The sequence below is a fragment of the Bacteroides sp. RTP21281st1_H5_RTP21281_210402 genome (genome assembly GCF_040918965.1).
Lineage (GTDB): Bacteria > Bacteroidota > Bacteroidia > Bacteroidales > Bacteroidaceae > Bacteroides > Bacteroides congonensis.
In genome coordinates, this window is the sequence record NZ_JBCOWR010000008.1 from 173,014 (window position 1) to 230,684 (window position 57,671).

At 45.4% G+C, this 57,671-nt stretch carries 42 protein-coding genes and 1 tRNA gene (2 of these 43 only partly in view); 21 read left to right on the forward strand and 22 right to left on the reverse strand.

The features are described from left to right. The 4 genes from tatC to AB5443_RS13610 form a co-directional block, all read right to left on the reverse strand. Window positions 1-789, reverse strand: the 5' portion of a protein-coding gene (gene tatC, locus AB5443_RS13595; protein WP_022139814.1) for a twin-arginine translocase subunit TatC. Its footprint begins 36 nt before the window's first position; 789 of the gene's 825 nt are visible here — the first part of the coding sequence; its start codon is at window positions 787-789; the stop codon falls past the left edge of the window. Window positions 790-800: 11 nt separating this feature from the next. After that, the gene (locus AB5443_RS13600; RefSeq protein ID WP_007751163.1) at window positions 801-1,019 is read right to left on the reverse strand and encodes a twin-arginine translocase TatA/TatE family subunit; all 219 of its coding nucleotides are present in this window, start codon (window positions 1,017-1,019) and stop codon (window positions 801-803) included. 191 nt (window positions 1,020-1,210) lie between these two features. After that, window positions 1,211-3,694, reverse strand: coding sequence for a bifunctional UDP-N-acetylmuramoyl-tripeptide:D-alanyl-D-alanine ligase/alanine racemase (locus AB5443_RS13605; protein WP_277132941.1), 2,484 nt, complete (start codon window positions 3,692-3,694; stop codon window positions 1,211-1,213). Then, a complete protein-coding gene (locus tag AB5443_RS13610) occupies window positions 3,670-4,659 on the reverse strand; it encodes a GSCFA domain-containing protein (RefSeq protein ID WP_277132938.1) in 990 nt (329 codons plus the stop codon). Before AB5443_RS13610 ends, AB5443_RS13605 begins: the two co-directional genes overlap by 25 nt. Window positions 4,660-4,740: 81 nt before the next feature. Here AB5443_RS13610 and dxs point away from each other — a divergent pair, with 81 nt between their 5' ends. The 14 genes from dxs (at window position 4,741) to AB5443_RS13680 (ending at window position 20,117) form a co-directional block, all read left to right on the forward strand. Continuing rightward, a complete protein-coding gene (gene dxs / locus AB5443_RS13615) occupies window positions 4,741-6,645 on the forward strand; it encodes a 1-deoxy-D-xylulose-5-phosphate synthase (protein WP_073348454.1) in 1,905 nt (634 codons plus the stop codon). Between the two features lies 1 nt (window position 6,646). After that, entirely contained in the window at window positions 6,647-7,987 is a 1,341-nt protein-coding gene (gene trkA, locus AB5443_RS13620) for a Trk system potassium transporter TrkA (protein ID WP_044653265.1), read from the forward strand. A gap of 23 nt (window positions 7,988-8,010) precedes the next feature. Further along, window positions 8,011-9,462 carry a TrkH family potassium uptake protein gene (locus tag AB5443_RS13625; protein WP_097677838.1) on the forward strand — a complete coding sequence of 484 codons (1,452 nt, stop codon included), beginning with the start codon at window positions 8,011-8,013 and terminating at the stop codon, window positions 9,460-9,462. Window positions 9,463-9,573: 111 nt separating this feature from the next. Beyond that, window positions 9,574-9,951: a hypothetical protein gene (locus AB5443_RS13630; RefSeq protein ID WP_022139821.1), complete on the forward strand. Its 378-nt coding sequence runs from the start codon at window positions 9,574-9,576 to the stop codon at window positions 9,949-9,951. A gap of 116 nt (window positions 9,952-10,067) precedes the next feature. Next, window positions 10,068-10,418: an NADH-quinone oxidoreductase subunit A gene (locus AB5443_RS13635; RefSeq protein ID WP_022139822.1), complete on the forward strand. Its 351-nt coding sequence runs from the start codon at window positions 10,068-10,070 to the stop codon at window positions 10,416-10,418. After that, window positions 10,409-11,011 (forward strand): NADH-quinone oxidoreductase subunit B, encoded by a 603-nt coding sequence (locus AB5443_RS13640; RefSeq protein ID WP_005677205.1) that lies wholly within the window; start codon window positions 10,409-10,411, stop codon window positions 11,009-11,011. The genes AB5443_RS13635 and AB5443_RS13640 overlap by 10 nt, the downstream gene beginning before the upstream one ends. Window positions 11,012-11,038: 27 nt before the next feature. After that, on the forward strand, window positions 11,039-12,631 hold the full coding sequence (locus AB5443_RS13645; RefSeq protein ID WP_022139824.1) for an NADH-quinone oxidoreductase subunit D: 1,593 nt from the start codon (window positions 11,039-11,041) through the stop codon (window positions 12,629-12,631). A 92-nt stretch (window positions 12,632-12,723) separates the two neighbouring features. After that, on the forward strand, window positions 12,724-13,800 hold the full coding sequence (nuoH, locus tag AB5443_RS13650; RefSeq protein ID WP_277132921.1) for an NADH-quinone oxidoreductase subunit NuoH: 1,077 nt from the start codon (window positions 12,724-12,726) through the stop codon (window positions 13,798-13,800). 11 nt (window positions 13,801-13,811) lie between these two features. Next, window positions 13,812-14,300 (forward strand): 4Fe-4S binding protein, encoded by a 489-nt coding sequence (locus AB5443_RS13655; protein ID WP_022139826.1) that lies wholly within the window; start codon window positions 13,812-13,814, stop codon window positions 14,298-14,300. Between the two features lie 2 nt (window positions 14,301-14,302). After that, window positions 14,303-14,815 (forward strand): NADH-quinone oxidoreductase subunit J, encoded by a 513-nt coding sequence (locus tag AB5443_RS13660; protein ID WP_022139827.1) that lies wholly within the window; start codon window positions 14,303-14,305, stop codon window positions 14,813-14,815. 36 nt (window positions 14,816-14,851) lie between these two features. Then, window positions 14,852-15,160, forward strand: coding sequence for an NADH-quinone oxidoreductase subunit NuoK (gene nuoK / locus AB5443_RS13665; RefSeq protein ID WP_022139828.1), 309 nt, complete (start codon window positions 14,852-14,854; stop codon window positions 15,158-15,160). Window positions 15,161-15,252: 92 nt separating this feature from the next. Further along, a complete protein-coding gene (nuoL, locus tag AB5443_RS13670; RefSeq protein WP_073347647.1) occupies window positions 15,253-17,142 on the forward strand; it encodes an NADH-quinone oxidoreductase subunit L in 1,890 nt (629 codons plus the stop codon). 13 nt (window positions 17,143-17,155) lie between these two features. Then, window positions 17,156-18,640 carry a NuoM family protein gene (locus tag AB5443_RS13675; RefSeq protein ID WP_022139830.1) on the forward strand — a complete coding sequence of 495 codons (1,485 nt, stop codon included), beginning with the start codon at window positions 17,156-17,158 and terminating at the stop codon, window positions 18,638-18,640. Window positions 18,641-18,677: 37 nt separating this feature from the next. Beyond that, window positions 18,678-20,117: an NADH-quinone oxidoreductase subunit N gene (locus AB5443_RS13680; RefSeq protein ID WP_022139831.1), complete on the forward strand. Its 1,440-nt coding sequence runs from the start codon at window positions 18,678-18,680 to the stop codon at window positions 20,115-20,117. A 111-nt stretch (window positions 20,118-20,228) separates the two neighbouring features. On the opposite strand, the gene AB5443_RS13685 is transcribed toward AB5443_RS13680, so the two are convergent. From AB5443_RS13685 to AB5443_RS13715, 7 genes are all read right to left on the reverse strand, one after another. Beyond that, complete coding sequence (locus AB5443_RS13685) at window positions 20,229-23,039, reverse strand: ATP-binding protein (RefSeq protein WP_277132915.1); 2,811 nt, start codon at window positions 23,037-23,039, stop codon at window positions 20,229-20,231. 190 nt (window positions 23,040-23,229) lie between these two features. Further along, entirely contained in the window at window positions 23,230-24,438 is a 1,209-nt protein-coding gene (locus AB5443_RS13690) for a hypothetical protein (RefSeq protein ID WP_277132913.1), read from the reverse strand. 43 nt (window positions 24,439-24,481) lie between these two features. Next, window positions 24,482-27,193: a TonB-dependent receptor gene (locus AB5443_RS13695; RefSeq protein WP_277132911.1), complete on the reverse strand. Its 2,712-nt coding sequence runs from the start codon at window positions 27,191-27,193 to the stop codon at window positions 24,482-24,484. A 365-nt stretch (window positions 27,194-27,558) separates the two neighbouring features. Beyond that, window positions 27,559-28,455, reverse strand: coding sequence for an AraC family transcriptional regulator (locus AB5443_RS13700; RefSeq protein WP_044653341.1), 897 nt, complete (start codon window positions 28,453-28,455; stop codon window positions 27,559-27,561). A gap of 56 nt (window positions 28,456-28,511) precedes the next feature. Next, window positions 28,512-29,852, reverse strand: coding sequence for a mechanosensitive ion channel family protein (locus AB5443_RS13705; RefSeq protein ID WP_277132909.1), 1,341 nt, complete (start codon window positions 29,850-29,852; stop codon window positions 28,512-28,514). Window positions 29,853-29,883: 31 nt separating this feature from the next. Further along, on the reverse strand, window positions 29,884-30,885 hold the full coding sequence (locus AB5443_RS13710) for a DUF4435 domain-containing protein (RefSeq protein WP_022139837.1): 1,002 nt from the start codon (window positions 30,883-30,885) through the stop codon (window positions 29,884-29,886). Between the two features lie 47 nt (window positions 30,886-30,932). Then, entirely contained in the window at window positions 30,933-31,784 is an 852-nt protein-coding gene (locus tag AB5443_RS13715; protein ID WP_073347642.1) for an AAA family ATPase, read from the reverse strand. Window positions 31,785-31,951: 167 nt separating this feature from the next. On the opposite strand from AB5443_RS13715, the gene AB5443_RS13720 reads away from it, so the two are divergent. Beyond that, complete coding sequence (locus AB5443_RS13720; RefSeq protein ID WP_277132906.1) at window positions 31,952-32,869, forward strand: DMT family transporter; 918 nt, start codon at window positions 31,952-31,954, stop codon at window positions 32,867-32,869. A gap of 116 nt (window positions 32,870-32,985) precedes the next feature. On the opposite strand, the gene AB5443_RS13725 is transcribed toward AB5443_RS13720, so the two are convergent. From AB5443_RS13725 to AB5443_RS13760, 8 genes are all read right to left on the reverse strand, one after another. Continuing rightward, entirely contained in the window at window positions 32,986-37,008 is a 4,023-nt protein-coding gene (locus AB5443_RS13725) for a glycoside hydrolase family 2 TIM barrel-domain containing protein (RefSeq protein WP_277132904.1), read from the reverse strand. Window positions 37,009-37,195: 187 nt separating this feature from the next. Continuing rightward, a complete protein-coding gene (gene meaB / locus AB5443_RS13730) occupies window positions 37,196-38,287 on the reverse strand; it encodes a methylmalonyl Co-A mutase-associated GTPase MeaB (protein WP_022139841.1) in 1,092 nt (363 codons plus the stop codon). Between the two features lie 12 nt (window positions 38,288-38,299). Beyond that, window positions 38,300-39,367, reverse strand: coding sequence for a DUF1573 domain-containing protein (locus AB5443_RS13735; RefSeq protein ID WP_044653345.1), 1,068 nt, complete (start codon window positions 39,365-39,367; stop codon window positions 38,300-38,302). 108 nt (window positions 39,368-39,475) lie between these two features. Further along, window positions 39,476-45,220: an alpha-2-macroglobulin family protein gene (locus AB5443_RS13740; protein ID WP_368113972.1), complete on the reverse strand. Its 5,745-nt coding sequence runs from the start codon at window positions 45,218-45,220 to the stop codon at window positions 39,476-39,478. 194 nt (window positions 45,221-45,414) lie between these two features. Continuing rightward, window positions 45,415-45,624: a DUF3791 domain-containing protein gene (locus AB5443_RS13745; RefSeq protein WP_368113974.1), complete on the reverse strand. Its 210-nt coding sequence runs from the start codon at window positions 45,622-45,624 to the stop codon at window positions 45,415-45,417. A gap of 9 nt (window positions 45,625-45,633) precedes the next feature. Continuing rightward, window positions 45,634-46,125, reverse strand: a complete 492-nt coding sequence (locus tag AB5443_RS13750) for a DUF3990 domain-containing protein (protein ID WP_022139845.1) — start codon at window positions 46,123-46,125, stop codon at window positions 45,634-45,636. A gap of 3 nt (window positions 46,126-46,128) precedes the next feature. Next, a complete protein-coding gene (locus tag AB5443_RS13755; RefSeq protein ID WP_228099336.1) occupies window positions 46,129-46,350 on the reverse strand; it encodes a DUF3791 domain-containing protein in 222 nt (73 codons plus the stop codon). 1,194 nt (window positions 46,351-47,544) lie between these two features. After that, window positions 47,545-47,742: a hypothetical protein gene (locus AB5443_RS13760; protein WP_277132895.1), complete on the reverse strand. Its 198-nt coding sequence runs from the start codon at window positions 47,740-47,742 to the stop codon at window positions 47,545-47,547. A 150-nt stretch (window positions 47,743-47,892) separates the two neighbouring features. Here AB5443_RS13760 and AB5443_RS13765 point away from each other — a divergent pair, with 150 nt between their 5' ends. Further along, the gene (locus AB5443_RS13765) at window positions 47,893-48,324 is read left to right on the forward strand and encodes a hypothetical protein (protein ID WP_044656928.1); all 432 of its coding nucleotides are present in this window, start codon (window positions 47,893-47,895) and stop codon (window positions 48,322-48,324) included. A 631-nt stretch (window positions 48,325-48,955) separates the two neighbouring features. Here the strand turns inward: AB5443_RS13765 and AB5443_RS13770 are convergent. Both AB5443_RS13770 and AB5443_RS13775 read right to left on the reverse strand, forming a co-directional pair. Continuing rightward, complete coding sequence (locus AB5443_RS13770; protein WP_022136998.1) at window positions 48,956-50,413, reverse strand: aminoacyl-histidine dipeptidase; 1,458 nt, start codon at window positions 50,411-50,413, stop codon at window positions 48,956-48,958. 146 nt (window positions 50,414-50,559) lie between these two features. Continuing rightward, window positions 50,560-51,546: a lysylphosphatidylglycerol synthase transmembrane domain-containing protein gene (locus AB5443_RS13775; RefSeq protein WP_022136999.1), complete on the reverse strand. Its 987-nt coding sequence runs from the start codon at window positions 51,544-51,546 to the stop codon at window positions 50,560-50,562. A gap of 115 nt (window positions 51,547-51,661) precedes the next feature. Between AB5443_RS13775 and rsmA the strand changes: the two genes are divergently transcribed. The 3 genes from rsmA (at window position 51,662) to AB5443_RS13790 (ending at window position 55,739) form a co-directional block, all read left to right on the forward strand. Further along, window positions 51,662-52,450 (forward strand): 16S rRNA (adenine(1518)-N(6)/adenine(1519)-N(6))-dimethyltransferase RsmA, encoded by a 789-nt coding sequence (gene rsmA, locus AB5443_RS13780; protein WP_368114395.1) that lies wholly within the window; start codon window positions 51,662-51,664, stop codon window positions 52,448-52,450. Window positions 52,451-52,459: 9 nt separating this feature from the next. Further along, on the forward strand, window positions 52,460-53,800 hold the full coding sequence (mgtE, locus tag AB5443_RS13785; protein ID WP_022137001.1) for a magnesium transporter: 1,341 nt from the start codon (window positions 52,460-52,462) through the stop codon (window positions 53,798-53,800). A gap of 85 nt (window positions 53,801-53,885) precedes the next feature. Next, entirely contained in the window at window positions 53,886-55,739 is a 1,854-nt protein-coding gene (locus tag AB5443_RS13790; RefSeq protein WP_368114394.1) for a DUF349 domain-containing protein, read from the forward strand. 251 nt (window positions 55,740-55,990) lie between these two features. Here AB5443_RS13790 and AB5443_RS13795 read toward each other — a convergent pair. Then, window positions 55,991-56,061, reverse strand: a tRNA-Gln gene (locus tag AB5443_RS13795). A gap of 262 nt (window positions 56,062-56,323) precedes the next feature. On the opposite strand from AB5443_RS13795, the gene rsfS reads away from it, so the two are divergent. Beyond that, on the forward strand, window positions 56,324-56,683 hold the full coding sequence (gene rsfS / locus AB5443_RS13800) for a ribosome silencing factor (RefSeq protein WP_167962365.1): 360 nt from the start codon (window positions 56,324-56,326) through the stop codon (window positions 56,681-56,683). A gap of 9 nt (window positions 56,684-56,692) precedes the next feature. Further along, a protein-coding gene (gene ftsH / locus AB5443_RS13805) for an ATP-dependent zinc metalloprotease FtsH (protein ID WP_073347633.1) crosses the window boundary here: on the forward strand, window positions 56,693-57,671 show its start. 1,157 nt of this gene lie beyond the right edge of the window; the window shows 979 of its 2,136 coding nt (coding positions 1-979); its start codon is at window positions 56,693-56,695; the stop codon falls past the right edge of the window.

Here is a 57,671-nt window from a genome sequence, read left to right on the forward strand (position 1 = left end):
TTCTTCTGTTTTCTTCTTGTCCTTTATCATCAGGATGCTCATTTCATAGAGCAGATAAAGTGGAATGGCTACGACGCTCAATGTGAACGGGTCGCCTGTCGGAGTGATGATGGCAGCAGCTATCACGATGATGACAACAGCATGACGACGGTATTTCCGCAAGAATGACTTGTTGACTACTCCCAGCAATGAAAGCAACCACGTTACTAATGGTAATTCAAATGCCAGTCCCATGCATAGAATCAGCATCATAAAATTGTCAATATAGGAATTGAGTGACAGGATGTTCTCCACTTCCGAACTTAACTGATAGGTGGACAGGAAACGGAGCGTCAACGGATAAACCATAAAATAACCCAGCAAGACACCGATAAAGAACATCACCGTCCCGATGGTTAATGCCTTGCGTACTCCTTCCCTTTCGTTAGGATAAAGGGCAGGGCCGATAAAACGCCATACTTCAAAGAAAATATAGGGCATGGCGGTCACTACCGACATCCAGAAGGCTGTCGACATGTGTATAAAGAAGGGAGCCGCCAAGTTTATATTGACCAGCTTCACCTGAAATTCTTGTGTGAAAAAGTCATCGGTCAGATCGAATGTCTGTCCGATATGCCGTAATAAATCGTAGAATATGAAATCATTGTGGCATGGCGCCAGAATCACATGATCGAAAAGGTAGGGCATAGCAATAAAATAACCTATTGCCAATACAAACCAAACTCCAATCACCCGAAAAAGTACCTTGCGCAGTTCATCCAAATGATCCCAAAAGGTCATTTCTGCCATCCGTACTTATTTTACTTACTTGAGTCCGCCGGTTTGTCCAGGTCTTCTTTTGCCTTATTTATTTCTTCTTTTGCATCGTTCACTCCATCCTTGAAGCTCTTCACGCCTTTGCCCAAGCCGCGCATCAGTTCAGGAATTTTCTTTCCACCAAAGAGAAGGAGAATAACCAAAGCTATAATAATCCATTCGGAACCACTAGGCAAGAAACCTAATAATAATAAGTTTGTCATACGTTTATTTGATAAAGAGGTTTTTATTAGTTGGTGCAAATATAAAGAAAAACGGCAAACTGTAAACGGTAAACAATGAATTATTTATGTTAGTTCACTTTCATTCATCATTTACCGTTTACTGTCTACCGTTTTATTATTTACTGATTATCCGTTTGTCGGTTCTCAGTTTTCATTTATCTCTCACGGTTTTATTCCTGATAATATACCCGTTTCACCCGTGTCGATATACTGGTAAGAACTTCATAAGGAATGGTATCCAGCTTGTCGGAGAGAACTGTTATCGGCAGGTCGTCACCGAAAATAATCGCCTGGTCGCCTTCACGGCAGTCGATGTCGGTAACGTCTATCATGCAGACGTCCATACAGATATTGCCCACATAAGGCGCTTTCTTTCCGTTCACCAGGCAGTAGGCATTTCCACGTCCCAAATGCCGGTTCAGCCCGTCGGCATAACCGATAGGAATGGCGGCGATGCGTGAAGGACGTGCCAGATGTCCCATCCGGCTATACCCAACCGTATCTTCTTCGGGCACATTGCGAATCTGGAGTATCGTTGTCTTGAGGGTACTTACATTATGAATAATCGAGTTGTCTATCGGGCTGACTCCGTAAAGTCCGATTCCCAGCCGTACCATATCAAACTGCGCGCCGGGGAAACGTTCGATTCCCGCCGTATTGCAGATATGGCGCAAAATCTTATGCGGGAAAGCGGCCTGCAACTCCTGCGAGCCCTTTTCAAACAGTTCTATCTGCTGGCGCGTAAAGGCATCGAACTGGGGAGAATCACTTCCTACGAAATGAGAGAATACCGAACGGGGAATAACCGCGCTTTGGTTCTTCAGGCGGCGGATAAGCAAGGGGATATCTTCCACGGCAAAGCCGAGACGGTGCATACCCGTATCCAGTTTTATATGAATCGGGAAGTTAGTGATTCCTTCTTTCTTGGCGGCTTTGATAAGCGCGTCGAGCAGATGGAAATTGTAGACTTCCGGTTCCAGTTTATAGTCGAACATGGTTTTGAATGCCGTAAGCTCGGGATCCATAATCATGATAGAGGAAGTAATGCCTGCTTTGCGGAGTTCGGAACCTTCGTCGGCAACGGCTACCGCCAGATAATCGACATGATGTTCCTGCAAGGTCTTGGCTATCTCATAAGAACCGGCTCCGTAGGCAGAAGCTTTCACCATACAAATCATTTTCGTTTCAGGATGGCGGAGCATGGAACGGTAGTGGTTCAGGTTGTCTACCATGGCGTGCAGATTTACTTCCAGGATAGTTTCATGCACTTTCAATTCCAAGGCTTCGGATACCCTGTCGAAGCTGAACACACGCGAACCTTTTATCAGAATGACTTCCGAATGAAGGGATTTGAGTATGTCCGACGCGAGAAGGGCTTCGGTATTGGGGAAGAAATAGCGTTCGATGTCATCACTAAACCGGGCGGCACACGAGGAAATTTCCGGGCCTACGCCAATCAGTTTATTGATGCCCCGGCTTTGCACTAGTTGGGCTACACGTCGGTAGAGCGTGGCTGTGCTTTGTCCGGTTTCCAGTATATCGGACAGGATAAGCGTCCGGTTCAGTCCTTTCTTTTCAGAACGGCGGACAAGGAAGTCAAGGGCTATATCCAGGGATGCCAAGTCCGAATTATAGCTGTCATTTATCAAGACACTGTTGTTCTTTCCTTCTTTTACTTCCAGGCGCATGGCAATCGGTTCGAGGCGTGCCATCCGTTCGGTGATCTGGTCGGCGGGAGTCATCAGGTAGAGGCAGGCTGCCAGGCAGTTCAAGACGTTTTCTATGGAAGCATCGTCAATAAAAGGAATACAGAAAGTATTATCCATATCCAGATAACGGTAGGAAATGACGGTGTGGTCTTCTTTCTTTGTTATGCGGCTGATATGAAGCGGACGTTCGATATCCTTTTTACTCCAGGCAATCTCACGGGCTGTCAGCATTGACTTTGCCACGCAGTTGCTGATTAATTCATTATCGCCGTTGTAAATCACGACATCGCAGTCTTTGAAAAGCGTCAGTTTTTCCATGCACTTCTCCTGCAATGAGAAGAAGTTTTCCTGATGAGCGCCGCCGATATTAGTCAAAATACCGATGGTGGGCTTTATCATCCGTTTCAAAGCTCCCATCTCTCCCATTTCGGAGATACCGGCCTCGAAGATTCCCAGTTCGGCTTCGTCATCGAGTTGCCACACAGAAAGCGGAACGCCGATTTGAGAATTATAACTGCGCGGAGAACGGACGATACGGCGATCCGGACTAAGCAACTGGTGCAACCATTCTTTCACAATGGTTTTTCCGTTACTGCCGGTAATGCCGATAACGGGTATCTTGAAATTCTCACGGTGTACTTCAGCCAGTTTCTGCAAGGCTTTCAAGGGATTGGGGACGATGAGGAAATTGGCTTCTTCATATCTCTGCCCGGCAAGGGTAGTCCAATCCTCTTCGGAGACTACAAAATTGCGCACTCCCCGGTCGTATAAATCGGGAATATAGCGTGCTCCACTATTTCGTTTGGTAGCTAAAGCGAAAAAAAGAGTTTCTTCTGGAAAACTCAGGGAACGGCTGTCTGTTAACAGCCAATCAATAGTCGTTTCATATTCGCCCACACGGCGGGCACCGATACTTTTGGCTATGGATTCAATCGCATATGACATAGTTCTGTTTCTTTTTGAAAATCTAAGTACGGGTATTTTCCGATAAGTCGTTCTATTTTTAACACTATTTGTCCTAAAAAGCGTTGATACGCTTCTGAAGCGGGATGAAAGGGCTTATGAGCCAAGTCCCGCCGGATATCTTCGACCTCTGCCATAATCTGCTTTGTGTCAGCGGAAAAGAAGGTTTCGGAGAAGCGTTCCCACAGGTAACGGACTGCCAATGGGGACGGATGCAACATATCATCCGCATAAAAGCGGTAATCACGCAATTCGTCCAAGACTATTTCATAGGAAGGGAAATAGAAGACGTGTTGCGGGAAAAATTGTTGCAAGCGGTCGATAGCAAGTAATAAAGTGGATTTGCTTAACTGGTTGGCGTGCATCCCGTCGCGAATGTGGCGGATGGGACTTACGGTGAACAGGATCTTCAGATTCGGATTACGGGCTGCCAGGCTGGTAATCAACGAAGTATATTCGTCTACTATTTCGTCTACAAGAAGAAGCCTGCGGTTAAAGTTGCTCTCGGGCAGTTTATGACAATTGGCAACAACCTTTCCCGTTTCTTTTTGTTCATAGACGTAAGCCGTACCGAAAGTCAGCATCAGCCAATCAAGTTGTTGCATAGCCTTACGGGCTTGTTGAAGTCGCACGTTGATGTGCTGCAAGGTTTCTTCCTGAGTGGATGCGGAAAAGAAGCCATGATGCATGGGGCTATGCCATAGCCCCCGATAAGCAAACAGGTCTTTCTCCGTGTATTCTTTTTTCGTTGCAATCTCCCGCAAAGCGGATGAGATAGATAAAGGATTATAAAGAATACCGAAAGGATTCAGATCCAACCGGAATTTGGCATCTGCAAGCAAGGCACCTATATTTTTGGCGAAACAAGACCCCATCAAAAGTATATGGTCTGTATGTCGGATTGCCGGAAGTCCGGCGGGCAATTCCACAGATGTTTGAAAGTTCATATGATTTTCCATCACTTTATTACATTTCGTATGCAAAAGTATACTTTCTTTTCGTACTTTTGCACTAAATTTCCTAGAATCATGAATAGTGAACCGATATATAACTTGCTAAAATCCATTAATTACCCCGAAGACCTGCGAAAACTAACCGTAGAGCAACTGCCGGAAGTATGCGATGAACTAAGGCAGGACATTATTAAAGAGCTCTGCTGCAATCCGGGACATTTTGCCGCCAGTCTTGGGACAGTGGAACTGACTGTAGCCCTGCACTACATCTACAATACACCTTATGACCGTATTGTGTGGGATGTGGGACATCAGGCTTACGGCCATAAAATTCTGACAGGACGCCGTGAAGCTTTTTCCACCAACCGGAAGTTTGGTGGAATACGCCCTTTCCCGTCACCGGAAGAGAGCGAATATGACACTTTCACATGCGGACACGCTTCGAACTCTATCTCCGCCGCTCTCGGCATGGCTGTTGCCGCTGCGCAAAAAGGAGATTCCAAGCGTCATGTGGTAGCCATCATCGGTGATGGTTCCATGAGTGGCGGACTGGCTTTCGAAGGACTGAACAATGCGTCTGCCACCCCGAACAACCTGCTTATCATCCTGAATGATAATGATATGGCCATCGACCGTAGTGTCGGCGGCATGAAGCAGTATCTTTTCAACCTGACGACTTCCAACCGTTACAACCAGTTACGTTTCAGAATGTCGCGCGTATTGTTCAAACTCGGTATCCTGAATGAGGAACGCCGCAAGGCGCTGATACGTTTCGGCAACAGCCTGAAGTCGATGGCTGCACAGCAACAGAATATTTTCGAGGGAATGAATATCCGTTATTTCGGTCCGATAGACGGACACGATGTAAGGAATCTCGCCCGCGTACTGCATGATATCAAAGATTTGCAGGGACCCAAAATCCTGCATTTGCACACTATAAAGGGAAAAGGGTTCGCTCCGGCGGAAGAACATGCCACCGAATGGCATGCTCCGGGCAAGTTCGACCCCGTCACCGGTGAACGTTTCATTGTCAACACGGAAGGAATGCCACCGCTTTTCCAGGATGTATTCGGAAATACATTGGTAGAGTTGGCTGAAGCCAATCCGAAGATTGTCGGTGTGACTCCTGCCATGCCCAGTGGCTGTTCGATGAATATACTGATGGAAAAAATGCCGAAACGGGCATTTGATGTCGGTATTGCCGAAGGGCATGCCGTTACTTTCTCCGGTGGTATGGCAAAGGACGGGTTGATACCGTTCTGTAATATTTATTCTTCTTTCTTGCAGCGGGCGCATGATAATATCATCCATGACGTAGCGATACAGAATCTTCCTGTGGTATTATGCCTCGACCGTGCCGGACTGGTTGGCGAGGATGGCCCTACACACCACGGAGCATTCGATATGGCTTGCCTGCGTCCGATACCCAATCTTACTATTTCTTCGCCAATGGATGAACACGAGTTACGTCGATTGATGTACACGGCACAGTTGCCGGACAAAGGCCCGTTCGTAATCCGTTATCCGCGGGGACGTGGAGTGCTGGTAGACTGGCAATGTCCGCTGGAAGAAATTCCGGTAGGGAAAGGAAGGAAGTTGAAGGATGGAGAAGACCTTGCGGTGATTACAATCGGCCCGATAGGGAATACAGCCGCACGTGCCATCACCAAGGCGGAAGCCGGGCTTGGCAAATCCATCGCCCATTATGATTTGCGTTTCCTGAAACCGCTGGATGAAGAGTTGCTGCACGAAGTCGGCCGCAAGTTCGAGCGTATCCTTACCATTGAAGATGGCATTGTCAGAGGGGGTATGGGGAGCGCTGTCCTTGAATTTATGGCGGACAATGAATACAAGCCGACCGTGAAGCGTATCGGCATCCCCAATATATTTGTGGAACATGGTGCGGTGAATGAGCTTTATCATGTCTGCGGCATGGACGAGGAAGGTATTCTGACTAAAATAAAAGAATTTATCAATTGACATGAAGATTATTATTGCCGGTGCCGGCAACGTAGGCACCCATTTGGCCAAACTGTTATCGCGCGAAAAGCAAGATATTATCCTGATGGATGACGACGAGGAGAAACTGAGTGCCCTTAGCGCCAACTTCGACTTGCTGACAGTTGCCGCCTCTCCTTCTTCTATCTCCGGTTTAAAAGAGGTAGGTGTCAAAGAAGCCGACTTGTTTATCGCAGTCACCCCGGACGAAAGCCGTAACATGACCGCCTGTATGCTGGCTACCAACCTCGGAGCCAAAAAGACGGTGGCACGTATCGACAACTATGAATATCTTCTGCCCAAAAATAAAGAGTTCTTCCAAAAGTTGGGAGTGGACTCCCTGATTTATCCGGAAATGCTGGCTGCCAAAGAAATTGTATCTTCCATGCGCATGAGTTGGGTACGCCAATGGTGGGAATTCTGCGGCGGCGCTCTCGTACTGATTGGTACGAAGATGCGCGAAAAGGCGGAGATTCTGAATATCCCGCTTTATGAACTGGGCGCACCGGACATCCCTTATCACGTAGTAGCCATCAAACGTGGTACGGAAACAATTATTCCGCGTGGAGACGATGTGATAAAACTACATGACATTGTTTACTTCACTACCACCCGTAAATATATTCCTTATATACGTAAGATTGCCGGCAAGGAAGATTATGCCGACGTGCGCAACGTGATGATTATGGGCGGAAGCCGCATCGCCGTCCGTACCGCTCAATACGTACCTGACTATATGCAGGTGAAAATCGTAGACAACGACATCAACCGCTGTAACCGGTTGACAGAATTATTGGATGACAAAACAATGATTATCAACGGCGACGGCCGCGACATGGATCTTCTTATCGAAGAAGGATTGAAGAATACCGAAGCCTTCGTTGCCCTGACCGGAAATTCCGAAACGAATATCCTGGCTTGTCTTGCCGCCAAACGCATGGGCGTGGACAAGACAGTGGCGGAAGTGGAGAATATCGACTATATCGGCATGGCGGAAAGCCTTGACATCGGTACGGTTATCAACAAGAAGATGATTGCCGCCAGCCATATTTATCAAATGATGCTGGATGCTGACGTTTCCAATGTGAAATGTCTTACATTTGCCAATGCGGATGTTGCAGAGTTTACTGTACCTGCCGGAGCAAAAATAACCAAACATCTGATCAAAGACCTGGGACTCCCGAAAGGGACTACCATCGGCGGTATGATTCGCAACGGAGAAGGAATATTGGTAACCGGTGATACGCTGATTCAGCCGGGCGACCATGTAGTGGTGTTCTGCTTGAGTATGATGATTAAGAAAATCGAGAAATTCTTTAATTAGGTATTAAGTATCAGGTATTATTTATGATTAATTCAAAGATGATATTCCGGATTTTGGGCTTTCTGCTGCTCATAGAGACAGTTATGTTGCTATGTTGCAGCGTTGTCTCTCTTTTCTACAAAGAGGATGATTTGCAAAGCTTCCTGATTTCATCAGCTATCACAGCCAGTATCGGTTTTATATTGCTTGCCATCGGCAAAGGTGCGGTGAAATCACTCAACCGCCGTGACGGATATGTCATCGTCAGTGCAGCGTGGGTCGCATTCTCTTTTTTCGGAATGCTACCTTATTATATAGGGGGATATATCCCAAGTGTCACCGACGCGTTCTTTGAAACCATGTCCGGTTTCAGTAGTACGGGCGCCACTATCCTGAACAATATCGAATCAATGCCGCACGGAATACTCTTCTGGCGTGCCATGACGCAATGGATAGGCGGTTTGGGTATTGTGTTCTTTACCATTGCTGTCCTGCCTATCTTCGGTGTGGGCGGTATTCAGGTATTTGCCGCAGAAGCCAGTGGCCCTACTCACGACAAGGTACACCCCCGCATCGGCATTACCGCCAAATGGATTTGGGGTATTTATGCCGGAATGACGGGAACATTGATTGTACTGTTAGTATTCGGTGGCATGGGGGTATTCGACAGTATATGTCACGCGTTCACAACGACCAGTACCGGCGGCTTCTCGACCAAACAGGCTAGTATTGAGTATTACCACTCCCCTTATATAGATTATGTTATCTCTATCTTCATGTTTCTGTCAGGTATCAACTTCACGCTGTTGCTGTTAATGTTTAACGGTAAGATAAAGAAGTTTATCCACGACGCGGAACTGAAGTTCTATTTTATTTGCGTTTCCTTCTTCACGATATTTATTGCTGCCTGGCTCCACTTTACTTCTTCAATGGGTATAGAAGAAGCATTCCGCAAATCACTCTTCCAAGTGATTTCGTTGCAGACTTCCACGGGATTTGCCACAGCCGACTATATGCTTTGGCCTTCCATCCTTTGGGGATGCCTTATTATCGTAATGATTATCGGAGCTTGTGCCGGCAGTACGACTGGCGGCATCAAGTGTATCCGCATGGTTATCCTGTTCAAAGTAGTGAAAAATGAATTCAAACATATCCTGCACCCCAATGCCGTGCTTCCGGTACGGGTAAACAAGCAAGTTATCTCCCCTTCCATCCAGTCCACAGTGTTGGCTTTCACCTTTTTGTATGCGGTGATTGCCCTTATCAGCATACTTGTCATGATGGGACTTGGAGTCGGTTTTCTGGAATCGGTGGGAACAGTTATTTCAAGCATGGGTAATATGGGGCCGGGACTTGGTACCTGCGGCCCTGCTTTTTCATGGAGTGAACTACCAGTTCTTGCCAAATGGCTGCTTTCTTTCCTGATGCTTCTGGGACGTTTGGAATTATTTACAGTGCTATTGCTCTTTACTTCCGACTTTTGGAAGAAAAACTAAGTAAAGAGTTGATATAAATCAAGTCGAGTGCTAAAAAAACCTTTTTTGCCACCCCGACTTTGCAAAAAGTATAAATATAAGTCCTATATTTGCAGCCGTTAAAAGAGAAAGATGAAACAAAGCTTAAAATTCGGACTACTTTTAGTACTGACTTTGCTTATTCATTGTGCCACAGATGGGGCAATGGAAAATATTTGCAAGGTTTCCTTGCCGACTTACCGGCATGAGAAGTGCTATGTGTCCCAAGACCATCCGGTACACAACGCTTTGGAACGTCTTTATAACTTCTATTCTACCCAATCCTGCGATATGAGTCATACGGAAATTGCAAATGTTCCGGCAGATAAGAGTATGCTATTGCTGATAGCTTATTTTTGCGAACATTACAGACTTCAAAGTCCGCCCGATTCTGCGTCGCCTCGAACTCCTACTTATTTCTACGATCCTATCTCCTATTATATATATGGGTTAAGAAAGATTGTGGTTTAGACAACAGTACAGTCGGCTTTTTTGCTCGTCATCTATATTACAGTTGGTTTTCCCCCGGAGGGTGGATAAGCTAGTTGTTGATTTCTATAATATTCAATCTAAACAGCTATTGAATTATGAATTTTACATTTTTAGTTGTTGTTTTACTGACAGCACTTGCTTTTGTCGGTGTAGTGATAGCCCTTTCGCGTGCTATTTCACCCCGTTCGTACAATGTGCAAAAGTTTGAAGCTTACGAATGTGGTATACCGACACGTGGTAAATCATGGATGCAGTTCCGTGTAGGTTACTACCTGTTTGCTATCCTGTTCCTGATGTTCGACGTTGAAACAGCTTTCCTGTTTCCGTGGGCGGTGGTCATGCGTGAAATGGGGCCGCAGGGACTTATCAGTGTTCTCTTCTTCTTTGTTATTCTAGTTCTGGGCCTTGCTTATGCCTGGAGGAAAGGAGCTTTGGAATGGAAATAACCAAAAAGCCAAAAATAAAATCAATTCCGTATGAGGAGTTTATCGACAATGAATCATTGGAAAAGTTGGTCAGGGAACTCAATGCCGGAGGGGCAAACGTCGCTCTCGGAGTTCTCGATGACTTTATCAACTGGGGACGCAGCAATTCGCTGTGGCCGCTTACTTTCGCTACCAGTTGTTGTGGTATCGAATTTATGGCACTGGGTGCCGCGCGTTATGATATGGCCCGTTTTGGGTTTGAAGTAGCCCGTGCCAGTCCGCGCCAGGCTGATATGATTATGGTATGCGGAACAATCACCAATAAAATGGCTCCGGTATTGAAGCGGCTTTACGACCAGATGCCCGACCCGAAATATGTGGTTGCCGTAGGCGGATGCGCTGTCAGCGGTGGCCCTTTCAAGAAGTCCTACCACGTAGTGAACGGAGTGGACAAGATTCTTCCGGTAGATGTGTATATCCCCGGATGTCCGCCGCGTCCCGAGGCTTTCTATTATGGCATGATGCAGTTACAACGCAAAGTGAAGATAGAGAAGTTCTTTGGTGGAGTGAACAGAAAAGAGAAGAAACCGGATTATATCAAAAATGAAGAATGAGCCTACATTCTTAATTAATAAGGATTTATGCAAGAAATACAATTTATAGCCCCGGCAGCATTACACGACGAGATGCTGCGCTTGCGAAATGAAAAGCAGATGGACTTTCTCGAAAGCCTCACCGGTATGGACTGGGGAGTGGCGGATGAGAAAGACGCTCCGGAGAAACTCCGCGGTTTAGGCGTAGTCTATCATCTGGAATCTACCGTCACGGGCGAACGGATAGCATTGAAAACTGCGACTACCAACCGTGACCTGCCGGAAATTCCGTCTGTCAGCGATATATGGAAGATAGCTGACTTCTACGAACGCGAAGTTTTCGATTATTATGGTATCACCTTTGTCGGTCATCCCGATATGCGCCGTCTGTATCTGCGTAACGACTGGATAGGTTATCCAATGCGCAAAGACAACGACCCGGAGAAAGACAATCCGCTCTGCATGACCAATGAAGAGACGTTCGATACGACTCAGGAAATTGAGTTGAACCCGGACGGAACAATCAAAAACAAAGAAACCAAACTCTTCGGAGAAGAAGAATATGTAGTCAATATCGGCCCGCAGCACCCTGCAACCCACGGTGTCATGCGTTTCCGTGTTTCTCTTGAAGGTGAAATCATCCGTAAGATTGACGCGAACTGTGGATATATCCACCGTGGTATCGAGAAGATGAATGAAAGTCTTACTTATCCGCAGACACTGGCTCTGACAGACCGTCTTGATTATTTGGGTGCGCATCAGAACCGCCATGCATTATGTATGTGTATCGAGAAGGCGATGGGTATCGAAGTCAGCGAGCGCGTGCAGTATATCCGTACGATTATGGATGAATTGCAACGTATCGACTCTCACCTGTTGTTTTTCTCTGCTCTTGCCATGGATTTGGGAGCATTGACGGCTTTCTTCTACGGATTCCGTGACCGTGAGAAGATTCTCGATATTTTCGAAGAAACGTGCGGTGGACGCTTGATTATGAACTACAACACGATTGGCGGCGTACAGGCTGACCTTCATCCTAACTTCGTCAAACGGGTAAAAGAGTTCATTCCGTATATGAGAGGAATTATCCACGAATACCACGATATATTCACAGGCAATGTCATTGCTCAAAGCCGTATGAAGGGTGTGGGTGTGCTAAGTCGCGAAGATGCCATCTCTTTCGGTTGTACCGGTGGTACAGGCCGTGCTTCGGGCTGGGCTTGCGACGTTCGCAAGCGAATCCCTTACGGTGTATATGACAAAGTGGATTTCAAAGAAATCGTCTATACGGAAGGCGACTGCTTCGCCCGCTACCTCGTGCGTATGGATGAAATCATGGAAAGTATGAACATCATTGAGCAATTAATAGACAATATCCCCGAAGGGCCGTATCAGGAGAAGATGAAGCCCATCATCCGTGTTCCCGAAGGCAGTTACTATGCTGCTGTGGAAGGAAGCCGCGGTGAGTTCGGTGTTTTCCTCGAAAGCCAGGGTGACAAGATGCCTTATCGTCTGCACTACCGCGCTACGGGACTGCCGCTCGTTGCAGCAATCGACACCATCTGCCGCGGAGCGAAGATTGCCGACTTGATTGCTATCGGCGGAACACTGGACTATGTGGTTCCTGATATTGACAGGTAAGCTAACGATTAACGTTTAGTGATGAACGATTAACGAAAAGAAGACACAAGCATGTTAATCACTAATCACTAAACACTAAACACTAATTAAATATGTTCGACTTTAGTATAGTAACAAACTGGATACATGAGCTGCTCCTCTCCGTTATGCCGGAAGGATTGGCCATCTTTATAGAATGTGTGGCTGTCGGTGTGTGTATCGTTGCATTGTATGCCATTCTCGCCATCATCTTAATTTACATGGAACGTAAGGTTTGCGGTTTCTTCCAGTGCCGTCTCGGCCCGAACCGTGTTGGCAAATGGGGTTCTATCCAAGTGGTATGCGACGTGCTCAAAATGATGACCAAGGAAATCTTCATGCCGAAGGGCGCTGACCGTTTCCTCTACAACCTGGCTCCGTTCATGGTAATTATCGCCTCGTTCCTCACTTTCGCCTGTATCCCTTTTAATAAGGGAGCGGAGATTCTGAATTTCAATGTGGGTGTATTCTTCCTGCTGGCAGCTTCCAGTATCGGAGTGGTTGGTATTTTGCTTGCCGGTTGGGGTAGTAACAATAAGTTTTCCCTGATTGGCGCCATGCGAAGCGGTGCGCAGATTATCAGTTACGAGCTTTCTGTCGGTATGAGCATCATGACGATGGTGGTACTGATGGGAACCATGCAGTTCTCTGAAATCGTGGAAGGACAAGCCAATGGCTGGTTTATCTTCAAGGGACATATCCCTGCCGTGATTGCCTTTATCATCTACCTGATTGCCGGAAACGCTGAATGTAACCGCGGCCCGTTCGACCTTCCCGAAGCGGAAAGTGAGCTGACTGCCGGATACCACACCGAATATTCCGGTATGGGTTTCGGTTTCTTCTACCTGGCGGAATATCTGAATCTGTTTATCGTAGCGAGTGTTGCCGCTACTATCTTCCTGGGAGGATGGATGCCGTTGCACATCGCCGGACTGGATGGATTCAATGCCGTAATGGATTATATCCCCGGCTTCATCTGGTTCTTTGGCAAAGCGTTCTTTGTGGTATTCCTGCTGATGTGGATCAAATGGACGTTCCCACGTCTGCGTATTGACCAGATTCTGAACTTGGAATGGAAATACCTGGTTCCTATTTCTATGGTAAATCTATTATTAATGGCATGTTGCGTAGCCTTCGGCTTTCACTTCTAGCAGATTAGATTATGGAATATAAAGATAAAAAATATACGTACTTAGGTGGTCTGGTGCATGGCATCAGCACACTGGCAACGGGTATGAAAACCAGCATCAAGGTTTACTTCCGCAAGAAAGTGACCGAGCAATATCCCGAGAACCGGAAAGAACTGAAGATGTTCGACCGATTCCGCGGGACACTGAATATGCCCCACAATGAGAATAATGAACACCGCTGCGTAGCCTGCGGATTGTGTCAGATGGCTTGTCCGAACGACACAATCACTGTGACGAGCGAAACTATCGAGACAGAAGACGGCAAGAAAAAGAAAATACTGGCGACCTATGAATATGACTTGGGCGCTTGTATGTTCTGCCAGCTTTGTGTGAATGCTTGTCCGCACGATGCGATTACGTTCGACCAGAACTTCGAACATGCCGTATTCGACCGGACGAAGCTCGTCCTGAAACTGAATCATGACGGTAGTAAAGTAATAGAAAAGAAAAAAGAAGTTTAGATATGGGATCAACACTTGAAACAGTAGTATTCTACTTTTTGGCAGCATTTATTATTGCCATGTCCATCATGACGGTGACTACCCAACGTATTGTCCGCTCGGCAACCTACCTGCTCTTCGTGCTTTTCGGCACGGCCGGCATCTACTTCTTGCTGGGTTATACCTTTTTGGGTTCTGTCCAGATTATGGTTTACGCCGGTGGTATCGTCGTTCTGTATGTATTCTCCATCCTGCTGACCAGTGGAGAGGGCGACCGAGCCGAGAAACTAAAACGAAGCAGGTTTCTGGCAGGACTCTTTACGATGGTTGCCGGTCTGGCAATTATCCTGTTTATCACATTGAAGCATAATTTTCTGCAAACCACGAATCTTGCCCCACTGGAGATAAACATCCACACCATCGGACATGCCTTGCTAAGTAGTGACAAATACGGCTATGTATTACCTTTCGAAGCAGTCAGTATCTTATTACTGGCTTGTATCATCGGTGGTATCATGATTGCCCGAAAGAGATAAGAACGAAAGTATTAACTATCAAACATTGAATTGAATATGATACACATGGAATATTACCTGGTAGTCTCTACCATCATGATGTTTGCAGGAATCTATGGATTCTTTACCCGTCGTAACACACTGGCTATCCTGATTTCCGTAGAGTTAATGCTGAACGCCACGGACATCAACTTCGCCGTGTTCAACCGTTTTCTCTTCCCCGCAGGATTGGAAGGCTATTTCTTTGCCCTGTTTTCCATCGCCATCTCGGCTGCGGAAACTGCCATAGCTATCGCCATCATGATTAATATCTACCGTAATCTCCGAAGCATCCAAGTCCGCAACCTCGACGACCTGAAATGGTAGTGGCAAGGTGCCACTGCCAGGTTTCCATTCGGATGGATTCGTAAGATATGATAGTATAAGTAATAATAAAACAAGTAATTAAATAAAACTGTATGGAACTAACAATTCTAATACTCCTTCTTCCTTTCTTCTCTTTCCTTATACTGGGAATCGGGGGAAAATGGATGTCGCATCGGACGGCGGGTATCATCGGTACTTTGGTACTGGGAACGGTAGCGGTACTGTCTTACGTGACTGCTTTCCAATATTTCTCCGCCCCGAGACTGGAAGACGGAACATTTGCCACATTGATACCTTATAACTTCACGTGGCTTCCTTTTACAGAGACATTACACTTCGACCTGGGTATCCTGCTCGATCCTATATCTGTGATGATGTTGATTGTCATCTCCACCGTGTCGCTGATGGTGCATATCTACTCTTTCGGCTACATGAAAGGTGAGACTGGTTTTCAACGTTATTATGCTTTCCTTTCCCTGTTTACCATGTCTATGCTGGGATTGGTGGTAGCTACAAATATCTTCCAAATGTATCTCTTTTGGGAGTTGGTGGGTGTAAGCTCTTATTTATTAATCGGATTCTACTACACAAAACCTGCCGCAATTTCCGCTTCCAAGAAAGCATTTATCGTCACTCGTTTTGCTGACTTAGGCTTCCTTATCGGTATCCTGATTTACGGATATTATGGCGGAACGTTCGGTTTCACTCCCGATACGGTATCGTTGGTCAGCGGTGGAGCTGCGATGCTTCCGTTAGCTCTCGGACTGATGTTCGTGGGTGGTGCAGGTAAGAGTGCGATGTTCCCGTTGCACATTTGGTTGCCCGACGCTATGGAAGGCCCGACTCCGGTCAGCGCATTGATTCATGCGGCTACGATGGTAGTTGCCGGAGTTTATTTAGTGGCACGTATGTTCCCGCTTTTCATCGCTTATGCTCCGAATACATTGCATATGGTAGCATGGGTAGGTGCATTCACTGCTTTCTACGCGGCAAGTGTAGCTTGCGTACAATCGGACATCAAGCGTGTGCTCGCTTTCTCTACTATCTCGCAGATTGGTTTTATGATGGTAGCTTTGGGCGTTTGTACTTCGATGAATCCGCACGAAGGCGGATTGGGATATATGGCATCCATGTTCCACCTTTTCACACATGCCATGTTCAAAGCATTGCTCTTCCTGGGTGCAGGTAGCATTATCCATGCGGTACACTCCAATGAAATGTCGGCTATGGGCGGATTACGCAAATATATGCCTATCACTCACTGGACATTCCTGATTGCCTGTCTTGCCATTGCGGGTATTCCCCCGTTCTCCGGTTTCTTCTCAAAAGATGAGATTTTGGCAGCCTGCTTCCAATACAGTCCTGTAATGGGTTGGGTAATGACGGTAATTGCTGCTATGACTGCTTTCTATATGTTTCGCCTATACTACGGTATCTTCTGGGGGAAAGAAAACAAAGAGTTGCATGCACATCACACACCACATGAAAGTCCTTTAGCTATGACTTTCCCGTTGATGTTCCTGGCAGCCGTTACTTGTGGAGCAGGATTTATTCCTTTCGGACACTTTATCAGTTCGAACGGCGAATCTTATTCCATTCATCTTGACCCGTCGGTAGCTATCACAAGCGTTGTTATTGCTATTATTTCTATTGCAATCGCGACCTGGATGTACAAGAATGCCAAACAGCCTGTTGCCGATTCACTGGCTAAACAGTTCAAGGGATTGCACAAGGCTGCTTATAATCGTTTCTATATTGATGATATATACCAGTTCATTACGCACAAGATTATCTTCCGCTGCATCTCCGCTCCTATCGCTTGGTGGGATCGTCATGTAGTGGATGGATTCTTTGACTTCCTGGCATGGGCAACCAATACTACAAGCGACGAAATCCGTGGTTTGCAGAGTGGCCAGGTACAGCAGTATGCGTATGTGTTCCTTTGCGGTGCACTGGCACTTATCCTACTATTAATCTTATAAAGCACAGAACGATATGAATTTCTTATCAATATTCGTACTTATCCCCTTATTGATGCTTGCCGGACTTTGGGCAGCACAAGGAATCAAAGCCATCCGGGGGGTTATGGTTACTGGCGCATCGGCACTTCTGATTGCCTCTGTCGTACTTACATTCATGTATTTGGGAGAGCGTAGTGCCGGTAACACAGCAGAAATGCTATTCCGTGCAGATACCCTTTGGTATGCACCTCTTCATATCTCATACTCGGTAGGCGTTGACGGAATCTCGGTAGCCATGCTGTTACTGTCCGCCATCATCGTATTCACCGGAACATTTGCTTCCTGGCGCCTGCAACCGCTGACTAAAGAATATTTCCTTTGGTTCACCCTGCTGTCGATGGGAGTATTCGGGTTCTTTATCTCCGTAGACTTGTTCACCATGTTTATGTTCTACGAAATAGCGCTGATACCTATGTACCTGTTAATCGGTGTATGGGGTTCGGGACGCAAGGAATACGCCGCCATGAAACTGACGCTGATGCTGATGGGCGGTTCCGCCTTCCTGCTGATCGGTATTCTCGGAATCTACTTCGGTTCGGGAGCTACCACCATGAACTTGCTTGAAATCGCGCAACTGCACAATATACCTTTTGCACAGCAATGCATTTGGTTTCCGCTGACTTTCCTCGGCTTTGGCGTGCTAGGCGCTCTTTTCCCGTTCCATACATGGAGTCCCGACGGTCATGCTTCCGCCCCGACAGCCGTATCCATGCTTCATGCCGGAGTATTGATGAAACTGGGTGGTTATGGATGTTTCCGCATCGCCATGTACCTGATGCCGGAAGCAGCTAACGAACTTTCCTGGATATTCCTGATACTGACAGGTATCTCTGTTGTCTACGGAGCTTTCTCCGCTTGCGTACAGACCGACTTGAAATATATCAATGCCTATTCTTCCGTATCCCACTGCGGACTGGTTCTTTTCGCTATCCTGATGCTCAATCAGACAGCAGCGACGGGAGCTATCCTTCAGATGCTTTCGCACGGATTGATGACAGCCTTGTTCTTCGCCCTTATCGGTATGATTTACGGACGTACCCACACCCGTGACGTTCGCGAACTTGCCGGCCTGATGAAGATTATGCCGTTCCTCAGTGTATGTTACGTGATTGCCGGTCTTGCCAACCTCGGTTTGCCGGGTCTGAGCGGTTTTATTGCCGAAATGACCATCTTCGTCGGTTCTTTCCAGAACAATGACGTATTTCACCGCACACTGACTATCATCGCCTGCTCTTCCATTGTGATAACAGCAGTCTACATCCTGCGTCTGGTAGGTAAGATTCTGTATGGTACCTGCACCAACAAGCACCACCTCGAACTGACGGACGCAACCTGGGACGAGCGCGTAGCAGTCATCTGCCTCATTGTTTGTGTAGCCGGACTGGGTATGGCCCCTTTCTGGGTCAGCCACATGATTGGTGAAAGCGTATTGCCGGTTGTCTCACAACTGATACCCTAACTAGTAAATTGTAAATCGTTAAATAGTAAATTACAATATGGATTATTCACAATTTCTACATATGCGAGAAGAGCTGTCGCTCGTAGTTGTCCTGATACTACTGTTTCTGGCTGACCTCTTCATGAGCCCGGACGCACACAAAAATGATGGGAAAGCACGGCTGAACACCATGTTACCTGTCATTCTGATGGCAATTCATACGGCTATCAACTTCGTTCCGGGAACTGCTGCCGACGTATTCGGTGGTATGTATCACTACGTACCCATGCATACAGTTGTCAAATCAATCCTGAATATAGGTACACTGATTGTCTTCCTGATGGCACACGAATGGATGAAACGTGAAGATACTTCCTTCAAACAAGGTGAGTTCTATGTACTGACACTCTCCACCCTGTTCGGCATGTATCTCATGATTTCCGCCGGACACTTCCTGATGTTCTTCATCGGACTGGAAACGGCATCTATCCCGATGGCTGCCCTGATTGCCTTCGACAAATACCGCCACAACTCTGCCGAAGCGGGAGCCAAGTATATCCTTACCGCCCTCTTCTCCAGCGCACTGTTGCTGTTCGGCCTGTCCATGATTTACGGCTCTGCCGGAACATTGTACTTTGACGACCTTCCCGCTCATATCGACGGAAATCCGTTGCAAATTATGGCATTCGTCTTCTTCTTCACGGGCATGGCATTCAAACTGTCGCTCGTTCCGTTCCACCTGTGGACAGCGGACGTATATGAAGGTGCACCGAGTACAGTCACCGCTTATCTGAGCGTCGTATCCAAAGGTTCGGCAGCTTTCGTTCTGCTGGCTATCCTTATTAAAGTATTTGCACCGATGATAAACGACTGGCAGGAAGTGCTTTACTGGGTGACTATCGCATCTATCACCATTGCCAATATATTCGCCATCCGCCAGCAGAACCTGAAACGTCTGATGGCATTCTCCAGTATCTCACAGGCCGGATATATTATGCTTGGCGTTATTGGTGGTACAGCACAGGGAATGACGGCACTGGTATATTACGTACTTGTATATGCCGCTGCCAACCTCGGAGTATTCGCCGTGATTACTATCGTAGCCCTGCGCAGCCAGAAGTTCACGCTCGAAGATTATGCAGGACTTTACAAGACGAATCCGAAAATAGCATTCCTTATGACCCTGTCTTTGTTCTCACTGGCAGGTATCCCGCCGTTTGCCGGATTCTTCTCCAAGTTCTTTATCTTTATGGCAGCTTTCGATGCAGGTTTCCATCTGTTGGTATTCATTGCGTTGGTAAACACAGTGATTTCGCTGTACTACTATCTGCTGATTGTAAAAGCAATGTATATCACTCCTTCCGACAATCCGATTCCTGCTTTCCGCAGCGACCGCTGTACGAAATGGGGACTCGCACTTTGTACGCTGGGGATTATCGGACTGGGTATCGCAAGTATCGTATATCAGTCTATCGACAAACTATCGTTCGGAATCTAAGCGGATACATCCGAAAGACAGACACCTCTCAATAAAAAAATGGTCTTGATTCAATGCCGGTTCATACCGGCGATGATCAAGACCATTTTTATGTTTATATATCCTCGTGTCTTACGCAAGCGCTTCTTCCGTCACAATCACACCGGGAATTGTAAACCAGAACCGCGAGCCTTTTCCCACTTCAGAGTCAACACCTATTTTTCCACCCAGTTGTTCCACGATACTTTGACAGATGGAAAGTCCCAATCCCGTACCATGCACAAAAGAATTGAGTTTCACAAAACGTTCGAAGATATGCGGCAATTGCTCCTTCTCTATTCCTATACCCGTGTCCTGAACATAGAATTCCAGTTCTTCCCCTTTCAGCTTGTAACCCACGCGGATACTTCCTTCGGAAGTGAACTTGATGGCATTGTTGACGAAGTTGGAAATAACCTGATGGATACGGTTACGGTCACTGATAATACGGCAAACCGGAAGATGCGGGTCGAGTACCAACTGCACAGTCTCCTTCACCATCTTCATCTGCATGGAACAGACAATATCCTCACACAACAGATTCACGTCCACATCTCCATTCGTAAACTCGAACGTACCCGCTTCAATCTTCGACAAGTCGAGTATATCCGAAATCAACTGGAGCAGCAAATCATTATTCTCCCGTACGATTTTAATATATTCCCTTCGTTCCTCTATATCCTCGTTTTCCACCAACAGGTCGGAAAAGCCGACAATCGCATTCAGCGGAGTACGAATCTCATGGCTCATGTTGGCAAGGAAAGCACTTTTCAGGCGATCCATCATTTCCGCTTTGTCACGCGCCTGAATCAGTTCGGCTTCCGTCTCCTTCAGTTCCGTAATATCATAATTGATGCCGATAATCTCTATTTCGTTATTCTCCGGTTCATAAGCGGTAACCACCACATTGCTGCTTACCCAGTTCCACTCATTCTTCGTGCCGGGACGGTGAATACGCATTTCTCCCTGGAAATGCCGTCTCTTTCCCTGTCTGACTTCGTCATAAAAGTCCAGTATACGCTGACGGTCATCAGGATGCATTTTACCATACACTCCCACAACTTCGTTCAAAGGAATATCTTCTTCCTCTCCCAAGTTCTTATACCATTGCTTGATGGCATATCCTTTCCGGTCAAGAAGATTCAATTTGGCATAGCCCACTTTCGCGTAATCGGAAATCATCAGGAAGAAGTTCTCAAAATCACGGATACGATTGATGGCATCGAGCCGTTCCGTATTATCTATGCTAATCAGGATATACCCGTTGAAATTGCCTTCTTTATCATATAGTTTGGTAACCTTTGAATACAGGGCAATAATATTGGCACGGTTCGTATGATAATACTTACCCACATGTTCGAAGCAATAATTAATCCGGAAGTCGACCAGGTTTTCATTACGTACCCGGTCACGTATCTCCTGCGGAACATTCGGATTCTCAAAGAAATTGACTCCAATCACGTCCGACTTATCAGCCACGCCGAATATCTCAAGGTCTTTATTATTCAAATCGAGCAGATAACCGTCCTTATCATATATTTCGACTCCTGCCGGTATGTTGGCGAAAATGTTCTTGAAGAGTTTTTCACTGCGATCCAAAGCCATATTCGCCTTTACCGTTTCAGTAGAATCGAGGAAGAGCCCGATCACTTCATCCTTTTCCGGCGAATAAAGAATCCAGTGAGTATAAAGTCCCGTCATGGGAAAATATTCATCTCTTTCCAAGTATGAACGGCTATTGAGGACATCCATTAAAAATTCCAGTTTCTGCTTGTAATCAGTATGCAGTTCAGAAGCCAGACGACCGAAATATTGTTCCGGAGAATGGCCGAAGAATCTGCTACAGGCATTATTGGCATCCGTCAACCGGTAATCACAAGGTTTCCCGTTCCCGTCACGGATAATCGACAGACGTATATACCCCATCGGCATATAACTGAAAAGATTATTCATAAAGGCCTGTTCGCTGATTACCTTATCCTTCGCTTTCCGCAGTTCGATGCAAATGCTGATAATATTGGCCAGCGAAGAAAACCACTGGTAATCTTCATTGCTCCATTCATGGTAAGATTCCACCAAGTCCACTCCCATATAGCCCCAAACGTGGTCGCCCGCCATTAAAGGGGTTACCATCAATGACTTGATTCCTTGTGCTGAAAGAATATCATATTCGTCCACAGCCCCTTCGGGCAATTGCTTCAATGAATCCAAGATGATAGGCTTGCCGGATAATATCTGCCGGCTCCACCACCTTGACTGGGAAGTGGGAATATGCTGCAAACTCTCTTTCTCTTCCGATACTCCTTCGGAAGTAGCCTCATAGGTACAACTATGATGAGTACAAGTTTCATCGTACTCAAAAATATAAACGCGTCCACGGTTGGCATGCAGGTTTAATATATCTTTCAGGATTTCCGTTATACAGGACTCCACTTCCTCATCCCGCAGAAAACGGAGTAAAGACTGGGAAATATAGTTTTGGCGGCGAAGCAGATTGTTTACACGTATCAGCGCATTCCTTTGCTCCACATCCTTGGGAGCTTCCACCCGCTGAATGATTCCGAAAGACTTGTCCCCGCCATCATTTCCCGTACCTTTCTCACGAAAAGCCAGACGGGTGTGAAGCCAGACTTCACCATACCCGGGAGTGATAACAGGAAATGTCTGTTCATAAAAGTCCTTATGAATGGAAGAATTCGCCCAAAACTCCTGCGCAATCTGTTCCCGATAATCCTCACGTATCAAATTGAGAAAATCCAAAGAAGAAATGGTATCACCCTCTAATCCCAAGAGGTCACAAAGATAATCCGAACATAGGTAATACCCTGCTGTTATGTCTGCTTCCCACCATCCGATTTGAGCCAGGGAAGACATTTTACGATATCGTTCGTAGTCTGTTTGCATATTTTAATTGGTGTACAATATATAGGTCGACAAATATACTAAAAAGGAAATCACCGAAACCATAAAGACCTAAATATTACCTATAAAAAAGAACATAAAAGAATAAAGACAGGGCATGAGAGAATCTACTTGTCGCAAATCCCCTCATGCCGATTGAGTAAAATAACAAACCTCTGTTCTATGTTCTATATCAGAAAGCTGATAAGTCGTATCCTGTCCAGGAGAACAAGGAAGCATCCGCACCTGTGTTTTCTGCCGCTTCTTCGAATGTGTTCAACACACCGTTCAACTTGGTCTTGAACTGTAATGAGTTGGTGATGCTGATGCTTGAAGCCGCGTTACCTGCGCCTTTGCTGTCGCTCATATCGATCAGGTCGATTGTACCACCGGTACCTTTCACCAATGCGTTCTTGATAGTCGCTTTCGCGCCGCGGCGAATCTTAATCACGTCCTGCATACGGTCTACATTGTCCATGGTATTGGCAGCATTGTTCACAATCGTCATGTTCTCGACTACAAAGTCGGACTGGCGCAGGTGGTCGGGATAAAGACCGTCCAGGTTACCGTCGGCTTCGATACCGCGAGGGTCTGCTTCCGTACTGTTATAACCGCTTTCCCAAACACCATAGCAATTCTTCAATGTACCTGAATATCCTTGCGTGAAGTCGAACATATCATCGTCCGGATTTACAGCCAGCAGGTTGGTTACATTGACTGTTCCGCCAAAGAATTCGATGGCATCGTCGGCACTTTCGAGCACGTAGATGTTTTCAATCTTCGTGCCGTTACCTACGCCATTCAGCGTCAATCCGTTGTGTTCGATATCAGCGGTGGAACGGGCACCGGCATAGCAGATTTGTACGTAAGTCAATGAACCGGAATTGTCATTATCCACATTGCCGCCATACTTATAGTTGTTGTCTATCTCAGTCAGACCTGTATCGCTCTTGTCCGCGCTCGAACCGGAGATAGGAGCTTTACCGTTGATAATGATTCCACCCCAGTAGCCGGATTTGGGACTTGTGGTGTTGGCGGTAAAGATGATAGGTTTTTCAGCCGTTCCGTCGGCATAAAGCTTACCGCCTTGCGCTACCAGGAGATAACTGCTGAAACCTTCACGGGCTTTAATCGTAGTTCCGGCAGGGATATTCAGGCGACCGCCGTTTTCAATGATTACAGTCCCGTTCAGGATATATTCCTTAGATTCGAGCGTCTGCTCTCCAGTCAGTGTTCCCGACAGGATGTTCTCACCTACTACAATAGAACTACCCGTTCCGCCACCGTTTCCACCATTTCCATCGTCACTACCGTTGCCGTCACCATCACTGCTACATGCAGTCAGTGTAATCGCAGTTGCCATTGCGGCACATGTCATAAAGTTCACAAACAATCTTTTCATTTTGCTTTCATTATTAGTTAATAATCTTATTTCTTCACCCGGTTCAGAATGTGCACGACACTCCCAGGCTTATATTTATTCCTTTTTTGTATTCGCCCAGCGTTATTTTCTCTCCGCTTTCATTCGCCTTCCGGCTCAACTTATACGAAGGATTCAGCAGATTGCGGGCTTTCAGGTTGAGCGACAGGTATTTGTTCAGTTTGGCTTGGGATACAAAGTCAAGGGTTACGATTCCCCGTTCCATGATGTCCTGATAGCCTTGCGTACCTATCGTATAGATTTTATCGCTCACGTAGTTGAGCACACATGTATTGATGAAGCTGCGTTCTCCTTTCGTGAATGTATGGGAGAGGTCGAAGTTGGCAATCCAGGGGGCGGCTCCTTCCAGTTGCGAACCGGTAGTTACCGTAGCCAAAGGCATTTTCGCGTTCGTATAGATATATGAGCCGTTCAGTCCGAAGGAGAGTTTGTTCATTCCGTTCGCGGCGCTGCCCAGCGGGCGGACAAACAGGTTTTTGCGTATTTCCACTTCCACTCCGGCCACGGTCGCTTCGTCCGCTATATTCTCGTAAGAGAGGTATCCGCCGGCGCTTGCCACTTCAATACGTGAAATCGGGTTCTTGATAAGTTTATAGAAAGCGGTCAGCGAAATCAATTCGGTCGGACTGGGGTTGAAGTCCCATTTCAGGTCGAGGTTGTAGTTATCCGAAGGTTTCAGATGGGGGTTCCCCTGACTGTTGAAGTTCACGCCGACATAGCGGTAGGGGGAGATTTCCTTTGCTTGCGGCAGCGTATAAGTCTTGCTTGCGCCCAAACGCAGGGAGTGTTTATCATTCAGATTGTATTTGAGATTCAAGCTGGGCAGGAAGTAGTCTTTCTGAATCTTGTTGCTTCCTTTAGAACCGCCACGGTTTACATTATAGTCTACTTCCATGTCTACCTTGTCATATTTCATTCCCAGGTTTACAATCCAACGGGGATTGAACTGGTAGGTAGCTTCCGCGTAGGCGGAATGGATATTCTTCGTTACCGTATATTCATCCAGGTTCTTCTGTATCTCGAACCAGCCGGAAGAGAGATTCTCCTGATTGTAGTAATCGTCGAGCGAGAAGTCGTCCAAAGAAGGGATGGTGGAAACGCGTCCTACGGTGAGGTTGTATTCCGTAGCTTTGAAGTTATCGTCTACAAAGCGGCCTGTATAGCCGAGACGGATATTCGAGATTTCTTCTACATTATCTTTCAGCCGGTAGACGAGCCCGGCTCTTACATTCAGGTCGTTTTCATCCAAAGCGGAGAAATATCGTTGTTGGGAGTTGCCTCTGAGCAAGGTGTATCCGTTTTCCGCTTTTGTCAGGTTGTTGATGCGGCGGTCAGGTTCGTAGCCTTTCACTATATTATAGGAAGCGCCGGCGTCCAGGCTGATTGATTTAGTCAGTCCCCAGTTGGTCATTAGCTGATTGACAATCAGCAGGTTGTCGTTCGTTTGTTGGCGGCGGGTAAATCCAAGGTTCTCATAGTCGTCGCTGAAGATGGAGTTCTTGCCGTTGTAGTCGCCTACCGACTGGGTGTTGGCGTGTATCATCATAAAGTTATAGCTGACATGATGGCGGTTCTGCATATCGTAGTCCACATTGGCAAGTGCCAGTTGGCTGATATTCTCCGTCGATTTCTTTCCATTCATATCTTTGTAGACAGTACCGCCGGTGGTCGTGTTGCGTATGGTTTCGTCGGTGTACTGATAGTCCGTCGTATGTCCGGCAGTCAGGAAGAAAGAGAGCGGGTTCTTGTCCTTGCCCACATAGAAGCGTTTTCCACCGGAAATGCTGTAACTTCTGTTGATTTGAAGATGCTGTTCGGAAGGGTTCAGTTTGTTCTTGAAGCCCCATGAGGTTTCGTCGGCAGGTTCGGTGCGGTTGGCAAAGCCCATGAAGTTGACTCCGTCCATTTTGAGGAAGTCGGATGATACGGTCTGCGTATTCAGTCCGCCGGAAAGGGAGAAGCCGAAGTTTCCGCCGCCTGTCAGTTCTTTGGATACGATGTCGATGGCCGCTCCGCCGACATCACTGCTGCCGCCTGCGCTGAATGCCTTATTCACGCCTACGGACTGAATAATATCCGTGCCGAAAAAGTCGAGGGAGATATTCTTGTATTCCGGGTCTTCGGAAGGGAGCGCGAAGCCGTTGAAGGTAGTTGCGTTGTAGCGGTCGCCCAGTCCACGGACAAAGACGTTCTTCACGCCGTCCTGTTTGGACACGCCGGAGACTTTGGTCACAGCACCTTCCGCGTCCGAGACTCCTTTGCGGGAAAGTTCCTTCACGCTGACGGACTGTACGGCAATGACTGCTTTCTGCTGTTCGAGCAAGAGCATATTCTCGTTCTCGCGGTTCTTCTTCGCTACGACCACCACGTCGGCAAGTTCTTGTGCGTCGGTTTCCAGTTCGAGGTTCAGCATCACCAGTTTCCCGTTTTCCACACGGACTTTGCGGCGTACTTCTTTATATCCTATATATTTGATTTCAACATCATATATTCCTTCCAGAAGTCCGCGGTCATTCAATTCAAAATTACCGTCCATATCGGTCACTGCACCGGTTTGAGTTCCTATCAGCCGTATGGTAGCTCCTATCAAAGGTTCCTTGGACAGCTTGTCTTTCACAGCTCCTTTAATCTTGATATTGGCAGCCAACGCGGGAAGTACACACAACAGGCAGAAGAAGGCTGCAACTGAAATTCGGATTAGAAATTGTTTTTTCATCTAACTTTGCTATACGTTTTGATTACGTCGGCAAAGGTAGAGGGCAGGGATTACAATGTGAAGACGAAGGAAATACAATCAGTTGAAAGAACGATTGCATTCTTGTTACGGGATTACTTAAGTTTATATCGAACTGACGTTAAGATAAGAGCCTTTTTCTTAATACACTCAAGCCTGTTTTTTAATGCGCTAATGGCAGCTCCGTTTCCTTATAGGGAAACGCCAGTATCCATTACGGGAAACGAGCGTATCCCAGTAAGGAAACGACAGTATCCTCTACGGGAAACGGGCGTTTCCTTACAAGGAAACTATAGGAAACTCTATTGCGTTGGTTCTTAACGCGATAAACGTTTCGCAGGAATGCACTAGATAAGCTTTTTCTTCTTTCGGTAGTTCTCGCGGAACTCTTTGGGAGAGCAAGATTTCTTCTTTTTAAAGATACGGTTGAAATTGGAAAGATTGTTGAATCCGCACTCGTAACAGATTTCGGCTATCGACATGGTGGAATCCACCAACAAGCGGGAAGCGAACCCCAGACGAATGTCAATGATATAATCGGAAAGGTTCTTGCCTGTGCGCAACTTGAAGAACCGGCTGAACGACACATCCGTCATTCCGACCATAGCTGCCAACTGCCCCAGGCGAATCTCTTCCTGATAATGCAGATTGATATATTCCTGCACTTTCTGCACCCGACGGCTGTCCGAATGGACGTCTATCTTGGCGAAAGACGAACTGGACAGGGTACGGGCTTCTTCTTCGAAAAGAGAAAGCTCATAGAGAATCGTCATAAACTTGATGACTGCATAGAACCCCTGCTTCTCGGAAGCCAACGTATCCAGCAACGGATATATTTTGAGTATGGCGGACATCGGGAAAGCCAGTCCTTTCTGCGCCCTGTCCAGCATCCGGCGGATGGAGTCGAACTGGTTCTTATTGATGAAACTCTTGAAGAAGAGGTCGGAAGAGAACTGAATCGTAATCTCCCGTATCTCTTTGGAGTGGCACTCGTTCTGTTCCCAAACGTGTTCCAGGTCTTTGCCCGTTATCAAGACCAAATCGTAGTCGCCTATTATTTCGGATGAATCTCCTACCACCCGCCTTACTCCCGCCGCTTTCTCCGTGAAGTTCAGTTCAAACTCGGAATGGTTGTGGATGGGATAAGTGAATTCAGTCTTATAGCGTTCCGCAATGTAAAAACAATCTTTGTCGGACAAAGGAGTAATCTCGCGGATAATTTGGTTAGGTAACGGTGTGTTCATGATATAAGTAGTTTATTATGATTTTATCGGAATATTGCTTGTTCTTATCGTGCTTGTCAGTTCTCTATCTTTACGCCTATCCGGCGCAAGTCCGCTCCCGAAGGATTTTGGAACACCTGCAAGTCAAACTCGGGGATGATGGCAAGTACATGGTCGAAGACATCTGCCTGTATGCCTTCGTAGGCAACCCAGACTTTATTGGCGGAGAAGAAATAAAGTTCCAACGGGATACCGGTTTCGGTAGGCTGGAGCTGACGCACCATGCAAGTCATGTCCTGATTGACGGTGGGCAGGTTCTTCAGATAATTGGTCAGATAGGCGCGGAAAACGCCCAGATTGGTCTGCCGGCGGCCGTTTACTAACACCGAGTTATCAATATCATGTTCTTTATTATAGTCTTCCACCACTTTCTCCGTTTCGTCCACGTAGTCTTTCAATATTTGTATCTTCCGGTACTTCGCCAGCATTTCCGGTGTGCAGAAGCGTACGCTGGTCATGTCTATATTGATGGAACGCTTCACACGGCGGCCACCGGATTCCTGCATCCCCTGCCAGTTTTGGAAAGAGTCGCTGACCAACAGGTAAGGGGGAAGGGTGGTGATGGTATTGTCGAAGTTGCGTACTTTGACCGTATTCAATGTAACTTCTATCACTGTTCCGTCGGCACCATATTTCGGCATCGTAATCCAGTCTCCTACTTTCAACATATTATTGGCGGAAAGCTGTATGCCGGAAACAAAGCCCATGATACTGTCTTTGAAAACCAACATCAGGACGGCGGCGGAAGCGCCGAGTCCGGTCAGCAACACCGCTGGATTCTGCTTTATCAGGATACTGATGATAATGATAGCTCCTACAAAGAAGAGAATGCCTTGCGCTGTTTGCAGAAGTCCTTTCAGAGGTTTGTCCCTATATTGCTCGCGGGCGCTGTACACCAGATAGACGGCAGTAAACAAGGCACTCACGAAACGAAGGAATACGGCAAGTATGTAAATCAGGCAGAGCCGGCGAAGGAAGTCGAGCAGGGCGGAATCCACATGGTCGGGGAATGCGATAGGGATGGCAATATAGATTAATATCGGTGCGACCATCCGGCTGACGTTCGCCATTACTTTGTCATTAAATACAATGTCGTCCCAAGTGGCTTTCGTTTGTTTCACCAGCCTGGATACCGTGCGCAGGATAATCTTACGGCAAATCAGGTTAGCCAACAGAGCTACACCAATGATAATCAGTAATATGATAAAGTTATCAATCTTATCCGCCCACACTTCATCCACTCCCATTGACAACAAAGTATCGTTCACGCCTTGCATCATTGCATTACCGATATCTTGCGTCTCTCCATCCACCAGTGCAACAGGCACTGTATTTATCACTTCTTTTACTTCTTCCATAAGCTGTTTTCTCTCTATTTCTTTTTAGTTTTTATTTCCCTTTTTCTAAATATTCATGTATGTCTTGTCTCAGCCAGTCATAGTGGAACAGCCGTTTGTAAGCTACGTTCTTCTTCAGCATGATTTCCACATTCACCTGACTGTTCTGATAACAAGTCAGTTCGTTCTTGAATTGTTCATTATGTTCGGCCAATCGTTTGATTTCCTGTTCACGTTCCCGGCGCAGCACCGTACATACGGGAGTCAGAAGTTTCATGACCACGCTATCCATGACATGGTGTCCCTGCATATATAAATAGGTGGTTTCCGGCATCAACCCCAATTCTCTCAGTTCATTACCCAGCGCATTCACTTGGTTGATGCTACGGGAGAAACGCTTTTTCAGTTCCGACAGTTTTTGGTTGACGCGCCGCTGCAAATCTTCCAGGCTCTTTTCTGGATGCTTGATGCTTATCTCCCGCAAGGCAGTATAAGTGTGGAAGTCGTACATCGGGAAAGTATAGGTATCCCGTTGGCGGTAGAACCACACGTTCCACAGGAAAAGAGGATATACAATTTCGGAATACCGTTTCAGGTAGGCATTGAAATCGAAGATGAAGCGGTCGTTCAATGTGGCTTGCACACATACTTCATGTAGGCTTTCGGCAAAGCAATGATAGTTTTCAATGGCATACGTGTAGGTTTGGAATATGTATCTGTTCCGGTTGATTTTGCGGGATGTATTGGTTGCGCCCTGCAACAGGAAATCATAGTCGCTGTCTACGCAGGCTATCAGGCTTCTTCCCAGTTCGGCTGTGTTCAGTGTGTTCATGAGAACCATCTTTTTCCCTTTTGCAAGGGAGTTGGCCGAGGGAAGCATCACCTGGAAATAGTGCTCGTCATCTTCAAACTCTTCGAGCAGGGTACGCCAGAAAGCGATGTCGTCATAGCTTTCTACGTAAGCTATGATGCGACGACGGGCTTTCTTCGAGTAGAGCTTGTGGGCTGCGTTGAAGTATGAAGAAGTCAGGTTATCTCGTAGTGAAGTTGCCATGTAGATAGTGATTAACGGTTTAGTGATTAGTGACTAATGATTAATGGTTAATGAGCGGGGGATACTTTAAATCCGTTCGCTTCCGTTGAAATATCACTTACTTCCGTCACGGCATCCAGCCAGCCTTCCATGATGACGGCAGGTGAATGGGTGGTCAGGATGATCTGTACGTTCGGATTCAGTTCACGTATCATGGCAATCAACTTCTGTTGCCATTCTATATGAAGAGAGGCTTCCGGTTCGTCCATAAAGAGTACGCAATGGCTGTTGTCCTGCACGAGTACGGTGAGCAGGATGACGAGCATTTGCTTTTCGCCGGAAGAAAGTTTGTAGGGAAACAGCAGTTCGCCGTCCTGATAGAAGGCAATATCGTTACGTTTGCGATCTATCTTCTTGCGGGTGTAGCTGAAAAGTTCGTCAATCATATCCTGAAAACGGCGTTTGGCTATGGACAGGGTGGCAGCCCTGCGGCGTTCTTCTTCATCGTTACTGGAAAGCATTTCTATCATTTTGTTGCCGATGTTGACCTGGTAGTCAAGGTAGCGGCGTTGCAGGAGATAGAGTTGCCAGTCCAGTTCGGACTTTACGTTCTTATCGGCCATGCGGGCGGTGAAGTCTCCCATTATCAGGGGGCGGTCGTAGCTCCGGATAACGTCGTAGGGTATATAGGTTGCTTCGGGATTGTCAAAGAAAAGACGTACTCCGTTCTTTTCGTCACTTTTCATTTCACCGGAAAGTTCTTCGAGATAGCCGACGGAACGGTTCAGAATGGTGGTCTTCCCCACTCCGTTGATGCCGGAAAGAATGTTCACATCGGGACGTAAATCCCATCCTATATTAAAGCGTTCCCATAGTCCGTGGATTTCGATACGACGGATATAATTAGCCTGTTGTTCCATAATATTCAGTATTAATCAAGGCAAATATAAATAAATCATATGACAAAGTGGCTAGCAAACTCATCAAATTCAGAAAATACAAGAATAAAAAACTACCTTTGCAACCGTTTTCTCTTTTCAGATGTTATTCTATTAAGAAAATATATCGCAAACTAAATCTTATCAACATGAACAATAGCAAGAATCTGCACGGTCATCTATTTGCACTTACAGCTAACATTATGTGGGGATTGATGGCTCCTATAGGGAAATCAGCTCTCCAAGAGTTTTCTGCCCTTTCCGTGACCACATTTCGTATGGTGGGAGCAGCAGCCGCTTTTTGGATACTTTCTATATTTTGCAAACAGGAGCATGTGAATCACCGGGATATGCTGAAAATCTTCTTCGCTTCCCTATTTGCTTTGGTGTTCAATCAGGGAGTATTTATTTTCGGGCTGTCTATGACTTCGCCTATCGACGCTTCGATTGTTACAACGACTTTACCGATTGTAACTATGATTGTAGCTGCTATCTATCTGAAAGAGCCGATTACCAATAAGAAAGTACTGGGAATTTTTGTAGGTGCTATGGGAGCACTTATTCTTATCCTGAGCAGTCAGGCAGGAAATAATGGCAACGGAAGCCTGATTGGTGACTTGCTTTGCCTGATTGCACAAATCAGCTTTTCTATTTATTTAACCGTATTCAAGGGGATGACTCAGCAATATTCGGCAGTGACCATCAACAAGTGGATGTTCGTTTATGCTTCAATGTGTTATATACCGTTCTCTTATTACGATATTTCCACTATCCAATGGGCTTCTATTTCTACTGTCGCTATCATTCAAGTGCTTTATGTAGTGTTAGGTGGCAGCTTCCTCGCTTATCTCTGCATTATGACTGCGCAGAAACTACTTCGTCCTACTGTTGTCAGCATGTACAATTATATGCAGCCGATTGTGGCTACTATTGCTGCTATTATCATGGGAATCGGAAGTTTCGGTTGGCAGAAAGGAGTGGCTATCGCACTTGTATTCCTGGGGGTATATATCGTGACTCAAAGTAAGTCGAAAGCAGATTTCGAGAAGATAGGGAAAGAATTATAAAACCTGAGAGTTTGTCAAAACTCCCTTTTTAACGAAATCACCCACGCTACATTTATCTTGAACAGTAGCGTGGGTGATTTTTATTTATAAGAGGATAAATGGCTGTGAATAGCCTTTCAGTTTGCCAGAATCGTAAGTTCTGCTCCCGAAGCAAAATCCTGCCCGTTCTGCGAACTCAACGCAGTAAAGCGGATATAGCGTGCTTTGACAGGTTTGTCGAACAATACTCTCTTTTCTTTTGAATTGTTGGCAAAGGCTCCTTTCTTAACGGGCGTTCCCCATTCTTTTCCATCCATACTGACTTGAATGGAGTAGTCTTTAATATTACCATTATTTCCGTTCTGACGTGGCAGGTAAGTGAATCCTTTGATTTCCTTTACCTCTCCCGCATCCAAATCCACCCAATGCGGATACTTGGCTACCGTAACAGAATACATGGTATGCCAAATGGTATTCGGGTCATTATCCGTCAGGTTGGAAGCATCACCATCGCCCGATTCCTGACTACTGGCATATACCACTTCCGTACGGATACTTTCTATCTTTTCGAATGTCATCGTAGCGTTTACTCTCGGGTCATGTTCATACCATGCCTTTATAGTACCCCCGTCACGCATCGGAACAGGAGTTGTGTACCTGTTCGCCTTTTTGTCTCCATTCAGTGAATAAAGAATCACGGCATCCTTCTTCGCAGACTTCAATTCTACCCGACCGGCACGGTCACGTATAATGGAAAGAGGTATTTCACCGGCAGGAGCGACATTGGCAATAGCAGTCAAATCCGCCTTATTCGCAGGACGGATAATGAAGCCCATATTATGCTGGTCTGCCAATACACGGTCATGTACGAGCGGGCCGCCCTGACCGCAACTGTTTCCACCCAATCCGGTAACCGCACAATCCAAATGCAGATAAGTATCACCTGCTTTCGGTAACTGATAAGGATGTGAAGCCAAAATCAGGTCGAGAGCAGAATACTGAAGAGCAGAAGCCGATAGACGGTCGGTAGCAATAAAGATAGCGCCTTTACCGGCTTGATTGGTCAATGCACACCAACGGACATCCTCATGGTTACCCATATCCTGTGGTTTCGGGAAGTTCACAAACTCTCCGGCCACGGTATTGGTATATTGTTCAATGAACTGCCCTGTCTTGCGGTCTGCATAATTATCTATCGGGCCACGGCCATAATACGTAAAGTCTGCATATTGCTGCGGCATTTTCACCATATAACCCAAACGAGGGAGAACGAGACTCGAACGATTGGAAGTAATGCTTGCCTGCAACTCGATAGAACCATCCTGATAAACAGTCCATATCTGATTGGTAGTAAACTTAAAGTCGTTATTATCAAACTTCCGGTCTGTCAGTTCCTCAATGCTGTTTTTACCGGAGCTTGTGCCGCCTTTGATGCGTGCACCGTTCGGAGCTTGAGATTCTACCGTATAGCTCACCATAACGGTATTATCTTTTCCGACTACCGTTACTTCCTTCACTGTATGAATCAAGTTGTGCAAGCCATGTTCAAACCAAGGCTGATAGAACCAGTTATCATTATTCGTGAAAGCACGGAGAGCATCCAGTTTCGGGCCATTCCCGTCTGTTATCACTTTCTTACCGCCATAAGTCAGGTTATAGATGCTTCCGGTCTGTGAATCAAAATTCACTTCGAAGCCTGTTCCTGTTATCTGAACATTCCTTGTTTTAGGGTCAACAAGGCTTTTCAGTTCTTCTGAACCAACAGCCACTTCACTGATTGACGGACGGTCAGTAGCCGCTTTGACTTGAATCTGTTCTTCCGCCATCACAAAATCCTTAGCAGCCCAAGGCATCTTGTCTTTCAGGACAAACTGCACTTTTACAAAGTATTCGGCATCCTTTTTAAGAGTTTGGTTATAAGGCAGCGTAACCTGCATACGTTGACGGGGTGCTACATTAATATCCATCGGCTGACCGGTTTGAACAGGTTTTCCATCCTCGTACAATGACCACACCAATTGATAATCATCCGCCAAGTTCTTGAAATAATACTTATTGAAGACTTCGAATATGCCTTTTTCAAGGTTAACCGCTTTTACATCTATATTCTGATATACTTTCTTCACTTCATAATATTGCGGTTTCGGCTCCAAATCACCGAATACAATGCCGTTCATTACAAACTGCCCGTCATTAGGAGTATCCCCAAAGTCACCGCCATAAGCCAAGTAGCGAGTGCCCGTCTTCGGGTCATAATTATACATAGACTGGTCTACCCAATCCCAGATAGCGCCACCACAGAAGAAATTGGTAGACTCCATCGCATCCCAGTAATCCACCAGGTTACCACAGGCATTACCCATCGAATGAGCATATTCCGAAATATGGAAAGGATATTTAATATCATATTTTCCCTTCACCGCACCGCGTACCCAGCCGATAGACGGATACTGGTTAGAGCCCATATCCACAATATCATTATTACGTTCATACTGCACAGGACGGGACAAATCAAACTTCTTCAACGCATCATAAGCAGCCACAAAGTTCTTACCCGGCCCGGCTTCGTTGCCCAACGACCAAATAACGATAGACGGATTATTCACATTAGCGTGTACCATCTCCATCACACGGGCTACATGCGCATTCTTCCATTCCACCGGATGAGAAAGGGAAGCAGCGCCATAATAATATTCATGTGATTCGATATTCGCCTCATCTTCCAGATAAATGCCGTATTTATTACACAGGAAATACCAATAAGGATCATCGGGATAATGCGAATTACGCACATGGTTGATATTCGCACGTTTCATCAGCATTATCTCTTTTTCCATCATCTCACGGGTGATGGCATGTCCCACCGCCGGATTGGATTCATGGCGGTTCACCCCTTTCAGCTTGACTGTTTTTCCATTGATATAATAATAACGTCCCGCAAGCCCGAACTCATCCGCCGATGCAGGCGTATCCTTGATTTCCACCTTGCGGAATCCCACAATCGTAGAAACCGTCTCAATCGTCTTGTTCTTCTTGTCCTTCAGCTCGGCTACCAACGTATAGCGATACGGAAACTCTGCCGACCATTTATTCGGAGCTTTTACGTTAAAGACCGTCTGAATCCGCCCCGTTTCATTCGGCTCAATCTTCTCTATCACAGGAGACAAGACACCATCCACCAACGTATTCTCGTCAGAGTAGAGCTTGTTGGCATACAAAGAATAATACACTTTATAATTCTTGGCCGCTTTCTTATCCAAATTACGAATATCGGCATTGATAGTCAGAGAACCGTCCGTATAAGCCGCATCCAAATCGGGAGTAGCCACCAAGTCGCGGAAGTGAACTTTAGGCACCGAATACAAAGCTACCGTACGGAAGATACCCGGCAAACGGAACATATCCTGCGCTTCCAGGAACGAACCGTCCGAGCTGCGATATACTTCGGCAGCCACCGTGTTCTTACCTTTTTGCAGATACGGGGTGATATTAAAATTAGCAGTATTGCGTGAGTTCTTGGAAAAGCCCACATACTTGCCGTTAATCCACAAATAGAAGAAAGAATCCACCCCATCAAAACTGATAAAGATTTCCCGTCCGTCCCAATCCTGCGGTATATCAAAATCGCGGCGGAACGAACCCACTTCATTGCGGTCTTTATAGGTAGTCCAATTGGCAGGCGGCGTGCGCATCACTCCCCCACGCCAGTCGTCCACCTTCACACTATGCTGGAAAATAACCGGTTGATTGACATAAATAGGCGTTCCATACTTCCGGCTTCCGTCTTTCTGAATACCATAAATATTCCAACTGGACGGCACGGGGATTACATCCCACGAAGTAACATCAAAATCTGTCTGATAAAAATCTTTCGGGCGGGCATCGGGATTAGATGCCCAATGGAATTTCCAGTCACCATCCAGCGATTGCCAGAACTTACTGTTCTCGGGCAGTACTTTACGTGCACTTTCCAAATTCTGGAATGAAAAGAAATAAGCATGCGGCTGTTCCTTATTCAATGCCAGATTTTCGGGAGATTCCCACTCATTTCCTGCCGGAGCACTCACCGAAGCATACGTGAAGCCCTCTAATGGTTGGCCTGCAAAACTTTGTGTTGTCAGGGTACAGCACAAAAGACCGGTTAACAAGGTTTTGTTCATAAGGTATTTAAGTCGATAAAAATTATTCATGCCATGTATCTATATCTATGCTTTCCGCTTTATAATAAATACACGCAAAAAGCATAGAGTCCTACATGAAAACGAAAATTTTAACGTATTTTCTCTAGTTTAAAGATAAAAAGTTTATTCAGCAAGCGGCTCCCGCCACCAAACTTTACCGGTATCCTTACTTCAAATCTTCAAAATAAGTATCGAGCAAACTCTTCGCGGCGATAAACGAAGTCAAGTTACCACTCAACACCTGGCGTTCCTTTTCCTGAAGCATCGCTTCAATCTTCGGATTATGATAGAAACTGTCACGCAGTTGCTCGTTGATGCTTTCATACATCCAGTATTTGCTTTGCTCGTTGCGGCGATATTCAAAATAACCGTTCTTCTTCACGAAATCCATATAGGCATAGACCATGTCCCACACTTCCTTGACACCAATATTATAAAAGCCGGAATAGGTCAGCACCTGTGGCGTCCAACCTGATTCGGGTGCAGGAAACAGATGCAAAGCGCTGCGGAATTGCGTAGCGGCCAATTTTGCACGTTCCAGATTATCACCGTCCGCCTTGTTTATCACAATGCCGTCCGCCATTTCCATGATACCGCGTTTGATTCCCTGCAATTCATCCCCCGTCCCCGCCAGTTGAATCAACAGGAAGAAATCCACCATCGAATGAACAGCCGTTTCACTCTGTCCCACACCGACGGTTTCCACAAAAATCTTATCGAATCCGGCAGCTTCACAAAGCACAATCGTCTCACGCGTCTTACGTGCCACGCCGCCCAACGAACCCGCTGACGGGCTAGGGCGTATAAATGACTTCGGATGTACGGAAAGCTGCTCCATACGGGTCTTGTCTCCCAGAATACTCCCTTTACTGCGCTCGCTACTCGGGTCGATAGCCAATACAGCCAACTTCCCCCCTTTTTCGAGCACATGCAAACCGAACACATCAATCGACGTACTCTTTCCCGCACCGGGAACGCCACTGATACCCACCCGGATAGAATTACCGGAATAAGGCAGGCACTTCTCTATCACTTCCTGGGCAACAGCCTGATGTTCAGGCTTCACACTTTCCACCAATGTCACGGCCTGGCTCAATATAGTGACATCGCCTTTTGTAATACCCTCTACAAACTCAGCTACCGAAAGTTGACGTTTCTTAGGTTTCCGTTTCAAGTAAGGATTCACAGACGAAGGTTGCTCAATGCCTTTGTTGACAACGAGACCTTTGTATTCTTCACTATTTTCAGGATGTTCCATGACAAATAAGATTTAGCGTTTGATATTGATTTCGACTTTCGGGCGCATCGGGTCGTTCGTTATCATCAAAATACGTAAATGATGTTTCTTATTACCCACATCACGCTTGCGAATCGTCACTTTCAGTTTCGTCATTCCATCCGGCGGAAGTACCGTTTTCTTCAGGCTTACCCCTACTGATGAATTGAACACCTGCAATTTACTGATAATCAACGGAGTCTTACCCGCGTTAGCAATCAATATATCATAGCTTGCCTTTTTCTTCTTGATTAACGGTACACTCAGGTCAATATCCGTTTCCGAGATACGTATGGCAGGAGCATTCAGCGAATCCGTAGCCGTCATACGTGAGAAATCGGGAAGAAGAATGGCAGAAACAGGGATTTCATTTTCTTCGCTCACCTTGTCGCCTGAGAAGCGGGAAAGATAAACAGAAGTCTGCGTCAAACCGTAATCTTTCAACTGGCTGGCATCCAAGGTCAGTTTGACAGTTCCTTTCTTTCCTTTCAGCAGGACTTTCGGTTCCGCTTCCATTTTAAGATAAGGGGGCAGATGCATCAATACCGGTTCATACGGACGGTCGGACAAGTTAGCTATGTTGAAAGTCATTGAAGGCTGCTGACCGTGATATACATCGGGGAAAGCAAACTCGTCACGATCCAGGCGTATATTCCCGATAGCATACGGAAGAATCTTTGTAAAATCCTTCACTTCCTGCACCACCTCTCCGGTAAACTTCAGATAAACCAGATTCGGAGTAGCATTGCTGTATATCCCGACCGACTTTTCAAAACGTCCCAACGCCTTTGCGTCAAAGGAAGCCTTCACCGTTCCCTTTGCTCCCGGAGCAATCGGTTCCTTCGTCCAGTCGGCTACGGAGCAGGCACAGGAAGTAGTGACATTGGTAAGGACCAATGGCTGGTTACCGGTATTAGTGATTGTATATTCCACTGTCACCGGGCGTTTCCACTCTATTTGTCCAAAGTTGTGTGTCTCTTTATTCGAAGAGATACGGGGTTGGGCAACGGCTGCCAAAGCGACAGAAAGCAGAAAAAATATGGATAGTAAACTACGTTTCATGCGATACATTTTATTTTGGTGCACAAATGTAGCTGTTTTAGATGAGATATCGTATGGATTGAAAGGATTATTAACGGTGAACGTTGACCGTTCACCGTTAATAAATAATTATTTCACTTCTACCGTCATCGAAGCGGAATGAGTGGCATATTCCGGCGCATAGGCACATTGCATGGTTGCCAGCCCCGTCTCGTAAGTACCTGCACGGCTCACACGGTAGCTGTATTCCAACACATATACCCCTTTTCCAAGATGATCGAAGAAGAAATTGGTGGAAGCATCCTTGATGTCCACATAGTAGCCGATACCGTTGTTCCAGCGATAGCCGGAGATGCTGCCGATAGGTTCGAAGCAAGCGCCGCGCTGGTCTTTCAACTGTACAAAGTCCATTGGACGGTCTGCACGGATGCTCAACCGTGAAACGACCTTATCACCTACCTGAAGCACTGTCTTTGACGTAATCGGTTGCAGTTGCGGCGTATTACCGACCGTGCGTTCCACATACAACTGTTTCTGTACATTCAACTCACCGCCTTGTTGTTTCACATCACGAATGGGCGATTCGTATTCCGCATATACAGCTCCCCACGCAATGCCCGGATTTCTCTTCTCCACTTCAATCTTGCGGGCATCCACCACATTCTTCTGTGTGAACGAACGCTTGATATATCCCAGTCCCGGAACGGTAGTCTTGCTTGGTGAAACTGTTTCCAATACTTCATTTGCAATCACGATGCGTACATCCCCCTGATTATCGAGCAGATTGGTACCTTTCATCAGCAACGCATACACAGCGTCCGCCGTAGCCACCGGTGAATCCCATTGCTGCGTCTGCTTCTGCTTCAACAGCCAAAGTTTCATCTCTTCCACCGTATCGTTATTGCCACCAATCAGTTCCAACGCTTCCATCACATCTACATGAGCTTGCATCTTCATTCCGCCCCATGTGTAAGGATTCTCGTTGAAAGCGAAGAACATACCTTGTTCATCCGTTTTCGTCAGATGCTCTTTCAGGGAAGCGACAAATTCCTGCGCTTCTTTCTTATGTCCCGCCTTATCAAGCACGATAGCCGCAACAGCCTTTGTATCCATCGAAGCCGACGAAAGCAATTCTTTCACTTTGGAGAGATAATAAGCATACGCTGCTTTATTGGCCGCAGGAACCTGTTCACCGGAAATGGCGATAATATATAGATATTGCAGGATACTGCCCGAAACTCCCGTGAACTTCGTCCCCTTTTTCTGCTCTTTCAGAATATTCTTGTATTCTTCCAAAGCCGACTGATGCAGATATTTCAGCGCATTCGTCTGCAACGTGAGTGCGGTTCCGCTCAACTTCTCACCTGTCAACAAAGCAAGACGGGCGTTCAATTCTGCAATATAAGCGGTAACATAATTACTGCCGTTCATACCTTTATACCATGACCATGCACCGCTTGAATTCTGCAATTCCTGCAATCTTGTCAAGGCAGCGATATTGTTGCTGCGGATATTATTCAAATCGAACAACGTAGCGATACGCTCTTTCTGTTGTTCTTCGGTCTGCGCTTCGAGCACCCACGGCGATTCGGACAACAAGATGTTCTTTACTTCCTGATTCTTCTGCAAGTTACTCAGGAACGTTTCTTTTGTACCACCTTGAAGTTTCCAGCTATCGAATACCGCCTTGATGCGCGGCTGACTGTTCATTATAAATGAAGCCAGTGTATTCGCATAATAGGCAGTAGCCCATGAAATAGCATTGTTATTCACCGGAAGGCTCAAGGAAGGCAATGCCTGAATAGCATACCACGCAGGATTTCCGGTAAATTCAATCGTCAGTTTACGGTCAGTTGCCGTTTTACTGTGCTGATTGAACAAACTATCAAGAGAGAATGTACGGGTTTCTTCCCCGCGCACAGGCATCGGAAGGGTTTCCACCAAATGTTCCTTGTCACTAAGCACCGGAAGCAATTGTTGTTCCCCGTCGCTGAACGTGCCGCTGTCGGCTATCATCCGGCAACCCAGTATCTCGTATTTATCACTTACGGCAAACATGAAATTCACACCCACCGTCTTTCCGGCAGCTATCGAGAATTTCTGCTTTTGCGTACTGATAACCTTTTCCGTCATCGGGTCGAACAGAATCATGCTTACTGTTCCCGCCTGCGGTTTGCCTGTCATATTCGAGATAGAAGCCGCAATCGAAGTCTTATCACCCACACGTACGAAGCGCGGCAGATTAGGAGTCAGCATAAATTCCTTGCTCGTAGTGGCTTCACCGTCCAATGTCCCCGTCAACATTCCCTTTGTATGAGAATATCCGCGGAAGTTCCAACGTGTCAGGCTTTCGGGCATGGTGAAAGTGAAAGAGACTTCCCCCTGCTCGTTCGTGCGGAGTTGCGGATAGAAGAATGCCGTTTCGGCAAGGTTCGTGCGCAGGTCGGCAGGCGCTTCGGAGAGTGTTTCCTCTTCAGGGGCTGTATCCAATTTACCAAGTACTCCTGTTTGTCCCCATCCTGCTGAGAATTCCACATCTTCAGAAGCTTCGGAGACTGAAACAGGTACATATTTCACTTCCGCCGCATTGCTCCGGCTTGCAACACTTCCTGTCATCGACATCTTTTTCTGAACCGACACACCTCTAATCACCACTCCATCAGCCAAAGACTCCGATAATGCATATACATTTCCTATACCTGACGATATCACGAAATAATCATACGCCATCGCCGGCACTTTAAGAGCCTTATTGTTCCACCAATAATTAAATGAATTACCTCCGAAATACCCGCTCATCCAATTAGAATAAGGAAGTATCTGATTATAATAAACCTGAAAATCCTGGCGGCGGTTCCATATTTTGTCGAGTGAAGCATCATACATCGTTGCCAGCATCTCCGCATTGGCGGCTTGTCCTTGCGGCGTCTTAATCGTCAGTTTCCATTCTTCCTTCTGTCCGGGACGCAATTTATCACGGAACACTTCCCATTTCATCGCCAGCGTCTTGTCCGGCAACCGCTTCTTCACCTGAACCTGTTCCTGATAAACTTGTCCGTCTCTTACCATACAGAAGTTCACAAAGATACCGTCGCCATAACTTTCCTGATACGGATAGGTAAAGCGCATAATCGTATCGGACAAATTCAGCGCCTTGCTTTCCAACAGCTTGTCACCGCAGAATACGTTCATCATCACATAAGCATCCTTTTCCGAAGTTCCGAAACAGAACACAGCCGGATGCGTTGCATCAAATTCCGTATTCGGTGCATAGAACCATACGGTAGACTGCACAGGCGGACGTTTGTCTTCCCGTGAGAAAAGCACCGTGTTAGCATCTGCCGTCACTTCTTTTCCCTGATTATCTTTCACCGATGCTTTCAGCACATAAGCTCCCGACAGGATATTCTTCCAGTCGAGCGTCATTTCCTCATTGGAAGTAAATGTCCCTGTCGCTACCGGAGTCTCGCCCGATACCTTGAAATCCTTTTCATTGGCAGAATACAACGCATAGTTTCCTTTCACTTCCACAGGCTGCCCGTTCAGATTCTGCGCTTTAAACACAATATTGAACGGTTTATCCTTACAAGTCTTTTCCTGCAATTCCATCTGCAAGACCAACGAACGGTTGCCCGCCGAAATCACATCCGTAGATGATTGCGTCTCCCCCGCCACATTGGTAGCGGTGGCTTCAACGGAATAGCGGTAATAGACTTTATCATTATTCTTGTAAGCGTCACTCTCTTCCAGGCGAACCGGAATTGTAAATTCCCCATTCGCGTCGGCAATCACTTCTCCTGAAGCAATCTGCGTGGATTCCGAGATTCTCCAAAAACTATAAGTAGAACGCTTCACCGTATATTTCACCGGAAGGTCTTGAAGCAGCACCCCACTATAAGACTGTATCTTACCTTTCACTTGTACTTCATCTCCGAGTTTGTAACTTCCGGTCTGTTTCTCAAAAGTGATATCAAATGTCGGACGTTTATAATCCTCTACACGGATGCTCGTCCTGCCATCCCCCGCCGTTAAAGAGAACATCCCGTTCAGGCAGGCGGAAGGTAACGCAAAATCAGCGGTAAATGAACCGAACTCATTGGTACGTACAGACTTTTGTCCCACTTCCTGATTGTTTGCGTCCAATAAAACGACTGTATAATCCTTGTTCGGCAGCACATTGGCAGTATCCGATTTCTGCATATAAGCAATCCCTTTCACATATACCGTCTGTCCCGGACGATACAGGGAACGGTCAGTCAGCAGCGTCATGCTTTCAGTCACTTTATTTTCATCACCGTAATATCCGAAACTTCCGCCATAAATACCCTGTCTCGGCATCGCTGTATCCGTTCCTTTCGATGCCTTCAGATAGCGGTATTCGGATTTCCAAGGGAATACGACCTTACCATCTTCTCCGGTCGTGAACTCCTGCAACACTTTTTCGTCATTGCTATACAGCGTGACTTTCGCATTCGGTATAGGATGCCCGGTCTGTCCGTCCAGCGTCGCCACTTCATATTGCTTTTCAGGCAGGCGGCACGTCAACACTTTGAAACGTGTCACGTTAAAGGCGCTTTCGCTATCCCTCTTGGCACGAATATCGGGTACGATACGCATTACATAAGAGCCTAAGTCGGGAGACTTGAAAGTGAATACCGTATCTTGCGAGCGGTAGTCCTCCGGACGAAGAACCGAATAATGCTGTTCCTTCACCAGTTTTTTCGCCTGATACAACCGTACGGTGAAACCATCCAGATTCTTATGTGCAACATTCAACTTTATCTCTTCATTCGGGAAAGCCTGACTTTCCGCCCTGACGTTCAAGTAAGGTGCCAAAATCTCCTCGCGAAGATTCTTCAGCGCATTTATCCTGCGATAATTCGGATAAAGTCGAATCGCTTCGTCACAAAGTTGCAAGGCATTGACCTGCTGTTGTTTCTCGATGGCATAGCGGGCTTGCGCCAAATAGACTTCCGCAGTGACGGGTTCTGACGCAAACTTACTTTTCAGTGTATTCAACGCAGTCAGAAACGTATCTTCCGTCAATCCCAAAAGTCCTTCCTGTGCCTTGAAAGGTACAAAACTCCTATCCGCATTGCGTCTCCATTCCAAATAATTGAGCGCGGTCAATATATACCCTTCTTTCAGGCCGGCAGCTTTATAAGCGGCAATCATGCTTCCGTAGATGTTTATTATATCTTGCTTCACAAGGGAAGGCGTGTTCTCATTGAAACCGTTGTTCCGCGCCAGTCTTTCTATCTGGTTCAGCGCACTTATGGCACGGGAAGCCAGCAGATGGTACATATCATGGTGATAGTACTCACTGGTTTCGCCCAGTTTTACAAAAGGAATATAGGTACGCGAGGAAGTTTTGAGCAGCAGTACCGAGTCCGCCAAGGCTTCTTTCGTATTCGTCCGTACTTTCTCGACGAACATATTTGCTGTCCATTCACGCATATCGGTGGAAGGGGTTTCCCCCACGATTTCCGTTCTTCGCCGGAGTTGCCACTGATTTCGGGCGGCATAGTCAGCATAGATTCCTGCTATCAAAGAGTGCAATATAGCACGATCCATGGGTTTGTCCGTCTGCTTCGCCCATTGTTCCAGACCTTTCAGACCGACATAAAAACTATCAGGTGTCAGTGCTTCCTGATTTTTCATCCGCCACATGTATGCCTTCAGCATCTGTGCGGAATTCTTCTCCTTCTCTCCTTTCTGATAAATCTCATCAGTCAGTTTTATTACCGTTTTAGGCAAGCTCTTCTTTTGTGCCTGCTCTACATCTTTCCATAATTTGTCGAAAGTTTGTGCCTGCGTTGCCGGAATCACTCCCAGCCATAACAGCACCATCATACAAATCTGTCTTATTTTCATAATCTTTCCAGTTTAAGTTCGCTATAAGTCTCACTGTATAAACAACAAAGTAAAGAAATAAAGTTTAAACAATCACCTTTTTTCACATAAAAAAGCATCCTTCCCGATGGGAGAAAGATGCCACACAAACAAAACAAACGTTCTGATTGAATATCACAGGAACTATATCGACAGATTTCAACCTTTGAGAATTATTACTCTTGTTTCCGCTGTAATTCAAGCATTATTTCATCAGTGATATAATCATCACTCATAGTTATTAGCGGATATTCTTTGTTGAGTAAAAAAGAATAAACCTTACAATTATAGAATAGATTCAATGCCCTTTCCGGAGAGATGTTCAGGCGTTCTGCCAGTTGCATCACGATACGGGTATATTTATTCCACACTAATACATCTATCATAAACCTTTACTATTTTATTATTATACATTCTTCAAAAGAAAGACATTCATCTATGAGTTGCTGATTCAGTATGCAGAGCTGATTGTTAGGCTTTTCATAACGTAAACGTCCCAAAGCTATATCTTTGGAAATCTGCCCTTCAATATAATTTTCTATCGTATCAAAGACGCGGTCATTGGCTACACCACCTTCTACTAAATCATATCCAATCCATGGTTTCTTTCCTTGTCGGCTACTAACTATAAAGTCAAGCCATTCACTATTATAGCCCTCAAAACGAAGCAACTTATAATTAGCAGAAGACAGTCTGGCAACATCCAATTCATATACATTGACCATGGCAGAACTATCAGGACGGCGCAGCATCATAACAGATGCCCAACGTTTGGCCTGATTATAGATATCGGTCACATAAAATCCTTTTCCGAAATCAAGATTATCCCGCCCCACTCCTGCCAAAGGATATTGTACCACCAATGTACTTCCATGATAAACTTTCATACTTTATATTCCTTTTTCCTTATTATTATAGTGAGTTTCCCAATTTTCCAATGCCTCTATCAATGTGTCAGCAATGTATTCCTTACTTTGGGTGTGAAGCATATCATATCCTTCCACCAAATAATGTTGGATAAGATTTACTTTCTCCAGACGATTATAAAGAAGCGGAGCCGGAATTCTCATTTTTTGGGCTGCACATTCAATGGCAAAAATAACGAATTCCATTATTTTAGTATTAATATGAAGGGTATTTGCCATAGGCTATATCAATATTTACTAATTGACAAACAACTTTGTTTAAATAATAACACATACAAAGATAGCAATGTTTGCTAAAGATTTCAAGGATCCCAGATAAAATTACCAAATACTTACTGCTAACCTTTGTGGTAAGAATGCCAAAATCAACTTTTTTGTTACTTATATCCATACGGTATTTCCGCTTTTCTGGTAGATATTCAGCAAGAATGTGATTCCGACATCCGCAGAACCGATTCAGTCTACAGCCTTCCCATACTCTAGAATAAAAAAACAAAATCATTTCTCATATTCTCATAGGAAAGTATATTCATCTGATTACTAACCTTATATACAATGAGAATAAAATTATTTACATGCATTTCTCATGGTTTTATCAAGAAAATACGCTTAAATCAATGCATTTCTCATACTATTATCGGCATTTCTCATTCATCAAAAATAGTATTCTCATAGCCTGATCATCAATGCTTAATGAACTGTAGTAAAGCTACCGTTCATTTTCATTATAACTAACTGGCAATCAAAGATTATGCTACTGTAATTAACAGATTTTCAATAAGGCATCTCTATCGTTCCACTCCAGTGAACAGGCTCGTGCACTAGAGTGCACAGTTTTATCTACTAGAGTGCACAGGTCTGTCTACTGGAGTGGAATAATACGAATGAAGGCAGGAAAACACAATAATGTCAGTTGTGAAAGATATCTTATCTACCGACTTAACATACAAACTACGGCTATATTGACCTATACATATTAGTATCCTGAAACAAGGACAAGCATAATATGCATCATGAGAAATGCGAAACAATGCATGAGAAATACCTTCCTTAAAGGCATTTTAGAGCTATAAACCATGAGAAATGCATGTAAAGATTTTAATTCTCATTCATTATGTATCTGGTAATCAAATGAATATATTTCGCTATGAGAACATGAGAAATGATTTTATTTTTTTATTCTAGTAGCGCAGAGAGCTTTCCCATATGAATTAATACAAAACTTCTCGCATTTCTTTCCTTATTTCTAATATATTTCAAATAAATCATTTATCTTTGTCATACGCTTTCCGCTCATCAGCGTGATGAATAGGCAGAAAGCGGTTTTTATTTCTTTATGAAGTAAAAGTGTATTATCTCTCATGACTGAAAATAGCAAATCTAAGCAGAGAGAGATGATACGGCAGATACTTCACGTGAACGGCTGTATATCAACATATCCGTAAAAGATGTGTTATATATAAACGATTGACGTGGATGTCTGTCGTTATCATTATCTTCTGCGATGGTATTGCTAGCCTCAGTCATGGATAATGGTGCGACAGCATTCACGTCTTTCTTGTATCCGGTCGGTTTCATAACCCGCAATTATTCCCTAAATCGTCCTCACTCACCGGACGGCAAGAAGTGTGAATGCTCGTTGTACTAATATAAATGAATAAGGCATTTATGGACAAACAGATGCATTATTCACCCCTTATTGTATAACGCGTAAAAAAACAAACAGTTATGGCACAATGGATTACCATAGAAGAAGCAGCCGAGAAGTACGGATTTGAAAAAGAATACGTTTGGATTCTGATAGAAATGAAAGAAATCACCGTATGCTACGAACGACCCGGCGTCGACATCATAGACGACGGAAGTGTTCAGGACTTTATAAACCGGAACAAACACGGGCTTACATTAATGTATATTGAGAAACTGGAGCGATTTTGCATAGACAAATCGAAACTTTGCTCCATATATATGTCACTTTTGGGCAAACAAGACAAGGAAATCGGAATGTATGAAGCAACAAAAAATCAACGCGATACACTACAAACGAGATGCCTTAAACAGTATAAGCGGATATGTAAATTGGAAAAGGAACTGTCACTGGAACAAACAAACTGCCGTAACTGTTGGCTGCGAAGAATATGCCTGAAGATTTGGGGATAATGGTCAGCCTGCCAGAGATATCATAGATACAAAAAAGTGGGGATAGCGTTTTCAATAACGTATCCCCACTATAAACTTAGTTAATGCACTTTTTCTCATTTCTCAATTCTGTACCCCCATGCAAGCATTTCGTTACGACCTACTTCACTGAGGATTTTTCTTACTAAAGAACTCATTTTCTTTGCCATAATCTTTAAACCTTTTAAATTACTAATTCCTGAAAACTAAAACTACTTTTCTTCGTTCGGGAGAGTATTAATTGTTGAATATCCCCAAACATGTACGTCGGCTTCGCCGAACTTTCTAAACAATCTTTTTAACCTTTTCATTTTGTTATCCTTTCATTTACATGTTTTATAACACAAAAATAAGGCCTTTGTTTATAGGTTGTACCTAAAAAAGGCAGAATTTTATGTTTTATAGCATATTAATTGATTTGCATCAATTAATTTAATTCTTAAGAAACTGTTTCGTAATATAAATGGCAGTAAACCGATAACAAAGTGGCAGTAAATAAGACAAAAAGGCACGGAAGAAATATCATCCGTGCCTTTTTCCATACGATACCTATTATATAATAGAAAGGAATAAGCTATATAACAGGAAAGAATACGTTATATCATACGTTTTTTTACTTCATTGGAGTCTGTTCCAAAGTTGCTACGAGGAAGTCATAAAACTTCTGTACGGTAGGAATCAATGCTCTTTCGTCCGGCGAGTGCGGAGAACGCAATGTCGGGCCGAAGGAAATCATGTCCAATCCCGGAATGATAGCGCCGATAATACCACATTCCAAACCTGCATGAATCACTTTCACCGCGGGTTCTACTCCAAACTGCTGCTTATAAGATGATTTCATCGCGTGCAGAATCGGTGAATTAACATCGGGCTGCCAACCGGAATAGCCACCTGTCATCTCCACCTTCATTCCTGCCATAGAGAAACAAGACTCAAGACTGGTAGTCAGATATTCCTTCATGCTATCAGAGGAGCTGCGAGCCAAAATCTTAATAGCCGCCTTGCCTTCGCCAATCGTTATTATAGCAAGATTGGAAGAAGTTTCCACTGTATCGGGCACAGTAGGAATCATACGCGTCACGCCATTCTGACAAGCAAAGATGGCATCAATCAGGTTATCCTGAATTTCTTCGGGCACCTGACCTGCCGGAAGTTCCACACGTTCCGCCGTAAAGCTGATCGGAGTTTCGATAGCCGAATATTCTTCATTGAACAGGTCTTCGCAGTATTTCACCAAGCCCAGCAATTCTTCTTCATTCTCAGCAGGGATAGTAACGATGGCGTGCGCTTCACGTGGAATGGCATTTCGCATATTGCCACCTTCCCAACTAGCCAGACGGGCTTCATAACTGGCGACAGCTTCACGGATAAAGCGAACCAGCAATTTATTGGCATTGGCACGGCCTTCATTGATTTCCAATCCGGAATGTCCGCCACGCAAGCCTTTCAAGGTAACTTTTACAGCAATGTCGCCTGCTTCGGGAGCTACTTCCTTATATTCCAACGTAGCAGTGACGTCCATACCGCCGGCACAACCGATGTACAGTTCGCCTTCGTCTTCCGAGTCGAGGTTCAGAAGGATTTCCCCATTCACCGTACCCGGTTTCAATCCGAATGCACCGAACATTCCGGTTTCTTCGTCTTTGGTAATGAGGGCTTCCAACGGGCCGTGCTTCAGGTCTTTGGCTTCCAGTACGGCCATGATGGCAGCTACGCCAAGTCCGTTGTCAGCACCCAGGGTAGTGCCTTTCGCTTTTACCCAGTCGCCATCTATATATGTTTCAATCGGGTCTTTTTCAAAATCGTGCACGGTATCGTTGTTCTTTTGAGGAACCATATCCATATGCGCCTGAAGAATTACACCTTTCCGGTTTTCCATGCCCGGAGTCGCGGGTTTGCGGATAATCACGTTGCCTGCTTCGTCAACAAACGATTCCAGCCCCAGGCCTTTTCCGAAATTAATCAGGAAGTCAGTCACTTTTTCCATATGTCCTGACGGACGGGGAATTTGAGTCAACGAATAAAAATGCTTCCACACGTTCTGTGGAGCTAAAGAAAGAATTGTACTCATAACAAATATTTTAAAACTGTTTTAAATCTAATAATTAAACAGTGGCAAGTTATGGAAAAGTTTTCAGATGACAAAGGACGTTAGCAAAAACATTCATTCCAAAGCCAACATTCGCATATCATCCAAGTAGATTCTTTAAGAAAATATCATTCCCGATGCCTATTGGTAAACGGTAAAGCTGCAAAGCCATAGATACCCAGCAAAACGACCAGAAGGGTTTGGATACCGTGTACAATCAAGGCAAAGACTCCGGCATCCACTTCATTAACCCCATAAAACATCATCATGGAAATGATGGCGAAGTGCCACGGCCCCGCCCCGTTGGGAGTAGGTACAATTACGGCGAATGTACCGACTACAAACATGACCAATGCCGCCATCATGTCCAGGTGAGCGGTGAAAGCGAAGCAATAGAATGTAAAATAGAAATGGAAAAAGTAGCATGCCCAAATGGCCAATGTATAAAAAATAAAGAGGGGGATATTGCGCACGCCCTTCAACGACATGATGCCTTCCCAAATATTAAGTACAAAGCCTTTCACTTTTTCGTAGAAAAACAATGTCTTTCTTAAATAATAAAGAAGTACTCCCACCCCGATAAAACAAAACAGGACAATGTAAAACCAAACAGACGTCAGAAGATGCAGAAGGGAAGGTATCTTCGTTCCGGTCTGCTGAAGGAAAGTGACAAATACCGGCATTTGCAGTAATACGGTAACGCCTGTTATCAGAAGGATGGTCAGTGTATCGACCAGCCGTTCGGTCACGACCGTCCCCAGTGATTTGGCAAATGACACATTGTCATATTTGGCTAATATGCCACAGCGGCTCACTTCGCCGATTCTAGGGATAACCAGACTGGCCGCATAAGAGACAAAGATAGCGTTCACACAGTCGCTTCTTTTCGGAAAAGCGTCCAGCGGCTCCAGCGTCTGCCGCCATCGCCAGCCACGAAACACTTGGGCAAGGACTCCGAACAATAGTGAGAAAAGCATCCACCACCAGTTTGTGCCGTGCATCAATACATCGCCCACCTTTGCAAAATCAAAGTCGCGATATACCCAAAACAAGATAAAGCCGCCCAAAACAATCGGTAACACTAGCTTCAGCGTCTTTTTTAATAGTTTCTCCATTCTTTATTCTTCGATTAGCTACGCCGGCACATCATTTATTTTTTTAAATAGTGGCACGTTCTTCATTTAAAAGAATTACCTTTGTCGGCTGCAAAAGTAATTATTTAGTTGGTAAATGAAATTAGTAAAGCCTAAAAAGTTTCTCGGACAGCACTTTCTGAAAGATTTGAAAGTTGCGCAGGATATTGCCGATACCGTCGACACCTTCCCGGAATTACCTATTCTCGAAGTGGGGCCGGGCATGGGAGTATTGACCCAGTTTCTGGTAAAAAAAGACCGGTTAGTGAAAGTCGTGGAAGTTGACTATGAATCGGTTGCCTATCTCCGCGAAGCCTATCCGTCACTGGAAGACCATATCATCGAGGACGACTTTCTGAAGATGAACCTCAACCGGTTGTTCGACGGCAAACCTTTCGTCCTGACCGGTAATTACCCGTATAATATCTCCAGCCAGATTTTTTTCAAGATGCTGGACAATAAGAATATTATACCCTGCTGCACAGGTATGATTCAGAAGGAAGTGGCCGAACGTATCGCCGCCGGCCCCGGCAGCAAGACGTATGGTATCCTCAGCGTACTGATACAGGCATGGTACAAAGTGGAATATCTGTTCACTGTGAGCGAGCATGTATTCAATCCGCCCCCAAAAGTGAAAAGTGCCGTTATCCGAATGACTCGCAACGACACGAAAGAGTTGGGATGCGACCCGAAACTGTTCAAGCAAGTGGTGAAAACAACTTTCAACCAACGCCGCAAGACATTGCGCAACTCCATCAAGCCGATTTTAGGAAAAGACTGTCCGCTGACAGAAGACATATTATTCAATAAACGCCCGGAGCAACTATCGGTAGAAGAATTTATCGACTTGACCAATAAAGTGGAACAAGCATTAAAACTTTTATGATCGACAACAATGAACGAGGAATACATTGACAACGTAAAGCATCTTATCGAACAGAAAGAGGAAGATAAGGTAAAAGAACTTCTCATCGACCTTCATCCGGCCGACATCGCTGAATTATGCAACGACCTGAACCCGGAAGAAGCCAAGGCAGTCTACCGGCTGCTCGATAACGAGGTAGCCGCCGACGTACTGGTCGAGATGGACGAGGACGCCCGTAAGGAACTTCTCGAAATGCTTCCTTCGGAGACTATCGCCAAGCGTTTCGTCGACTACATGGATACGGATGATGCCGTAGACCTGATGCGTGAACTTGACGAGGACAAACAGGAAGAGGTTCTTTCACACATTGAAGATATCGAACAGGCGGGAGATATCGTTGACTTGTTGAAGTATGACGAGAATACCGCCGGTGGTTTGATGGGTACGGAAATGGTGCTTGTCAATGAGAACTGGAGTATGCCCGAATGTCTGAAAGAAATGCGCCAACAGGCGGAAGAACTGGACGAAATCTATTATGTATATGTCATCGACGATGACGAACGTCTGCGGGGTATTTTTCCATTGAAGAAGATGATTACTTCCCCGTCTGTATCGAAAGTGAAACATGTGATGCAAAAAGACCCGACTTCCGTACATGTGGATACGCCTATCGACGAAGTGGTACAGGCGATTGAGAAATATGACCTGGTGGCGATTCCCGTTGTCGACAGTATCGGCAGGCTTGTCGGGCAAATCACCGTCGACGACGTCATGGACGAAGTCCGTGAACAGTCGGAACGTGACTACCAGTTGGCTTCCGGTCTTTCACAGGACGTAGAAACCGATGACAACGTGCTCAAACAGACAACGGCACGTCTTCCGTGGCTGCTTATCGGTATGATTGGCGGAATCGGGAACTCCATGATATTAGGTAATTTCGACTCTACTTTCGCGGCTCATCCCGAGATGGCATTATATATCCCGCTCATCGGCGGTACGGGTGGAAATGTCGGTACACAATCTTCGGCCATCATCGTGCAGGGATTGGCTAACAGTTCACTGGACGCCAAAGACACTTTCAAGCAAATCACGAAGGAAGCAGTGGTGGCTTTAATCAATGCCACTATTATTTCGTTATTGGTATATACTTACAACTTTATCCGGTTCGGCGCGACGGCTACGGTCACTTATTCCGTATCCATCAGCTTGTTTGCCGTGGTGATGTTCGCTTCTATTTTCGGAACACTGGTACCGATGACGCTTGAGAAACTAAAAATCGACCCTGCCATCGCAACAGGCCCCTTTATAGCCATTACAAATGACATCATCGGTATGATGTTGTACATGGGAATTACGGTTTTATTGTCATAAAAACAAGATAAACAAAAAAAAATAAGCGAAATAGTATGAAGTAATCGTTTTATTTCATTAATTTGTGACCCAAAACTAATATACAATGATGGACGCTCATGACACTAATCAACCCTTGAACCAAGGGGAATTAGAAGAAGAAAAGAAAACAGCCGAGGTTTCTGAACCTATTACAGAGACTCCGACTGAAGAAGTTACTGCCGAAGTTCAACCTGAAGCAGCTCCTAAACCTGCCACGAAGGAAGATGTACTAAACCTGTTGAAAGAGCTTGCGCAGGATGCCGAGAATGCGAATAAGCAGGAAATTGACAATCTGAAACAATCATTCTACAAGTTACATAATGCCGAACTGGAAGCTGCCAAAAAGGAGTTTACAGACAACGGTGGCGCGGTTGAGGACTTTGCCCCGCAAGAAGACCCGACAGAAGAAGAGTTCAAGCGTCTGATGAGAGTCATCAAAGACAGGCGAAGCAAACTGGTTGCCGAGCAGGAACGACAGAAGGAAGAGAACCTGCAAGTTAAACTTTCCATTATCGAAGAACTGAAGGAGTTGGTGGAATCCGGAGACGATGCCAACAAGTCTTATACAGAATTCAAGAAGCTGCAACAACAATGGAATGAGACGAAGTTGGTTCCGCAAGGCAAAGTGAATGAACTTTGGAAGAATTACCAATTATATGTAGAGAAGTTCTACGATTTGTTGAAACTGAATAACGAATTCCGCGAATATGACTTCAAGAAGAACCTGGAAATAAAGACGCATCTCTGCGAAGCTGCCGAAAAACTGGCTGACGAGGAAGATGTGGTTTCCGCTTTCCACCAACTTCAGAAATTGCATCAGGAATTCCGTGATACGGGCCCGGTAACGAAAGAGTTGCGCGATGAAATCTGGAACCGCTTCAAGGCTGCGTCTACGATTGTCAACCGCCGTCACCAACAGCACTTCGAAGCCCTGAAGGAAGTGGAACAGCATAACTTGGATCAGAAGACCGTTATCTGCGAAATCGTAGAAGCGATAGAGTATGCCGAACTGAAAACATTCTCTGCCTGGGAGAACAAGACGCAGGAAGTGATTGCTTTGCAGAACAAATGGAAGACCATCGGTTTTGCCCCGCAAAAGATGAATGTGAAGATTTTCGAACGTTTCCGCCATGCCTGCGATGATTTCTTCAAGAAAAAAGGAGAATTCTTCAAGAGCCTGAAAGAGGGAATGAACGAGAACCTGGAGAAGAAGAAAGCGCTCTGCGAACAAGCGGAAGCCCTGAAAGACAGCACTGATTGGAAAGCGACTGCCGACGCGTTGACCAAGCTCCAAAGAGAATGGAAAACGATTGGCCCGGTATCCAAGAAACACTCGGACGCTGTCTGGAAACGTTTCATCTCTGCATGCGACTACTTCTTTGAACAGAAGAACAAGGCCACTTCTTCCCAACGTTCTGTTGAAATAGAGAATATGGAGAAAAAGAAGGCATTGATTGAAAAGTTATCTGCCATCGACGAAAACATGGATACGGAAGAAGCCAACACGCTCGTCCGCGACTTAATGAAAGAGTGGAATTCTATCGGCCATGTACCTTTCAAAGAAAAAGACAGACTGTACAAACAGTATCATACGGTCATCGACCAACTGTTTGACCGCTTTAATATCAACGCTTCCAACAAGAAGCTGAGCAACTTCCGTTCGAATATCAGCAACATACAAGGTAGCGGCTCACAATCCCTGTACAGAGAGCGTGAAAAGTTGATGCGTGCCTATGAGAACATGAAGAATGAGCTTCAGACGTATGAAAATAATCTGGGCTTCCTTACTTCCACTTCCAAGAAAGGTAGCAGCCTGCTAACTGAATTGAACCGCAAGGTGGATAAGTTGAAAGCTGACTTGGAATTGGTATTGCAGAAAATCAAGGTGATTGATGAATCTATAAAGGCGGAAGAATAACCTTTCGGTTGATTCTGAAACTTATTTGATTCAAAGATATAAAAACAGGTCTTATCACTTTCATAGGTGATAAGACCTGTTTTTCTGTTGTTCAACCTATTTTTGAGAACCGCTCCCAAAAGAGCATTCGTGTCACCGAATTTGCCACCGAATTAGCGTCAACTTTTTTCGGATGGTATTTGTCAAAGCACAAAAAACCCGCTAAAATTGCATTTTTAGCGGGTTTTTGTCAGTAAAAAGCTGGTGTTTTGTTGGGCTACCTGGATTCGAACCAGGAATGACAGGACCAGAATCTGTAGTGTTACCATTACACCATAGCCCAATGATTTTCGTTTGCGGGTGCAAAGATACAAATAATTTGGGAATTCAAAACATTTCTGCTGTTTTTTTTGCTAAAATCTTCAAATTAGCTTTTCATTGGCAAGTATCTCCACTAAAAAACACAAAAATTGGGGTATAACTTTCTTGTATCCAATAAATCAGCGTATATTTGTCAAAAATATCACGTTTATAATCAGAAACAAAGGACAGTCTTTTTTTGTTATAAACTAAAAGAACATGAATTATTAATTTCAATTGCAAGAATGAACGATACTAAAGTATTAATTGAAAAAATAAAAGAAGGAATCCAAGAGAAAAAAGGTAAAAACATAATTATTGCCGATTTAACCAGTATAGAAGATACCATCTGTAAATATTTCGTTATCTGTCAGGGAAACTCTCCCAGCCAAGTGAGTGCCATCGTAGATTCAATCAGAGAATTTACACGCAAAGGCGCTGATACCAAGCCTTTTGCGATTGACGGACTTCGGAATGCAGAATGGGTTGCCATGGACTATTCTGATGTATTGGTACATGTCTTTTTGCCGGAAGTCAGAGGTTTCTACAATCTCGAACATCTTTGGGCGGATGCCAAACTTACTCAAATCCCCGATTTAGACTAATTTACGATTATGGACAATAATAATAGCAATAATAACAATGGCAATAAACCTAACAATAAGGTTAATTTGCCGAAGTTCAATCTGAACTGGATGTATATGATTATTGCCCTGATGCTTCTCGGCCTCTGGTGGGGCAGTGATTCAAAGGGTGCTGGAAGCAAAGCTGTTACTTACAGCGAGTTACAGGATTACGTTAAAAATGGATATATCAGCAAGGTGTTGGGCTATGAAGATAAGTCTATCGAAGCGTATCTGAAACCGACTGCCGTAGGTGCGGTGTTCGGTGCAGACTCTACAAAGGTAGGACGCAACCCTATCATTACGAGTAGAGCGCCGTCTACCGATAAACTGGAGGAATTCTTGCAGGCTGAAAAAGAAGCCGGACACTTTGACGGTACATCGGATTATCCGCCTAAGTCGGATATATTCCCGGCTATCCTGATTCAGATACTTCCTCTTGTATTGCTGGTTGCCCTATGGATATTCTTCATGCGCCGCATGAGCGGTGGTGGCAGCGGTGGCCCCGGCGGTGTGTTCAATGTAGGAAAATCAAAAGCACAACTTTTTGAAAAAGGTGGTTCTATCAAAATCACATTCAAGGATGTGGCAGGTTTGGCAGAAGCCAAGCAGGAAGTGGAAGAAATTGTGGAGTTCCTGAAAGAACCGCAGAAATATACAGACCTGGGTGGTAAAATACCTAAAGGCGCATTGTTGGTAGGCCCTCCGGGAACCGGTAAGACGTTGCTTGCAAAGGCTGTTGCCGGTGAAGCGAATGTGCCTTTCTTCTCTTTGGCGGGTTCTGACTTCGTGGAAATGTTCGTGGGTGTAGGTGCATCCCGTGTCCGCGACTTGTTCAAGCAGGCAAAGGAAAAGGCTCCCTGTATCGTCTTTATTGATGAGATTGATGCTGTGGGACGTGCACGTGGCAAGAACCCTGCAATGGGTGGAAATGATGAACGCGAGAACACGTTGAACCAGTTGCTGACAG

Coding starts and splice junctions, on each gene's coding strand:
- AB5443_RS13755 (WP_228099336.1), bottom strand. CDS start 46,350: ATGGAATTCGTTATTTTTGCCATTGAATGTGCAGCCCAAAAAATGAGA.
- AB5443_RS13680 (WP_022139831.1), top strand. CDS start 18,678: ATGGATTATTCACAATTTCTACATATGCGAGAAGAGCTGTCGCTCGTA.
- AB5443_RS13700 (WP_044653341.1), bottom strand. CDS start 28,455: ATGAACACACCGTTACCTAACCAAATTATCCGCGAGATTACTCCTTTG.
- AB5443_RS13630 (WP_022139821.1), top strand. CDS start 9,574: ATGAAACAAAGCTTAAAATTCGGACTACTTTTAGTACTGACTTTGCTT.
- rsmA (WP_368114395.1), top strand. CDS start 51,662: ATGAAATTAGTAAAGCCTAAAAAGTTTCTCGGACAGCACTTTCTGAAA.
- AB5443_RS13675 (WP_022139830.1), top strand. CDS start 17,156: ATGAATTTCTTATCAATATTCGTACTTATCCCCTTATTGATGCTTGCC.
- AB5443_RS13790 (WP_368114394.1), top strand. CDS start 53,886: ATGATGGACGCTCATGACACTAATCAACCCTTGAACCAAGGGGAATTA.
- AB5443_RS13645 (WP_022139824.1), top strand. CDS start 11,039: ATGCAAGAAATACAATTTATAGCCCCGGCAGCATTACACGACGAGATG.
- AB5443_RS13640 (WP_005677205.1), top strand. CDS start 10,409: ATGGAAATAACCAAAAAGCCAAAAATAAAATCAATTCCGTATGAGGAG.
- AB5443_RS13655 (WP_022139826.1), top strand. CDS start 13,812: ATGGAATATAAAGATAAAAAATATACGTACTTAGGTGGTCTGGTGCAT.
- AB5443_RS13715 (WP_073347642.1), bottom strand. CDS start 31,784: ATGGAACAACAGGCTAATTATATCCGTCGTATCGAAATCCACGGACTA.
- mgtE (WP_022137001.1), top strand. CDS start 52,460: ATGAACGAGGAATACATTGACAACGTAAAGCATCTTATCGAACAGAAA.
- AB5443_RS13745 (WP_368113974.1), bottom strand. CDS start 45,624: ATGATAGATGTATTAGTGTGGAATAAATATACCCGTATCGTGATGCAA.
- AB5443_RS13690 (WP_277132913.1), bottom strand. CDS start 24,438: ATGAAAAGATTGTTTGTGAACTTTATGACATGTGCCGCAATGGCAACT.
- nuoH (WP_277132921.1), top strand. CDS start 12,724: ATGTTCGACTTTAGTATAGTAACAAACTGGATACATGAGCTGCTCCTC.
- AB5443_RS13610 (WP_277132938.1), bottom strand. CDS start 4,659: ATGAACTTTCAAACATCTGTGGAATTGCCCGCCGGACTTCCGGCAATC.
- AB5443_RS13635 (WP_022139822.1), top strand. CDS start 10,068: ATGAATTTTACATTTTTAGTTGTTGTTTTACTGACAGCACTTGCTTTT.
- AB5443_RS13735 (WP_044653345.1), bottom strand. CDS start 39,367: ATGAAACGTAGTTTACTATCCATATTTTTTCTGCTTTCTGTCGCTTTG.
- nuoK (WP_022139828.1), top strand. CDS start 14,852: ATGATACACATGGAATATTACCTGGTAGTCTCTACCATCATGATGTTT.
- AB5443_RS13760 (WP_277132895.1), bottom strand. CDS start 47,742: ATGAAACCGACCGGATACAAGAAAGACGTGAATGCTGTCGCACCATTA.
- rsfS (WP_167962365.1), top strand. CDS start 56,324: ATGAACGATACTAAAGTATTAATTGAAAAAATAAAAGAAGGAATCCAA.
- AB5443_RS13660 (WP_022139827.1), top strand. CDS start 14,303: ATGGGATCAACACTTGAAACAGTAGTATTCTACTTTTTGGCAGCATTT.
- trkA (WP_044653265.1), top strand. CDS start 6,647: ATGAAGATTATTATTGCCGGTGCCGGCAACGTAGGCACCCATTTGGCC.
- AB5443_RS13705 (WP_277132909.1), bottom strand. CDS start 29,852: ATGGAAGAAGTAAAAGAAGTGATAAATACAGTGCCTGTTGCACTGGTG.
- AB5443_RS13740 (WP_368113972.1), bottom strand. CDS start 45,220: ATGAAAATAAGACAGATTTGTATGATGGTGCTGTTATGGCTGGGAGTG.
- nuoL (WP_073347647.1), top strand. CDS start 15,253: ATGGAACTAACAATTCTAATACTCCTTCTTCCTTTCTTCTCTTTCCTT.
- AB5443_RS13685 (WP_277132915.1), bottom strand. CDS start 23,039: ATGCAAACAGACTACGAACGATATCGTAAAATGTCTTCCCTGGCTCAA.
- AB5443_RS13625 (WP_097677838.1), top strand. CDS start 8,011: ATGATTAATTCAAAGATGATATTCCGGATTTTGGGCTTTCTGCTGCTC.
- AB5443_RS13750 (WP_022139845.1), bottom strand. CDS start 46,125: ATGAAAGTTTATCATGGAAGTACATTGGTGGTACAATATCCTTTGGCA.
- meaB (WP_022139841.1), bottom strand. CDS start 38,287: ATGGAACATCCTGAAAATAGTGAAGAATACAAAGGTCTCGTTGTCAAC.
- AB5443_RS13775 (WP_022136999.1), bottom strand. CDS start 51,546: ATGGAGAAACTATTAAAAAAGACGCTGAAGCTAGTGTTACCGATTGTT.
- dxs (WP_073348454.1), top strand. CDS start 4,741: ATGAATAGTGAACCGATATATAACTTGCTAAAATCCATTAATTACCCC.
- AB5443_RS13725 (WP_277132904.1), bottom strand. CDS start 37,008: ATGAACAAAACCTTGTTAACCGGTCTTTTGTGCTGTACCCTGACAACA.
- AB5443_RS13770 (WP_022136998.1), bottom strand. CDS start 50,413: ATGAGTACAATTCTTTCTTTAGCTCCACAGAACGTGTGGAAGCATTTT.
- AB5443_RS13765 (WP_044656928.1), top strand. CDS start 47,893: ATGGCACAATGGATTACCATAGAAGAAGCAGCCGAGAAGTACGGATTT.
- AB5443_RS13600 (WP_007751163.1), bottom strand. CDS start 1,019: ATGACAAACTTATTATTATTAGGTTTCTTGCCTAGTGGTTCCGAATGG.
- AB5443_RS13720 (WP_277132906.1), top strand. CDS start 31,952: ATGAACAATAGCAAGAATCTGCACGGTCATCTATTTGCACTTACAGCT.
- AB5443_RS13695 (WP_277132911.1), bottom strand. CDS start 27,193: ATGAAAAAACAATTTCTAATCCGAATTTCAGTTGCAGCCTTCTTCTGC.
- AB5443_RS13605 (WP_277132941.1), bottom strand. CDS start 3,694: ATGTCATATGCGATTGAATCCATAGCCAAAAGTATCGGTGCCCGCCGT.
- AB5443_RS13710 (WP_022139837.1), bottom strand. CDS start 30,885: ATGGCAACTTCACTACGAGATAACCTGACTTCTTCATACTTCAACGCA.